Source organism: Kitasatospora sp. NPDC006697 (genome assembly GCF_042869935.1).
Lineage (GTDB): Bacteria > Actinomycetota > Actinomycetes > Streptomycetales > Streptomycetaceae > Kitasatospora.
This window is the reverse complement of sequence record NZ_JBIAGU010000026.1, coordinates 1-55585: the sequence shown is the minus strand read 5'-3', so window position 1 is coordinate 55585 and position 55585 is coordinate 1. Positions and strand designations below refer to the sequence as shown.

Genomic DNA, 55585 nt, shown 5'->3' with positions numbered 1-55585 from the left:
CGATCGGGGCGAGCTGGGCGGCCGCCTCGGCCAGGCCGTGCGCCCGGTGCAGCTCGATCGGGGTGCCGCTGGCCGCGACCAGCTCCTCCAGCAGGCCGGCGCCGGTGCCGTCGTTCTCGATCGCCAGCAGCTTGAGCCCGCCGACCACCCGGTCCCCGCCGAAGGCCCGGCGGGTGGCCCGGGGGCCGGGCACGGCGACGGTGCCCGGGGCGGACTCGACGGTGCCCTCCGCGGTCGCGGCGGCGCGGTGCGGCATCCGCGCGGCGTCGGCGATGCCCTTGAGGTCGCCGAGGCCGGCGGCGAGGCCGCCGAGCCGGCCGAGACCCTCCAGGGTGTCCAGGCCGTGGATGGAGTTCAGTCCGTTCATGCCGTTCATGCCGTTCAGCGCGTCCTCGCCGACCGCCGGGGCGGCCGGATCAGGGCAGGGCGCACCGAGGCACTGGCGGACGCCAGCGGCTGCCGGGGCACCGGACCGGCTCTCGGCGCCGAGTCCTCGCCCGTCTCCCGTAGCGGGCACGGATGCTTCCTCCTCTTCCCTGACGGGGTAACGGCTGCCGTCCGCGCGCAGTGCCCGGCGGGCACCGCGAGTCAGGGAACCTTTCGCGACCATAACGTGATCTCCGGGGAATTCCTTGGCTGGCCGCCGTGGATGTGGTTATTGCCACGCTGGTGGCGGGGGTGATGGCTAGCGTGTGGGGCGGGTGCCGGGTTCCGGTCCGGCCTGCGACGAGGAGCTGACGGTGACACAGATCACACTGGTCCAGGGTGATATCACGAAGCAGTGCGTTGATGTCGTGGTGAACGCCGCCAACAGCTCGCTGCTCGGCGGCGGCGGGGTGGACGGCGCGATCCACCGCGCCGGCGGCCCGCGCATCCTGGCCGAGTGCCGGGATCTGCGGGCCTCGCACTACGGCGGGGGTCTTGCGGAGGGGCAGGCGGTGGCCACCACGGCCGGTGATCTGCCGGCCAAGCATGTGGTGCACACCGTCGGCCCCGTGTACCTGGACGAGTCGTTCGAGCGCGGGGCGGAGCTGCTGGCGTCCTGCTACCGGCAGTCGCTCCGGTCGGCGGTGGAGCTGGGTGCCCGGAGTGTCGCGTTTCCGGCCGTCTCGACCGGGGTGTTCGGGTGGCCGATGGAGTCGGCGGCGCGGCTCGCGCTGACGACCGTGCTGGCCGAGGTGGGTGATGGGGAGTCGGAGGGGCTGGCGGAGGTGCGGTTCGTGCTGTTCGGTGCGGAGGCGTACGGCGTGTTCGAACGGGTCTTGCGGGAGCTGACCGAGGACGGCCCGACCGGCTGAACCGGCTGGTGGTGCCGCTCTGCACGAGTCAAGGAGCCTCGGGTGGACTGTCCCAATGGTGACCTGATCGAGCGTCAACACGCCAGAGGAATTCGATAACTCGTTCGAGTGAATCGAGTGACGGCCCCTGTGTATCGAACCCGCGTCACGGGCCGTTCGCCCGGACGTTCGCCCGGCCCGGCGTCCTGACCGCCCGTCAGGGCGCCAGCGCCGCCCAGGCCACCGTGACCTCGCCCTGCCGCCACCGCCGCGGCGAGTCGGTCAGCGGCCACCGCCCGGCCAGCGCCGCGCAGGCCGCCGCCCACCGCTGCCGCGCCCCGAACGCCCCGTACGGCGCGGCCGCCGCCCAGGCCCGGTCGAAGTCCGCCAGGAAGGCGTGCACCGGCCGCCCCGGCACGTTGTGGTGGATCAGCGCCTTCGGCAGCCGCTCGGCCAGATCGGAGGGCCGCTCCAGCCCGGCCAGCCGGGCCGCGAAGGTCACCGTGCGCGGCCCCTCCGGCCCGAGCGCCACCCAGACGTGCCGCCGCCCCACCTCGTCGCAGGTGCCCTCGACCAGCAGGCCGCCCGGCGCCAGCCGCGCGCAGAGCCGCTGCCAGACCGCCTCCACCGCCTCCTCCTCGTACTGCCGCAGCACGTTGGCCGCCCGGATCAGCAGCGCGTCGGCCCCGTCCAGCGGCACCTCGAAGCCGCCCCGGCGGAAGGTGAGGCCGGGTGGGCGGGCGTACGGCAGGGCGGCGGCCACCCGGGCCGGCTCGATCTCGATCCCGACCGTGCGGACGTCCGGCCGGACCGCCGCCAGCCGCCCGGCCAGCTCCACCGCGGTCCACGGCGCCGCACCGTAGCCGAGGTCCACCGCGACCGGCGGGCCGTCCGCCCGGAGCAGCCGCGGGCCCAGCGCGTGCACGATCCAGCGGTCCATCCGCCGCAGCCGGTTGGTGTTGGTGGTGCCCCGGGTCACGGTGCCGACCGGCCGGGCGGTCCGGGCCGTGGTCCCGAACGCACCCGGGTCGAACGAAGCAGCCATGCCCCGCAGGGTACGCGGCGGCCGGTCGGACGAGTCGATCGTCACGGCGCAAGCGGGAATGCGCCCTCGTCCTCGTCGGTTGTCGGGCTGGTGGACCGGGAACGGCGGTCGGCGGCCCAGCGCAGCAGAGAGGCATCAGTCAGGTGATCCAGCACCCCGTGTCGTGGCGGGACCGGCACTCGGCGCCGCGCGGCCGCCTGCACGCCTTCGGCTCCTCCGGGCGCGGGCGGCGTCCGCGCCGGATCGCGATGCTGAGCGTGCACACCTCCCCGCTGCACCAGCCGGGCACCGGCGACGCGGGCGGGATGAACGTCTACATCGTCGAGCTGGCCAAGCGGCTGGCCGCGATCGACATCGAGGTCGAGGTCTTCACCCGCTACACCTCCTCCGACCTGCCGCCGACCGTCGAGCTGGCGCCCGGGGTGCTGGTCCGGCACGTGACCGCCGGCCCGTACGAGGGGCTGGTCAAGGAGGACCTGCCGGCCCAGCTCTGCGCCTTCACCCACGGCGTGCTGCGCACCGAGGCCGGCCACCGCCCCGGCCACTACGACCTGGTGCACTCGCACTACTGGCTCTCCGGCCAGGTCGGCTGGCTGGCCGCGCAGCGCTGGGGCGTGCCGCTGGTGCACACCATGCACACCATGGCCAAGGTCAAGAACGCCGCGCTGGCCGAGCAGGACACCCCCGAGCCCGCGGCCCGGGTGATCGGCGAGACCCAGGTGGTGGACGCGGCCGACCGGCTGATCGCCAACACCGCCGACGAGGCCGGCGAGCTGGCCTTCCACTACGGCGCCCGGCCGGACCAGCTGGCCGTGGTGCACCCCGGGGTCAACCTGGACCTCTTCCACCCCGGCGAGCCCGGCGCCCAGCGGGCCGCCCGGGCCGAGCTGGGCCTGCCGCAGGACGCGGTGGTGCTGCTCTTCGCCGGCCGGATACAGCCGCTGAAGGCGCCGGACGTGCTGCTGCGGGCGGCCGCCGTGCTGCTGGAGCGGCGGCCCGAGCTGCGCGAGCGGCTGGTGGTGCCGGTGGTCGGCGGCCCGTCCGGCAACGGCCTGGCCAAGCCGCAGAGCCTGCAGAAGCTCGCCGCCGAGCTGGGCATCAGCGACGTGGTGCGGTTCCACCCGCCGGTCGGCCAGGCCGAGCTGGCCCGCTGGTACCGGGCGGCGACGGTGCTGGTGATGCCCTCGCACAGCGAGTCCTTCGGCCTGGTGGCGCTGGAGGCGCAGGCCTGTGCCACGCCGGTGGCGGCGGCCGCGGTCGGCGGCCTGCCGGTGGCGGTGCGGGACGGCGAGAGCGGCACCCTGGTGGACGGCCACGACCCGGCCGCCTGGGCCCGCGCCCTGGAGCCGTACGCGCTGCGGCCCGAGCTGGTCGCCCGGCAGGGCGTGGCGGCGGCCCGGCACGCGGCCGGCTTCGGCTGGTCCGCCGCGGCGGCCGCCACCGCCGAGGTCTACGCGGGGGCGATGGCCGGTTCGGCCGGCCGCCTCGGGCTGCGCCGCCGGCTGGTGTGACGGGCGGCGCGCGCCCGGGTCCTGGGCCGCGCCCGCTACCTGCCGGTAGGTTCTCCGGCATGGCAATCCGTACCAAGGACCGGGCCCGGGCCGAGCTGGCCGCGGCGCTGGACGAGACCGGGGCGGCCTGGGAGCCGGCCGCCGCCGACCCCTACACCCTGGTGGTGGCCCTGCCCGGCACCCGCAAGCTGAGCACCGCCTGCGCGCTGCGGATCGGCGACCACACCCTCTCGGTGAACGCCTTCGTGATCCGCCGCCCGGACGAGAACCACGAGGCGGTGTACCGCTGGCTGCTGGAGCGCAACACCCGGCTCTCCGGGGTGGCCTACGCGCTGGACGCGCTGGGCGACGTCTACCTGACCGGCCGGCTGCCGCTGGACGCGGTCACCCCCGGGGCGGTGGACCAGCTGCTCGGCGCGGTGCTGGCGGCCGCGGACGAGCCCTTCGACACCCTGCTGGAGCTGGGCTTCGCCGGCGCGATCCGCCGCGAGTGGGAGTGGCGGACCAAGCGCGGGGAGTCCACCCGCAACCTGGCCGCCTTCACCCACCTCGCCGACCGCCCGGCCGCGGAGCAGGACTGAGCGCTCAGCCCGCGGCCCGCACCACCGAGGCCTCCTCGGCCCGGCGCGCCACCAGCAGGTAGCCGATCCCGGCCACCGTGCCGAGCAGCGCGCAGCCGCCCCAGACCGCGTCCGCCCCGGCGCCGTCCAGCAGCAGGCCGCCGAGCAGCGGGCCGAGGAACGAGGCCGCCGACCAGGCCAGCGAGGCCACGCCCTGGTAGCGGCCGCGGGCGTGGGCCGGCGAGAGCTCGGCGACCAGGCTCATGTTGCTGGGCATCTGGATGATCTCGCCGACCGTCCAGACCGCCACGGTGAACGCGAAGAAGAGCGCCGAGGAGCCGGCGAAGGCGGCCAGCGCGACGCCCCAGCCCGCCAGCAGCGCCCCGGCCATCAGCAGCCGGGCCCGGTCCCGGCCCTGGATCAGCCGGGTGACCGGGATCTGCAGCAGCACGATCAGCAGCCCGTTCAGCCCGATCACCAGGCCGTACTGAGTGGTGCTCAGCCCCGCCCGGCCCATCACCACGGCCAGCGTGGTGCTGCCCTGCTGCATCACCATCGCGAACAGGAAGGTCATCGAGACCAGCGCGATGAACCGCCCGTCCCGGAACACCGTGGCCAGGCTGACCCGCGGCGCCGCGACCCGTTCGGCCGCGGGGGCGGCGGCCGCGGCGGGCCGCGACTCGGGCACCTTGGCGAAGACCACCAGCGCGCAGGCCAGCGTGGTGGCCGCGTCGGCCAGGAAGAGCAGCAGGTAGCCGTGGACCGCGATCAGCCCGGCCACCGCGGCCGAGACGCCGAAGCCGATGTTGATCGCCCAGTAGTTGAGCGAGAAGGCCCGCACCCGGTCGGTCGCGGGCACCACGTCGGCGATCACCGCGGAGATCGCCGGGCGGGCCGCGTTGCCGCTCAGCCCGGTGAGGAAGGCGACCGCGGCGATCGCCAGCTGGCCGCGGGAGAAGCCCAGCGCGGCGGTGGAGAGCGCGGTCAGGGTCTGCGCGGCCAGGATGGTGGGCCGCCGCCCGATCCGGTCGGCCAGCACCCCGCCGGTCAGCGAGGCGATCGCGGAGCCCAGGCCGTAGAGCGAGGCCACGGCGCCCGCGTAGCCGGCCGAGTAGCCGCGCACGGCGGTCAGGTACAGAGCGAGGAACGTGACGACGAACCCGCCGAGCCTGTTCACCAGGGTGCTGGTCCAGAGCCACCAGAACGCGGACGGCAGGCCGCCCACCGACTCGGTGGCCGCGGCGCGAATTCTGGCGGGCAACCGGGTGGCGGCTGCGGGCATGGGGGCTCCCGGATCGGCAGGTGCCCCGGTGAGCGGCGTGGGGTGACCGGAGACCGGGGCAGTAAGTGGCTCATGCGATGTGCACACATTACAGAGCTGCCGCGCCCCAGGCCAGGGGTTTATAAGGACGCACTAAGCTGTCGCCCATGGCTGACACGACCTACCGACTGATCCTGCTCCGCCACGGCGAGAGCGAGTGGAACCAGAAGAACCTCTTCACCGGCTGGGTCGACGTCGACCTCAACGAGAAGGGCGAGAAGGAGGCGGCCCGCGGCGGCGAGCTGCTGGCGGCCGAGGGCCTACTGCCGGACGTGGTGCACACCTCGCTGCTGCGCCGGGCCATCCGCACCTCGCAGATCGCGCTGGACAAGGCCGACCGCCACTGGATCCCGGTCAGCCGCAGCTGGCGCCTGAACGAGCGCCACTACGGCGCGCTGCAGGGCAAGGACAAGGCGCAGACCCTGGCCGAGTTCGGCGAGGAGCAGTTCCAGCTCTGGCGCCGCTCCTACGACACCCCGCCGCCGGTGCTCGAGGACGGCACCGAGTACTCGCAGTCCGGCGACGCCCGCTACGCCGAGATCCCCAGCGAGCTGCGCCCGCGCACCGAGTGCCTGAAGGACGTCGTCGACCGGATGCTGCCGTACTGGTACGACGCGATCGTGCCGGACCTGGCCGCCGGCCGCACCGTGCTGGTCACCGCGCACGGCAACAGCCTGCGCGCGCTGGTGAAGCACCTGGACGGCATCTCGGACGAGGCGATCGCCGGCCTGAACATCCCCACCGGCATCCCGCTGGTCTACGAGCTGGACGCGGACTTCAAGCCGGTCACCGCCGGCGGCCGCTACCTGGACGCCGAGGCCGCCGCGGCCGCGATCGAGGCCGTGAAGAACCAGGGCAAGAAGTAATCAACTTGCCGGTATGGCCCCTGACCTGCGCGAATGGCGCAGATCAGGGGCCGTCGCCGTTCCTGGGCCGCCTGTGGGCCGTCAGCCCTGATGATCTTGGGATCGGAATACGGCCTCGATCGCCTTGCGGGCCCGGTTCCGGCTGTCCGGCATGAGGTGGGCGTAGACCTTGAGGGTCAGCCCCGGATCGGCGTGGCCCAGGTACTCGCTGACGGCCTTGATGCTCTCCCCGGCGTCCAGCAGCACCGAGGCGTAGAAGTGCCGCAGGGCGTGCATGCCGTCTTCCCGGGCAGGGGCGTACCGCTCGCCCCTGGCCGGCGCCGGGATGGCCCCGGCGGCCACCAGGGCGGGCTTCCAGTGGTCCTCGTTCAGCACGTTGCGCCAGACGTGGCCGCCCGCGGGCCCCGTGAACAGCAGCCGCCGGGTGACCGGCGGGCCGCCGAGTTTCATCCACGGGAGCGTGATCGAGACCGGCGGGCACCGCCTCATGTGCTCGCGCAGCGACTCGGCCACCGGATCGGGGAGCGGGACGTCCCGCAGCTTGCCGCCCTTCGGCGGGGCGAAGACCGGTTTGCTTCGGCTCAGCTTGAGCTGGTGGGTGACGTGGAGCTGGCCGTCCTCGAAGTCGAGCGACTCGACAGCCAGGCCGAGCATCTCGCCCTGCCGCAGCCCGCAGCCGGCTCCGAGGTCCACCAGCGTCCGGTACCGCTCAGTCAGCGCGGCCCGGACGGCGAGCACCCGGGCCAGCTCCCATGGCACCACCCGCTTCGCGCCGACCACCGGTGGCCGGACCGTCCGGGCGTCGCAGGGGTTCCGGGGCAGGTGCCCGTCGTCAACGGCCGCGCTGAGCACCGCCCGGACGTTGGAGAAGATCACCCGGGCGTACGATCCCGAGATCGGGGACGCCTCCAGCCTGCCGACCATGTCCCGGATGTGGCTCGGCTGGAACGACCCGAGCGGGCGCATGCCGACCAGCGGGAAGGCGTGCCGCCGCAGCTGCGACTGCATCGACGCCTGGGTGTTCGGGTCGCCCACTTGGCTGGCCAGGAACCGTTCGGCGAACTCCTGGAAGGTGGTCCGGGCGGCTCGCGGGTCGATGTACTGGCCGCGTGCCATGTCGGCCTCGATCTGGGTGAGCCAGTCTTCAGCCTTGCGCTTCTGGCGGTCGGGGAAGGACTGGCTCGTCTCCTTGCCGTCGGGGCCGATGTAGCGGGCCCGGTAGCGCATGCCGGTGCCGTAGCGGTCGGTCTTGACCCGGCGAGGCTTGCCGTCGGGTCCGGTCTCGGTCTTGTACCAGCGGTCTTGGACGTGTCCGGCCATGGGCCAGCTCCTTGGCTGTGGGTGTGGGTGTGGGTGTGGAGGGCAGGGAGGGAGGCGGCTGGGCCGCGCGGGTGCGTTGTGGGCGCGGCCGGCGGGCGGTGCGGTGCCGCCTCCCTGGCTCCCTGGATCGGTGTCTGTGCCGGTCAGGGGAGGGATTTGGGGGCAGGGAGGCGGTCAGGGAGAACTCCCTGTCTCCATGCCGGTTCCCTGGTGGTTCAGGCGGCTTGGTCGCTCTGCTGGGCGACCCATGCGGCGACGGCGGCGGGGTCGTAGCGCAGGTGTCGGCCGACGCGGAAGCCGGGCGGGCCGGTGTGCTTGCGGCGCCACTGGTAGACGGTCTCCACGGAGGGGAGGCTGAACATGGACGCGATGTCCTCGGGGGTGAGGTAGCGGGTGGGGAGCGCGGGCGGTTCGGGCTGGGCGGTGTCGAGCGGGATGATGCGGGTGACGGTGGGTCGCTGACGGTCGCTCACCTGGTCTCCTCTGGTGGAGCACCAGCGCGGCGGGGGCGGCTGCCCCATGGCCGCGAGGGACCGTTCGTGGGGCCGATGCCGGGAGTGCGCTAGGTGCTAGATGGCCGGTCAGGGGCGGGGTGGTGCGCTAGCGGGGGTGCTAGGTCTAGCGGGTTGGACCGCTAGGCCTTGGTGGCTTGCTGGGGTGGTTGTGGTGACGGGGCGTAGCCGTGGCGGTCGGTCGGACCGTGGCGTGTGGTTGGCGGGCGGGATGCGAATTTCGCATCGCGTATTCGCGTCGGGTTGTGTATTTCGGGGGCCCTATGCGTAGGGGCGCGCCCGTGCGCGCGCGAGGGTGGGGCGCGGTTGTGAATTTCCACGGAGGGCTCCGGAGGGGTCTGGGGAGGGGGCCCGGGGGTTGCCCGGGGTAGTCGGTGGTGGGGCGTCAGGCGGGGCGCCGGAGGGGGCGTCAGGTGCGTCAGGTCGGGCGTCAGGCGGGGCGTCAGGAGCGTCAGACGGGCCTCGCGCGCACGTATGACCCGGGGGTTTGGGCCGGTTCGGCGTCAGACGCGTCTGACGCGTCAGGGCCGTCAGGTGCGTCAGTTCGGGGCTGCCCGGATGGTGCGGAGGGGCGTTCACTCGGCTTGCCGGCTCGGGCGCTGCCCCGAGGAGAAGCGCTCCTCCTTGGCGAGGACAGGCGGTGGTTGGTCACGCGGTCCGGCCGTTTCGTCACGGGTTTCGTCACGGTCTCGGTTGGTGGTGAGCGGGCCCGGGGTGTGGTGGCCGGTGGTGTGCCGTGTGGGGTGTGCCGGGGTGTGTGCCGTCCTTGGCACACACCCGTTCGTGTGGGGATTCGTGCTGTGCGGCGGCGCCGGGTGTGCCGGGTGTGCCGTCCAGTTCTCTGGACGCTGGCCGGTTGGTGGGGAGCGGGCTCGGGGGGTGGTGGCCGGTGGCGGGGTGCTGGTCGTGGGTGCGGTGCGGGTGGTGGCCGGCTGCTGCTGGGTGATGGTCATCGGGGTCCGTCTCGGGTTCGGGGTGGTCCGGAAAGGCTGGAAAGGTCAGAAGGCCGTGTGAGCTGGGGTTTTGGCTGGCGGAAAGCCGTCCGGAATGGTCCGGGAAGGGTCCGGGAGGGGCGGTGGTCTGCGCGGCGGGGCGGGAGAAGCGCTCTTTCCGCCCCGCGCGGTCGGGTGTGCTCGCCGGTCTGCCCGGATCGCTCGGCTGTCGTGGACCAGCAAGAGGAGCACCCGGGGCGGGGCGGTGGTGCTCTTCTTGCTGTCGGCTCGGTGCTGCTCGGCTGGCGGACCGGTCCGGAAAGGCTGGAAAGGTCGGAAAGCGGGTTGACCTGGGGTTTTGGCTGGCGGAAAGCGGTCCGCGATGGTCCGGGAAGCGTTCCCGCCGGGCTGGGTAGCGTTCCCGGGCGGTCCGGCCGGGGCTTCCCGGACCATTCCGGACGGCTTTGCGCCGCGCGTTTGGGCTGGTCAGCGGCCTTTACGGCCCTTCCGACCTTTCCGGACCGGTCCGGGAAGCTCAGTCGGGGTCGGCGGGGGCGTAGAGGTAGATCGTCTGCGGGCGGCCCTCGCCGGGGATCTGGACGGCGCCGTAGCCGGGCAGCTGGCACAGCCGGGCGGTCAGCTCGCTTCGCCAAGGGGCGCTGTAGCGCTTGAACATCACCTGGACCCGGGACTGGGTGAGCCCGGAGGAGCCGGCGGCCTTCACGGCGGCGGCGAGCTTGTCCAGGTTCGGGTCACCGGTGGTCTGGGCGGCCGGGCCGAGGATGTGGGCGGCGCTGGCGCGGGCGTAGCGGACCAGCGCCCATGCCGCGCTCAGGTGCGGGCGGTCGATGCGGTCGGTGCCGTCCAGCAGGGCGTAGACCATGGCCACGCGCTTGGCGTAGGGGGCGGCGCGGGCGGTGAACTCCGCCAGCGGCCCGTCATCGTCGTCCCCGGCCGACAGGGCCGGGTAGACCTCAGAGCGCCACAGCTGCGCGGCATCGTCGGTGAGCTGTACTTCGCCGACCCGCCGCGCGGCGGCGAGGGTGGTGCGCCACTGCTCGCCGAGCTGGTCCATCAGCTCGGCCGGGGCGCCAGTGGCGTCCGGCAGCAGGAGGTTGCGGTGGACGAAGACGGGCAGGAAGCGGTTGTAGGTGCCGCCGGCCATCTCGGAGTCCTGCATCTTGGCGCGCAGCTCGCGGGGGCTGATGTGGCCGATGATCGCGATGTGCGGGGCGGTGGCGCGCAGGGCCTCGCGGTTCATCACCCCGAGGTCTTCGCCGTTCCAGGCCTGCCGCAGGATGCCGCCCAGCGAGGCGCCCTCGCGGCGGGAGCGGGCCATCGTGACCCCGTACTCCGACTCCACGACCCACAGCCGCTTGTCCATCACCCCGCCGCTGACCTTGCCGGTCTTCGGGTCGGTCACCGGGTCGGCCACCGCCTCGATCAGGCCTTCGCCGGAGGAAAGGCCGGTCGGGGTCTGGGTGGCCAGGAACTCCGGCACGGCGGCGGCGAACAGGCGGCGGACGGTGCTGGAGGCGGCGCCCTTGCGGCCGGCGGAGGTGGCCCCGACGGTGAGGGCCCAGATGATGGCGGGGTGGCGGTCGTTGCCGATCCACAGGAACGGACCCGACCCGATCACAGCCCCTCCGGCCGAGAGGAGGTTGACCAGGACGCCGACGGGGTCGGCTTCGGTGGTGGGGTCCAGGGCCCGCACGGTGTCGCCGACGCGGCCGGTGAACACCTCCGGGTCGGGCACGGGGCCGGGTCGGTCGGGCCGGTCCAGGCCGTCGGCGGGGTCGTAGAGCGGGTTCGCGGGTGGTCGGGCGGGGTCGGTGTCGGGGACCAGGTGCAGGTCCACACTCATCGGACAGCCTCCACGGGTGCGTGCAGTCGGGGTGCCGGTCGGGTGCTCACCAGGGCCGATCCTCCCGCTTAAGAGGGCTCTTAAGGCAGGGCGGGCGGGTCCGCAGCGTGCGACCGGTCGGGTGGTCGGGCCTCTTTGCTGATCAGCAAAGAGGGGGGTGGAGCGGGCGGTGGGTCCGCTCCGGGGCCGGGGTGGACACCTGGTGGTCGGTCGGGTGTCCACCTGGCGGGTCGGGTGGACACCGGGCCGGTGGTCGGGGTGTTCACCGGTGCTCACGGGTGTTCACCACGACCGCTCACCGGGGGCCCGGGGAGGGAAGAGACCACCCCCGCCCGGGGGCGGGTGGCCTCTTCCACCCGGCGTTTCAGGGACGGTCCGGGGCGCTTCAGGCCCGGGTGAACACCTGCTGGTCGGGCGGGTGTTCACCGGTGCTCACCGGCTGCTCACTGCCCCGGCCGGGGCTGCCCGCTTCACCCCCGCGAGGGGGTGTTTCAGGCGTGACCTGCGGCGTTTCAGCTACGGGCCGGGCGTTTCAGCGGCAGCCGGCTGGGCTTCAGGGACGGCTGCCGCCGCAGGTGGTGAGCGGTGGAGCCTGCCCGATGGGCCCGGGTGAGCACCCGGTGAACACCGGTGAGCGGTGCCCGGCGCCGGGTGAACACCCCGGGTGTCCACCCGTTCGGAGCGGGTGTCCACCCGGTGTCCACCCGGGCCCGAAGCGCCCCGGAGTGGCCCTGAAATGAGCGGCCGTGAGCGAGTGGTGAGCGGTACTCAGGCCGCTTCGGCGAGCTGCTGCTGAACGCGCTGGCCGTGGAAGACCGTGTCGAAGTGGGCGCCCATCTCCGGGCAGTCCTCCACCGACACGCCGTAGAACCGGGCCCCGCCGCTCGTCTCCACGACCAGCGGGGTGGCCAGGTCGAAGCGGAAGCGGTGCCGCTCGGCGACGAAGTGCACGAAGCGGCGCCGCTGCCAGTCGGGCATCAGCCGCTTCATCCGCTCCCGCCGCTCCCGCTCCCACGCGGTGGACGGCTTGGGCACCATCAGGTGCTGCTCACGGGCGAACTCCGCCGCCGCGAACACCAGCTCCTCCACCGAGACCCGGGAGGCGCCCAGTGCGATCGCTTCCGAGACCTGCTCGGCCGACAGCGGCGCGGCCCGGTAGTCGTCCTGCCTGCGGCGCGCCAGCACCTCGTCACCGGCCAGGTAGAGCGCCACCGCCCGCTCGTCCTGGCTCATCAGCCGCGACGTCGCGTTCGTGTACCACTGCGACACCATCAGGCTGTGCGCCCGGGACCAGGCGACCGCGACGTCGAGCTGACCGCTGGCCTCGGCGGTCAGCTGAAGCATCTCGCGCGCCCAGCCGTCCAGCTCGGCCACGCCGTGGGTCTCCAGCACCCTTCCCACCGTTGCGATCAGGTCCAGGTGGGTCGGGTTCTGCGGGAGACGGTCCTGCGCCTCGAACAGCGCGGTCGCGACCTGGAGCCGGTTCAGCTCCACCCCGCCGACCGCGGTCTTCGGCAGCCGCTGACCCGGCCGGCGCCGGTCCTGGACCGACACCCGGTCCACCAGCGACGACACCGACGCCAGTCGAGAAACAGTGAGCGTTGCAGGCATGATGGAACTCCCTTCGTGGGGCATGGAGCGGCGACTGTCTTGGCGGATGGGTGCCGCTCCACTGCATTTCTGTGGGGCTTCCTTGCGAGACCTAGAGTGCTCTAGGTCGCTCTAGCGTGTCAAGCGATCGACCTAGGTGTGTTAGAGCGCTTTAGGGAGTAGCCTGACGGCATGACTCTGGTTCAGGACGAGAGACCGCCGTACGTGCAGGTCGCCGATACCCTCCGGGCCGAGATCGCCTCGGGGGAGCACCAGCCAGGGGCCAAGCTGCCCTCGGTGAAGAAGCTGGCAGAGCGATTCGGCATCGCCGACATGACCGTTCAGTCTGGGCTCCGCGTACTGCGGGAAGAAGGGCTCATCGTGTCCAGTGCTGGACGCGGGACCTTCGTCCGCAGCGACGTGGACCTGTCGGCCATTGGCGCCGGAGCGGCGCCGGCCGAGGATGACGTCCGTGTACAGCTCGCTCATCTCACCTCCCAGGTTGGCCAGCTGGCGGCTCGGATCGAGGAACTTGAGCGGCGCGTAATCGCTCCGTCCGTTCCTGACTAACCATCGGCTAACAGCGAGTGTGCGGCCAGTGACACCAGCAGGGGGTCGCCGGTGACAGGGCTGGTGTCACTGCCCTGTCACCCCCTGCTGTCCAGGGCTTTTGCAGTGCAAGACTCATCACAGGCACCACCCCAGAGGGAGGGCACCATGAGCTTGGACAGGCCCGCATGGGCGCGACGCATGACCGCAGAGCGCGAAGCGCGGGAGTGGTCGCAGACGGACGTGATCAAGGCACTCCGGGCCCATGCGCCCGAGGAACTGCCGGCCAACGCGAGCTTGCTCCGGCAGTGGAAGCGCTGGGAGTCGGGAGAGGTCATGCCGAGCGACTTCTACCAGCCGATCATCGCCGCCACCTTCGGCACGGTGACGCACGCGCTGTTCCCGGTCAGCAGCCGGCGGGACGGCAACGCCGAGATTGCCGTGGTCAGCGGCATGGAGACGCTGGACATCATCAGCCGCCTTCAGGCGTCGGACGTGGACAACGCCACGTTGGACGCGCTCCGGATCACGACCGACCGGCTCTGCTCCGAGTACGCCCAGCTGCCGCCGGATCAGCTGGCGGTTGAGGGGCGGCAGTGGCTCAAGCGGGTCGCGGCTCTGCAGTCGCAGCGGCTGACGCTGGCTCAGCACCGGGAAGTGCTGGCGCAGGCGGGATGGCTGGCGCTGCTGGTGGGGTGTGTCGAGTACGACATGGGCGACCGCCGCGCGGCTGAGTCCACCCGGCGCGCGGCGCTGTCCCTCGGGGCCGAAGCCGAGCACGCCGGGATCCAGGGGTGGGCGCACGAGATGCGCGCCTGGTTTGCCGTCACGGCCGGGGACTACCGCGGCGTGCTCGCAGCGTCGAACGCGGGCACCGGAGTGGCTGCGCAGCAGGGCGTGGCTGTGCAGCTGGCAGCCCAGGAGGCCAAGGCGTGGGCGCGGCTCGGCGACCGTCGACAGGCCGAGGTGGCACTGGACCGTGGCCGCCGGCTGCTGGAAGGGCTGCCCTACCCCGAGAACCTGGACAACCACTTCGTGGTAGATCCGGCGAAGTACGACTTCTACGCCATGGATGCGTACCGGCTGCTCGGGGAGAACAAGCTCGCCCGGACCCTGGCTGAGGAGGTGATCCGGGCCAGCACCGACTACGACGGCACCGAGCGGTCGCCGATGCGGATCGCTGAGGCCCGGCTGACGCTCGGCGTGGTCGCCGCGCGGGAGGGGGACCTCGAAGGCGCCATCAACTACGGCGAGTGGGCGCTCCGGGGCGAGCGTCAGTCCTTGCCGTCCATCCTCGCCGTCAGCAAGGAGCTGGCCACCGTGGTCGGCAGGAACTACGCCGAAGCCCCAGAGACGCGCTCGTACCTGGACCACCTGAACACCCTGGCCAGGGTCGGCGCGTAGGCGCGGGCTATTGGGGCCGTTCAGCGAAGGCGCGGATTGCCTTTTCAGACCAGAGCTTGCCGGACGCGAGGTGGTAGAGCGGCTGCGGAAAGTCGGGAGAGGTGGCTCGCTGGTGGACGTTCTGGCGTGACGTTCCGAGGATCTCGGCCGCCTCTTTGGCACACACGAGCGCAGGGAGGCCGTTGTCGGCCTCTCGACGCTCAGCCTCGCTGGAGATCATCGACTCGACGGCGACAAGTACACGCCCGGTTTTGGTGAACTCGTCCACAAGGTAGTGGAGCGTCGGCTCAAGATGAGCGAGCGCCTTCAGAGGCTGATCGACCGGCGCGGACAGGTACACAGTGCACTGGCCCAGCTGGGGCGCGTTGAACACCGATCCCTCATGGGCGTCCAATACCCTCTCGGTCAGCTCCTCGATCTCCTCGATCGACAGCATCGGTCCGGAGAAGACGGCCTTAACGAGCGGCTCACTCATTGTCGGGCTCCTGGCGACGTAGAGATCGTTTCTGCTTTTGAGTGGGGGGAGGCCAAGGTAGGCCAGCTGCCCTAACGGCGCAGATCAGGTCTCTCCATCTGCGCCCCGGCCTGCCGGGTGTCTTTGGGTATTGGCCGACGTAGTTTCCGTCCCAGTCGAAGAAGCGTCGGTAGCCGCTGGCTGAGATCTCGACTCGCCATCCCTGGTTCTCGACATAGCTGATGAGCTTGCCGATGTCGTCCATGGTCTGCCCCTGCTTGACGATCGTCAATGACGGAAACGTCACATCCTCTCTTCGATCATGCGCGTGCGAGATGCCGTCTGCGCGCGGGCAGATGCGCACGGCGCGGCGCAGGCTAGGAGGGGCGGACTGGGGCTCTGTCGTCAGCTGAGGACGTCGTCATAGCGGCCGGCGAAGAGCGCGGCTCGCATCTCGTAGAGTCGCGCCAGCACGGCCAGAGCATGCTCCGTGTCCGCGTAGCTGTCTCTGATGACCGCGATGCGGGCGGCGTCTTCCAGGACACGCCAGGCGTTCTTTCGGCGGTGAGCGCGGGTGTGGCGTACGTCGCTTCGCATGTAAGTCCCTGCCGCGCTGAGCGATGCCGCGATCAGCGCGAGAAGGGCGGCGGGAATGCGAGCGTCGGAGGACGCCAGTCCCGTGGCGCCGGACAGCGTCGCCAGCACCACGGCCGGCAACCCTACGGCTACGTCGGCGGCCGCCCAGAAGCGTGCGCGCTGACGGGCGTGCCTGCTCTTTGCGGCTGCCTCCGACGCCAGCCGCTCTAACTCGGCCCGAACCCGGGCGAGCTGCTGTGAGTCACCCGAAGCTGGCTGCCGTTCTGTCTCGCCCGTCGTCACGTCCTCATGGTGGCAGCCGTTCGGCGGCTCGTGTCGGGAGATGTTCAGACTGCCGGGAGACGCCCAACACAGGGGGGTGCCTTGGCCCCGCAGCTGGTCGAGGTCGGGCTATCCCGGGCCGTCCCTGGGCCGTCCGGTGCCAATCAACACCGACCAACGATGACAGGCAACAACAGCTCCGCCCCTGGTCAGACGGCATCGACCAGGGGCGGAAAAGCTGGAGACGAGACCCAGGGCAAGAAGTAACCCGCACGCCGGAGCGGCCCCTGACCTGCGCGAATGGCGCGGGTCAGGGGCCGTTGCGCTGTCTCAGTGGCCGCAGCAGCCGCCGGTGGCGCCGCCGCACTGGCAGGGGGAGCCGGACTGGCAGCCGCAGCCGCAGCCCGAGCCGCAGCCGCAGGCGCCGAGCAGGACCAGCTCGCGACCGGCGGCGCGGGCCGGCTCGGGGTCGGGAACAGGCCGGGCGTTGGTGGTGGTCATGGTGCGGTGCCCTCCTCGATCGGGACGGGCGGCGGTAGGCGTTCGCCCGCTCATCGAGTGAAGCGCCGGGATTGACGGAGCGTCAACGGGCGCGCGGGAGTGGGGGGTCGGCGGCACCGTGCGCCCCCGCCCCCGCGCGCGGCGGTTCGGCCGGTTACTCGCCCGGGGCCGGGGTCGGCGGCTGCCACTCGCCGGCGTGCTCGCCGGTGACCAGGTAGACCACGCGCTTGGCCACCGAGACCGCGTGGTCGGCGAACCGCTCGTAGTACCGGCCGATCAGGGTGACGTCCACACCGGTCTCGATGCCGTGCTGCCAGCGATCGTCGATCAGGTGGGCGAGCAGCTGGCGGTGCAGGTCGTCGATCGCGTCGTCGTCCCGCTCCAGCTGCAGCGCGGCCTCGACGTCCTTGGTGGCGATGACCTGGCCGGCCTTGGCCACCAGGCGCTGGGCGAGCTGGCCCATCTCCAGGACGATCGGCTGCAGGTCGCCCGGCACCGCCTGGGCCGGGTAGCGCAGCCGGGCCACCTTGGCCACGTGCCGGGCCAGGTCGCCGCAGCGCTCCAGGTCGGCGCTCATCCGCAGGCTGGTGACCACGATCCGCAGGTCGGTGGCGACCGGCTGCTGGCGGGCCAGCAGGTCGATCGCGCGGTTCTCCAGCTCGTGGTGGAGGTCGTTCACCTTCTGGTCGGCGGCGATGACGCTCTCCGCCAGCTCCAGGTCGGCGTCGAGCAGCGCGGTGGTGGCGCGGCCCATCGCCGAGCCGACCAGTCGGGCCATCTCGACCAGGCTGTCGCCGATCGAGTCCAGTTCCTCGTGGTACGTGTCGCGCATGCGCTCCTCTTCCTCACAGGCGGTGCCGATCGGCCGCCGGCCCGGGGGAACGGGCGGCGGCCGGTGCTGCGGGTGGCGCGCATCGTACGCGCACCACGGGGCCCGTCGGGGCCATGTCGAACAGAGTGCGACGTTCGGGCGACGTCGCACAGAGGCCACAGTTAACCAGTGACCACCTGACGGTGAATTCTCGGCAACGTGCAGCCGATGCCTTGATCCGATGCTTTCAAAGCTGCCATTGGATGCGCTTACGCTGGTCGGCATGGACGTGAATGTGGCTGCTGCCGCTGCCTGCGCCATCGCCGGGCTGGGTGTCGGCCTCACCGCTTCCATCGCCTTCCGCTGGAGCGAGCGCGAGCAGGCCCGCGGCAGCATGGCCGGAAACGGCAGGCGCGGCGCCCCGGCGGCGAACTCCCCGCTCCAGGAGGCGGCCCTGCCCCCGGGCGTGGACACCGTGCTCTCGGTGCTGCGCTCGTGCGCGATCGTGCTCGGCGACGGCGACGAGGTGGTCAAGGCCAGCTCGGCGGCGTACTCGATGGGCCTGGTCCGCGGCGGCGCGGTGGCCGTCGAGCCGATGCTGGCGCTGGCCCGCGCCACCCGGCGTGACGGCGAGATCCGCCAGGACGAGCTGGACGTGCCGCGTCCCGGCGTGCAGCGCCACGGCGAGCCGCTCTCGGTCTCGGTCCGGGTGGCCCCGCTGGGCTCCCGGCTGGTGCTGGTGCTGGTCGAGGACCTGACCGAGCGGCGCCGGATCGAGGCGGTCCGCAGGGACTTCGTGGCCAACGTCAGCCATGAGCTCAAGACCCCGGTGGGCGCGCTCTCGCTGCTCTCCGAGGCGGTGGCCGACGCGGCCGACGACCCGGAGGCGGTGCAGCGGTTCGCCGGCCGGATGCAGATCGAGGCCACCCGGCTGGCCAGCCTGGTGCAGGAGATCATCGACCTCTCCCGGGTGCAGGACGACCGGCTGCTGATGGACCCCGAGCCGGTGCCGGTGGACGAGTTGATCGCCGAGGCGATGGACCGCTGCCGCCAGCAGGCCGCGGCCAAGCAGATCCACATCGCGGCCGGCGGCATCGCCGGCCTCTTCATCCACGGCGACCGCGGCCAGCTCGCCGCCGCCCTCGGCAACCTGGTCGAGAACGCCGTCAACTACAGCCCGCCGCGGACCCGGGTGGCGATCGCCACCCGCCGGATAGCCAGCGCCGCGGCGATCGGCGAGGCCGACGGCGAGCTGATCGAGATCTCGGTGACCGACCAGGGCATCGGGATCTCGGAGAAGGACCGCGAGCGGATCTTCGAGCGGTTCTACCGGGTCGACCCGGCCCGGTCCCGGGCCACCGGCGGTACCGGCCTCGGCCTCTCCATCGTCAAGCACGTGGCGGCGTCGCACGGCGGCACCGTCTCGGTGTGGAGCGTCGAGGGCCAGGGCTCGACCTTCACCATCCGGCTCCCCGCCGGCCAGAATCCGGCGCCGGCCACGGCAGCGCCCACCACACCCGCAACACCCACCCCCCTTCCTGCCCCGGAGGCCTCATCGTGACCCGTGTACTGGTGGTCGAGGACGAGGAGTCGTTCAGCGACGCCCTGTCGTACATGCTTCGCAAGGAGGGGTTCGAGGTGGCCGTCGCCGCCACCGGCCCCGACGCGCTGGAGCAGTTCGAGCGCAACGGCGCCGACCTCGTGCTGCTCGACCTGATGCTGCCCGGGCTGCCCGGCACCGAGGTCTGCCGCCAGCTGCGGGTGCGCTCCAACGTGCCGGTGATCATGGTGACCGCCAAGGACAGCGAGATCGACAAGGTCGTCGGCCTGGAGATAGGCGCTGACGACTACGTCACCAAGCCCTACTCGACCCGCGAGCTGGTCGCCCGGATCCGCGCGGTGCTGCGCCGCCGCGGCGAGGACGGCGGCGGCGCCAACGACGGCGGCGGCCCGGGCGCGCTCGAGGCCGGCCCGGTCCGGATGGACGTGGACCGGCACGTGGTGACCGTGGACGGCGCCAAGGTCGACCTCCCGCTGAAGGAGTTCGACCTGCTGGAGATGCTGCTGCGCAACGCCGGCCGGGTGCTCACCCGGATGCAGCTGATCGACCGGGTCTGGGGCGCGGACTACGTCGGCGACACCAAGACGCTGGACGTGCACGTCAAGCGGCTGCGGGCGAAGATCGAGCCGGACCCGGGCGCCCCGCGCTACCTGGTCACGGTCCGCGGCCTGGGCTACAAGTTCGAGCCGTAAGCCCGCCGGAGCGAAGGCCGAGGGCCGCACCCCGGGAACGGGAGTGCGGCCCTCGGCCGTGCGCGGGGCGCGTGCGCCCCGCGCCGGGCGGTCAGTGCGCCGAAGCGCTCGCGCTCGCGCTGGCGGAGGCGCCGGCCGAGGGGCTCGCGGCGGCCGAGGGGGAGCCGGACGCGGCCGGGCTCGCGGTGCCGCCGGCGGTGGCCGAGGCGGTGGCCGCGGCGGAGGCGCTGGCCGACGGCGAGGCCGGGGCGTAGGACTCGTAGGTGCCGGTGGCCGGGGTCACCAGGGCGGTGGTGGCCACCTTGCCCGCGGTCGAGAAGGAGAAGGCGGCGGGCTCGAAGCCGCCGATCTTCAGGCTGGCGGCGGCCAGGTGCGCGGAGGGCTGGCCCTGCTGGCCGAGCGCCACGCTGCCCAGCGGCGGGACCACGATGCCGCCGGGCAGCGCGCCGCCGGTGGCGTCCTGGAAGGTGGCCGAGGTGCCCGCGATGCTGAGCGACTGCAGGGTCTCCGGGGCGTTGCCGGTGTTGCTGATGTTCAGCGTCACGTTGGCCGGGCCGGGCTCGCCGCTGGTCTGGGTCTCGCCGACCACGACCACGATGCCGTTGATCTTCAGGTCGGTGCCCGCCGAGGCGTTCGGCACGTCCGGCTGGATCTGCAGGGTCTGGGAGCTGGTCCCGGCCGCGCAGGCGGAGAGCGAAACGGCGGCGAGGGCGAGAACGATGGCGGCAGTGCCACCGCGTCGAAGGCTGCGGCTCACGGCGGCGGCATCTCCTTGATCGCGTGTCGGTATGTCAGCGCCCAGCGTACCGACCACACTTATCCGGCCCTCACGGGGTGGCCCCGTGTCGCGTCGGGAGCCCCCGGGCGGCGGCGGCCGCCGGGCGTTCCCGAACCACCCCTTGATCAGATCACGATCGGGAAACGGTGAATATCCGGTGACGACTTCAAGATCGGTTGCGGCGTTTCCGAGGTGGTGCGCGGGGTTTCGGCCGGACCGAGAAGGGCCTCCGACCTGCGAGAAGCCCCTCCCACGGGGTGTCCGCAGCACGTCGCGGGGGTGCTTGTCAAGCCCCGAGACCGGCCCTGACCTGCGAAAACGCCCTTCGGGTGGACGGAAAAGCGTGTTATTCTGGAAAGCCACGGAAGGGGTCCTGTCACATGACGTTCAAGGTTGGCGACACGGTGGTCTACCCCCATCACGGGGCTGCACTGATCGAGGCCATCGAAATTCGCCAGATCAAAGGTGTGGACAAGACCTACCTGGTGCTGAAGGTTCAGCAGGGAGACCTCACGCTGCGCGTCCCCGCGGAGAACGCGGAGTTCGTCGGTGTGCGCGACGTGGTCGGCCAGGAGGGTCTGGACCGGGTCTTCGAGGTGCTGCGCGCGCCGTACACCGAAGAGCCCACCAACTGGTCTCGCCGGTACAAGGCGAACCTCGAGAAGCTGGCGTCCGGCGACGTCATCAAGGTCGCCGAGGTGGTCCGCGACCTGTGGCGCCGCGAGCGCGAGCGCGGCCTGTCGGCCGGCGAGAAGCGGATGCTCGCCAAGGCGCGTCAGATCCTCGTCAGCGAACTCGCGCTGGCGGAGAACACCAACGAGGACAAGGCGGAGACGCTGCTCGACGAGGTGCTGGCCTCGTAACGGACAGCTCTGCCGCCCTGCGGTGCGACGACACGGTCGCATGGCGGTGCGACAACAAGCACAGCGCCCGGCGCTGCGGCATCACGGTGGATCGAAAGGTCCCGCGTGGTACGTGGCCCCCGGGCGCTGTGGCATGCCCGGGGCCGACTGCTCACCCTGCTGGCCGGCCCGCTCCGATCGGCCGCCGACCGTGGGGTCCGGAGGCCGGGCAGACCGGTACCCGAGAGGCGGCGCCGGTTGGAAGGGGTCCGGTGCACCGTCTGACGGGTACGCCAGGGCCATACCCACTTCGCCGAAGGAGTGAAACCTGAACACCACAGGAGTAGTGGCAGCTGCCGTGGTCCCCGCCGCCGGGCGGGGCGAACGGCTCGGACCGGGGGCGCCCAAGGCGCTGCGCGAACTGGGCGGTGCGCCACTGCTGGTGCACGCCGTCCGGGCGCTGGCGCGCAGCCGGGCGGTCGGCCTGGTCGTGGTGGTGGCGCCGGCCGAGGGCGTCGCCGAGGTGGTCGGCCTGCTGGACAGCCACGGGCTGGACGGCAAGGACGTCCGGGTGGTGGCCGGCGGGGGCACCCGCCAGGAGTCGGTCCGGCTGGGCCTGGCCGTGATCCCGCCGGAGGCGGAGATCGTGCTGGTGCACGACGCCGCCCGGCCGCTGGTGCCGGTCGAGGTGGTGGACGCGGTGGTCGGCGCGGTCCGCTCCGGCGCTCCGGCCGTGGTGCCGGCGGTGCCGCTGGCCGACACCGTCAAGCGGGTGGCGCCCGGCGCGCCGGGCCGGCCGGAGCCGGTGCTGGACACCCCGGACCGCTCCACCCTGCGGGCGGTGCAGACCCCGCAGGGCTTCCGCCGCGAACTGCTGGCCGAGGTGCACGCCAAGGCGCTGGCCGAGCAGGAGGCCGGCGGCGGGCCGGCCGTGACCGACGACGCCGGGCTGGTCGAGTGGTACGGCGGCGAGGTGGTCGTGGTGCCCGGCCACGAGGAGGCGTTCAAGGTGACCCGGCCGCTGGACCTGGTGCTGGCCGAGGCGGTACTCGCGCGACGGAGGGCTTCCGATGGCTTCTGACGGACGGTCGGTCCCGGTGCTGCCCCTGGTGGGCATCGGCACCGACGTGCACGCGTTCGCCGACGGGGTGCCGCTGCACGTGGCCGGGCTGCACTGGGAGGACGCCCCGCGCGGCCTGGCCGGGCACTCGGACGGCGACGTGGCGGCGCACGCCGCCTGCAACGCGATCTTCTCGGCCGCCGGACTCGGCGACCTGGGGACGCACTTCGGCACCGACCGCCCGGAGTGGGCCGGGGCGGCCGGCACCACGCTGCTGGCCGAGGCGGCCCGGATCGTGCGGGCGGCCGGCTTCGAGATCGGCAACATCGCGGTCCAGGTGATCGGCGTCCGGCCGCGGATCGGCACCCGGCGGGCCGAGGGGGAGAAGGTGCTCTCGGCCGCGGCCGGCGCTCCGGTCTCGCTCTCCGCCGCGACCACCGACGGGCTCGGCATGACCGGGCGCGGCGAGGGCCTGGTCGGGCTCGCCACCGCGCTGGTCTACCGGGTGGACTGAGCGCGGACCCGGCCGACCGGAGCCGGCGGCTCCGGTTGGCCACGGTGCGTCATCCCGGCTCGCGCCGCCGTCACATTGGCGCAGCACGGTCGCAGCAACCCCGCGGCGGACGGAAAATCCTGCTCCTCCCGGAGACCAAACGTCGCGGGGCACTGCCCTCTTCCCACTACCCTGGACGCTGTGAGCCTTCGCCTGCACGACACCAGCACCCGCCAGGTACGCGACTTCGTCCCGCTTGTACCGGGCTGCGTCTCGATCTACCTGTGCGGTGCGACCGTGCAGAGCGCACCCCACATCGGGCACATCCGCTCCGGCCTCAACTTCGACGTGATGCGCCGTTGGTTCGCCTACCGCGGCTACGAGGTGACGTTCGTCCGCAACGTCACCGACATCGACGACAAGGTGATCAAGAAGGAGCACGAGCTCGGCGTGCCCTGGTGGCAGATCGCCTACGCCAACGAGCGCGCCTTCGAGGCGGGTTACAGCGCGCTCGGCTGCCTGCCGCCGACCGTCGAGCCGCGGGCCACCGGCCACGTGCCCGAGATGATCGACATGATGCAGGGCCTGATCGCCAAGGGCCACGCCTACGCCGCCGACGGCAACGTCTACTTCGACGTCACGTCCTTCCCCGACTACCTGGCGCTCTCCAACCAGAAGCTGGAGAACCTGCTGCAGCCGGAGGGCGAGGGCGAGACCGGCAAGCGGGACCCGCGCGACTTCGCGATGTGGAAGGCCGCCAAGGAGGGCGAGCCCAGCTGGAACACCCCGTGGGGTCCCGGCCGGCCCGGCTGGCACCTGGAGTGCTCCGCGATGGTGCACAAGTACCTGGGCAAGGCCTTCGACATCCACGGCGGCGGGATCGACCTGATCTTCCCGCACCACGAGAACGAGATCGCCCAGTCCAGGGCCTTCGGCGACGACTTCGCCAACTTCTGGGTGCACAACGCCTGGGTCACCCTGGCCGGTGAGAAGATGAGCAAGTCGCTGGGCAACTCGGTGCTGGTCTCCGAGATGGTGCAGCGCTGGCGCCCGATCGTGCTCCGCTACTACCTGGGCAGCCCGCACTACCGCTCGATGATCGAGTACAGCGAGGAGTCGCTGCGCGAGGCCGAGGCCGGCTTCAGCCGGATCGAGGGCTTCATCCAGCGGGTGGTCGAGCGCTGCGGCCCGGTGGAGCCGGCCGCCGAGGTGCCGCCGGCCTTCGCCGAGGCGATGGACGACGACCTGGGCGTGCCGCAGGCGCTGGCGGTGGTGCACACCGCCGTCCGCCAGGGCAACAGCGCGCTGACCGCGGACGACAAGGAGAACGCGGTCGCCCGGCTCGCCGAGGTCCGTGCGATGCTCGGAGTGCTCGGCCTCGACCCGCTGGACCCGATGTGGGCCGGCTCGGAGCGCGGCGACGACCTGCACGGGGTGGTCGACTCGCTGGTCGGTCTGGTGCTGGAGCAGCGCCAGGCGGCCCGGGCCCGCAAGGACTTCGCCACCGCGGACGCGATCCGCGACCAGCTCGGCCTGGCCGGGCTGGCGATCGAGGACACCCCGTCCGGCCCGCGCTGGACGCTGAACGACCAGTAGCCGCGCGCGCCCGCGCGCGAGGCGCCGGTGGGCCGTACTCTCCAGGAGTACGGCCCCTTCGGCATGACGCAGACAGATTTTCGGAAGACAGGAAGCCACAGATGGCCGGCAACAGCCAGCGCAGGAACCGCCGCAACCCCGGGTCGAAGAAGGGCGCGAGTGTCGGTACCGGCGGCCACAGCCGGAAGGCACTGCAGGGCAAGGGCCCGACCCCGCCCGGCGAGGCGCGCAAGGGCCACCCGAAGCAGCGGGCCGCCAACGCCGCGGTCAAGCGCGAGCGGGACGCCAAGGCCCGGGCCGGCATGCGCCGGGCCGGCGCCGGCCGGGGCGGCCGCGGCGGGGCCGGCAGCGCCGAGCTGGTGGTCGGCCGCAACTCCGTGGTCGAGGCGCTGCAGGGCGGGGTGCCGGCCACCGCGCTCTACGTGATGCAGTTCATCGACACCGACGACCGGGTGCGGGACGCGTTCCAGGCCGCCAACGAGCGGGGCATCCCGCTGATGGAGGCGCCGCGGCCGCAGCTGGACCAGATGACCGGCGGCCTGAACCACCAGGGCCTGGTGCTGCAGGTGCCGCCGTACGAGTACGCGCACCCGGACGACCTGCTGGAGGTCGCGGCCGACGCCCAGGAGGACGCGCTGATCATGGCGCTGGACGGGGTGACCGACTCGCGCAACCTGGGCGCCGTGGTCCGCTCCGCCGCCGCCTTCGGCGCGCACGGCGTGCTGATCCCGGAGCGCCGGGCGGCCGGCATGACCGCCGGTGCCTGGAAGACCTCCTCCGGTGCCGCGGCCCGGCTGCAGGTGGCCCGGGCGACCAACCTGACCCGGACCCTGGAGGCCTACCAGAAGGCCGGCCTGATGGTGGTCGGCCTGGCCGCCGACGGCGAGGCCGAGCTGGGCGACCTGGACCTGCTGACCGGTCCGGTCGTGGTGGTCGCGGGCAGCGAGGGCAAGGGCCTGTCCCGGCTGGTCGCGGAGACCTGCGACATGCTGGTGCGGATCCCGATGTCCGGCCTGACCGAGTCGCTGAACGCCGGTGTGGCCTCCGGCATCGTGCTGTACGAGGCCGCCCGGCTGCGTGCCAAGCGCTGAGCCCCGGCTGGTCGGTTGAGTCCCGGTTCTGCCCGGATCGGTCCTGATCGATCACTCTCCCGCACGGGACTGACCGCATCCGTCAGCCACGCCGGGAGTTGCACCCGGGAGAGTGTCCTAACCGGCCGTCACCCGGTTAGAGGGGCGTGGACACCAGAACACGTCGGCGCCCCAGGCTGGGCCAAGAGGCCGGGATAGCGGCCGAACCCGCACTCAGCACGGTGCGGGTGCCGAGCGACCCGGCGCGGCTCAGCAGCACCCAGGTGAGCTTCCGGGTCCGGCTGGCCGCGCCGGTCGCGTCACTGATCGACCCGCCGCCGATGGCCTCCGGTCCGTACGCGGACGCCTTCGGCCGGCCGTACGCCGCGCTGAGCTACGGCGGACGGCCCGGGCTGGTCCGGGCCGGGGTGGCGGACGCCGCCCCCAGCCGCGGTCCGGTCCGGCGCAAGGGGCGGGTCACCCCCGTCACCTGGAGCGGGCAGGCGGCCCCCGGCGACCTGGCGGCCACTCAGCTGCTGGACGCCGTGCGGCTGAACACCGTGCCCAGCCCGGCCGGGGCCGCCGTCGGCGGCGGCTCCTCGGCCGGCCGGCCGGCCGGCTCGGTCGGCCTGGCCGATCCGGAGGCGACCCAGCCGCTGGATACAGTGCCCGGCTGGGACGCCGCGCCGGTCGGCGGCGGCCGCTACCGCTACGGCGGGCCCGGCGGCGCGCCCGGGCGGACCGCCGGGGTGCCGCGCCAGCCGGCCGGGGCCGAGCGCCGGGCGGTGCCCACCCGGCTCAACCGGCCCGGCTGGAAGCCGGACGGCGAGCTGCCGCAGCACTCCGCGGCCAGCGGCGAGCCCACCCGGCACGCCTGGTACCCGGGCCGCCGGGTCGACCTCGGCCTGGTGCTGCTGCCGCTGCGGCTGGTGCTCGGCTCGCTCTCGGTGTACGCCGGGTTCAGCAAGCTCTGCGACCCGGTCTACTTCGACGGCGGCGACCGCGGCTCGATGATGCGCTGGCTGGCCTCGCTGCACCCCTGGCGCAGCGCCCAGCCGCTGCTGGACTTCGCCATGGCGCACCCGGTCGGGGCCGGCCTCGGGGTCTCCTTCACCGAGGTCGTGGTGGGCGTGCTGACGCTCTTCGGCCTCTGGCAGCGGCTGGCGGCCGGGGCGGCGATGCTGCTCTCGGCGGCGCTGCTCTTCACCGTCAGCTGGCGGGCCGTGCCGGTCTACGACACGCCCGACCTGATCTTCCTGGCGGCCTGGAGCCCGCTGCTGATCGCCGGTGCGCCCTACGCCTCGCTGGACGGGCGGCTGGCGCTGGAGGCCTGGCGCCGGTACGGGCCGCAGGCGCCGGGCGCGGTGCGCCGCCGGGTGCTGCGGCGCGGCACGGTGGTGGCCACGGTCGTGATCGGGCTGACCCTGCTGGTGGGCTCGCTGCTCGGCGCGGCGGTGCGCTCCAGCGGGCGGCCGGCCCGGGTGCCGGCGCCGCCGACCGACTACGGCACGCCGGTCTGGCCCGCCGTCACCGGGGCGCCCGGCCCGGCCCGTCCGGCCGCTCCGGGGGCGCCGGCCGGCGGCAGTGCCCGGCCGACGCCGTCCGCCCCGGCCTCGCCCACGCCGTCCGCTCCGGCCTCGCCCTCGGCGTCCGCCGGGACGCCCTCGCACAGCCCGAAGGCGCACCCGTCCACCACCGCCCGCAGCGGCGAGGGCACGGCCTCGTCCCCGGCGCCGGCCGCCAGCGCGCCGGCGGCGGGTCCGGCGTCCAGCGCCGTGCCGCCGCCGAGCAGCACCGGCGGGGCGGCCACGCCGGCCGGCGGCACCCGGGCGCCCAAGCCCAGCCCGACCGGCGGCGGCCTGCTCGGCGGAGTGCTGGGCAGCGGCCCGCCGGCGGCCGGCCTGCTGCCGTCCACGCTGGGGATGCCCGGTGCGGGCGGCCCGTCCGCCGCCCGTCCGGTGGTCTGACCGGGCGTCGGACGACCGGTGCCCCTCCCGCTGCGGCGGGAGGGGCACCTTTTTTGACGCCTGCTCAGCCAGCGGTGGCGGCGGCCAGCTCCTTGGCGGCCTCGGTGAGGTCCTTGGCGGTGTCGATGGCCCGCCAGTAGACGCCCTGCGGCAGCTGGTAGCCGGCCAGCCGGCGGGCCCGGGCGAGCTGCGGGAAGGTGGTCCGCTCGTGGTCGCCGACCTCGGGCAGCAGCTGGCGGAACTCCGGCCCGAAGACGTACAGGCCGGCGTTGATCAGGAACGGCGAGGGCGGGGCCTCGATGAAGTCCACCACGTTGCCGAACTGGTCGGTCTCCACGGCGCCCCAGGGGATCCGCGGCCGGGCCAGCGCAAGGGTGGCCAGGGCGCCCCGCTCGTGGTGGAAGGCGGCCATCTCGCGCAGGCTGAACCGGGTCCAGATGTCGCCGTTGGTGGCGTACCAGGGCTCGTCCTGGCGGGGCAGCGCGGCGGCCGCGAAACGCAGGCCGCCGCCGCGGCCCAGCGGCTCGGTCTCCACCACGGTGCTCACCCGCAGCGGCAGGTCCGCCCGGGCCAGCCACTGCTGCAGCACCTCGGCCAGATGGCCGCAGGAGATCACCACGTCGGTCACGCCTTCGGCTGCCAGCCAGGCGAGTTGGTGTCCCACGATCGGGGTGCCGGTGCCGGGGATCTCGACCAGCGGCTTGGGCCGGTCGTCGGTGTAGGGGCGCAGCCGGGAGCCCTGGCCGCCGGCCAGGATCACGGCCTGCGTGACATCGGGGGCGGTGGGCGCGAGGGGGTGCTGTGAGCCGGTCATGGGGGCAGGATAGGCCCGCCCCCCGCGCCGGTCGGCTCAGCCGTCGATACCGGCCGCGAAGGAGCCGTCGCAGACCGGGCGGGCGAAGGACCGGGCGCGCTGCACGTCGCCCTGGTACTGCTTCAGCGTGGCCTGGCCCAGCTCGCGGGAGAGCCCGGTGCAGTACGGGGTCAGCGCGGGCTGCTGGCGCATGCTGCGCTCCAGCAGGTCCAGCGCGGCCGGGGCGCCGTCGGTGCGCAGCTCGGAGAGCAGGTCGGCGCGCAGGGCGTCCACGGGGGACATCCCTGGGCGGCCCGCGGTGTCGGCGGCGGGCGCGGCGACCTTGCCGATGCCGGGTGCGACACCGCTGGCGGCGGCGACCACCTGCTGGTCGTCACTGGTCGGCGGGGCCCAGGCGACCCGGGTCACGGCGAGGGTGCCGGTGGTCACCAGGACCACGGGCAGGGTCAGGGCGATGGTCTGGCCGATGCGGCGAACGAGCTGCTTCACGAACAGTGAGGTTAGCGTCGTGTGAGGGGTGCTCGACACTCCGTCACACGGACGAGTGACACAACGCGGAGCCCCGCCGGACGGGTGTCCGACGGGGCTCCGCGCGCGTTCGACGCTGCCCGGGGGATCAGGAGCTCAGGCGGGCACCGGTGGAGGCGGAGAAGACGTGGGGCTCGCCGCCGCTCGGGACCACGTGGATGGTCTCGCCCTTCTCCGGGACGTTGCGACCGCTCACCCGGACGACGATGTCCTTGTCCTCGCCGCTGACCTTGGTGGTGCCGTAGACGAAGCCGTCGGCGCCGAGCTCCTCGACCACGTTGACGGTCACGGCGACGCCCTCGATGCCACCCTCGGGGACGATCTGGAAGTGCTCCGGGCGGATGCCGACGGTCACCGTCTTGTCGCTGCCGGCGCCGGCCAGGTTCTCGCGGTCGATGTTGATCACCGAGCCGCCGAACTTCACGCCGCCGTCCACCAGCGGGACGTCGATCAGGTTCATCGCGGGCGAGCCGATGAAGCCGGCCACGAAGACGTTGGCGGGCTTGTCGTACATCCGGCGCGGCGAGTCCACCTGCTGCAGCAGGCCGTCCTTGAGCACGGCGACCCGGTCGCCCATGGTCATGGCCTCGGTCTGGTCGTGGGTGACGTAGACCGTGGTGATGCCCAGGCGGCGCTGCAGGCTGGCGATCTGGGTGCGGGTGGAGACGCGGAGCTTGGCGTCCAGGTTGGACAGCGGCTCGTCCATCAGGAAGACCTGCGGCTCGCGGACGATCGCGCGGCCCATCGCGACACGCTGGCGCTGACCACCGGAGAGCGCCTTCGGCTTGCGGTCCAGGTACTCGGTGAGGTCGAGGATCTTGGCGGCCTCCTCGACCTTCTTGCGGATCTCGGCCTTGTTCACGCCGGCGATCTTCAGCGCGAAGCCCATGTTGTCCGCGACGCTCATGTGCGGGTAGAGCGCGTAGTTCTGGAACACCATGGCGATGTCCCGGTCCTTCGGCGGCAGGTTGGTGACGTCGCGGTCGCCGATCCGGATGGCGCCGCCGTTGACGTCCTCCAGGCCGGCCAGCATGCGCAGGCTGGTGGACTTGCCACAGCCGGAGGGGCCGACGAGGACGAGGAACTCGCCGTCCTCGATGTGCAGGTCGAGCGCGTCGACGGCGGGCTTCTTGCCGCCCGGGTACAGCCGCGTCGCCTTGTCGTACGTGACAGAAGCCATGGTGGTGCTCTCCTCCACCGGCAGGAACGTGCCGGACGATCCGAGTAAAGGTTGGGTTGTCCGCCGCCCCCGCCTGGTCCAGACCAATGCGAGCGCGACTTTCGGCCGAGGCTACCCGCCGTTTCCCCCGCTTGTCAGCCCCCTCCGGCCAACGATTCGGACACCGCCCCACCGGCCCCCGCAATCCGCAACCGCCGCCCCGCCTTCCCCGGTAGACTGCCACCCGGTACCGCCGTGGCCCTGCTGCGGACGGTCACCGTGCCTCCTTAGCTCAGCTGGCCAGAGCACCGCTCTTGTAAAGCGGGGGTCGTCGGTTCGAACCCGACAGGGGGCTCCGCAGGCCATCAGATGCAGGCTTCTGACCTGTGCAGACATCCAGAGAGCAACCAAGTAGTCCCCCTCCAAGATCACCTGGAGGGGGATTTGGCGTTCGGTGGGGACACGGCGTCGGGGTGTCTGGGTCTTTTGGCCAACGGCCACCTCGGCCCGATGAACACGGACGACGGCGTCCCAGGCTCGCACCGGGGACGACCGCCTCTCAGGACTGTGCGTCACTACCGAGCTTGGCGCCCACGTACCCGAGCCGGAACGCGGGCTCCTCCGGAACGAGGCGGAAGTGCAGTCGCCCCGCTCCTGGAGTGAACCGGCCGTGCCAGGGGAAGCAGCGGGCTTCGCCGTCGAGATCGGTGAAGGTGCAGAGCTGCTGACGGCTCCGAGATTCCGGAGCGATGTGCGGGTGCTGCCACCGAGGTTCGGGCGAGGTCGCCGGATCCCAGTTGGCGGCTGTCGCTTCCAGATCGACCAGCAGCTTGCGGACCGGCTGGTGCCACTTCATGTCGGGGCGGCGTAGGCCTCGCCCGAAGCGGGGGATCTTCTGGAGGCGAGGGAAGAACTCATCCCAGGCGTCGAGGATTTCAGCAGGGGTGGTGAGCGAGGCTGAAGCTGCGTCCTGCCCCCAGGCCCGGGCTGGCTGTCCGTAGTTGACCGGCCTGTTGCGGCCAGCCGCGGCTGACCCGTACCCTGCGTCGTCGCTCTGATCTTCACCTGAGCCGCACGCGTCGGACGTGATCGGTCGGTGCTGGTGGGCGCGGCTTTCCCGGCTTGGCGGGGGCGAGCCCGATCGGTGGGCCCCGCAGGCCAGTTCACGTACCCGAACCTGGGGGGTCCCATGGTCACTGTCAGTTCCGGTCCGAGGTCTCGGTACCGGATCGCCGCCGTCGCGGCACTCACCACGCTGGTCGCCTCGGTGGCCGGGCCGGTGTGGGCGGACGATTCGAAGGGGTCGGGCTCGCTACCGGTGTTGGCGGGGTCGGCGGCGCCGACGCCCGTTGCCAGCACTTCCGCGGGGGCGCTCTGTGCCGGTGGGAACGTGCCGGGCTGGGTCGGGCTGACCGGGATGGCCCCCAACGGCCTCGTCTCGAACATCACGTTGCAGGCGACCACGTCCGCGATGGCCGGCAGCGACGGCCTGCAGGTCGGGTTCCACGTCTGGGACGACTCGGCGGACAGCGGCACCGGTGCCGCTGTGGACTCGTCCTGGCCGCTCTCCCCACTGCTAGGGCCGGGAGCCACGGCGCAGGCCAACATCGGGGTCGCGGTCGCCGACGGCCACCAGTACAGCTGGAACGCTTGGGAGATCGACCCCCAGTACAGCCCGAACCCCGGCGGCGCCGTCCGCAGCCCGGTGTCGGCTACCTGTACGTTCCGGGTCGACCAGACCCCGCCGGTCAATCCGACCACCGGGACGATCGGGCTGACCGGCAACAGCGTGGTGCTGCCGGTGGCCAGCCTGGACCCGGCCCCGACCGGGTGCACGGGCGGTGACTGCCACGCCAGCGGTGTGGTGGCCTTCCGGTACTCGCTGGACATGAACATCCCGCAGTCCGGGGGCAGCAGTGTCGCGGCGGTGCCCGGCCCGAACGGGACCGCGACCGCGAACATCCCGCTCAACCTTTCGCCCGCGCAGTGGGGTTCGCACCGCCTCTACGTGCAGGCGGTGGACGCGGCCGGCAACCGGCAGGAGTCGACCTACGATTTCTTCGGCGTGCCGCAGCCCACCACGGCTCCCGTAGCCGCGCCGGTGCCGGTCGCGCCGGCACCCGCGCCGGCCCCGGCCTCCAACGTTCCAGCGCTCGGCGACCTCAACGGCGACGGGGTGCCCGACCTGCTGCTGGCCGCCCAGGACGGCTCGCTGGTCATGGTCAACGGTGCGCCGAGCGGCGGCACGGCCGTCTCGGCCACGGCGAAGACGAGTCCGGAAGCGGGCACCGGGTGGAACGACTTCCTGGTCGCGCACGGGGGAAGCTTCACCGGTCGGGCGACTGACGACCTGTTCGCGTACAGCACCCGCAGCGCCAACCTCTACACCTACCCCAGCGACAGCACCGCCATGACCTTCAGCAACTCGCAGGCCGCGGTCCCGGTGGCGAAGCCGGCCTGCACGGCGACGGTGGGGGCGGGCTGCGACGGGTACCCGAGCGGCTGGACCCAATTGACCCGGATCGCCGCGCCCGGTCCGCTCGCGGCCTCGGCGCTGCGGGCGGCCGGCACCACGGGGGCTCCGCTGCTGCCGGACCTGGTGACCGTGGAGGGCGGCAAGCTCTGGTACTACACCGGTGGCACGGCGGCGAGCGCCGGCTACTTCTCACACGGCTACCCGCTGGGCACCGGTGACTGGTCGCACGTCACCCTGCTCACCCCGGGTGTGGCGAACGGTGTCCCCACCCTGTGGGCGCGTGACGACACCACCGGCGCGATCGCCAGCTACCCGCTGGCCTTCGACAAGAGCGGCAACCCGACCAGCACGCTGACCCCGCCCGCCGAGATCACCCCGGTCTCCGCGCTGAAGGCCGCGGACGGCAGCGCGATCTGCGCCGACGTCACCGGGAACGTCTCCACCCCGGGCGCCCTGATGGAGATCTGGGGCTGCAACGGCGGCCGCAACCAGCAGTGGACCTTCGCCGCCGACCAGAGCGTGCACGTGATGGGCCAGTGCCTGGAGGTCTACGGCAACGGTGACACCCCCGGCAGCCCGGTGGACATCTGGCCCTGCAACGGCGGGAGCAACCAGCACTGGCAGCTGGCGCCGAACGGCAACCTGGTCAACCCGGTGAGCGGCCTCTGCTTGGCCGACAACGGGGGCGGCAACGCGCCCGGAACCCGGCTGATGCTGTGGAACTGCGCCGGCAACCCTGACCAGCTCTGGTCGACCGGTCCGTCCGGCCTTCCGGTGAACACCCTGCTGCAGGCCGGCCTGGGCAGTGACGCCGCGCCGACCGTGGTCGCGAGCGAGGACGTGACCGGCCACGGCAACCCGGACCTGTACGGCGTCGACGCCGACGGCACGGTCACCCGCTGGAACGGCACCGCGTCGGACGCCGTCGGGCTCGCCCGGTTCTCCGGTACGACCACCCTGGGCAACCTGAACAACGCCTCGAACCAGTACAGCATCCACGCGCGGGAGAACAGCGCCAAATGCATCGACGACCCGGCGGGCAACACCGCCAACGGCACGCCGGTGAACATCTGGGACTGCAACGGCGGCACCAACCAGACCTGGCAGCTCGCCTCCGACGGCAGCCTCCGGATCGGCGGCAAGTGCGTCAGCGCCGAGGGCGGTGCCACCGCCGACGGCACCAAGGCGATCCTCTGGGACTGCGCGCCGGTGGCCGACCAGCAGTGGACCCGGCAGACCGACGGCTCGTTCCTGAACGTCAAGGCGCAGAAGTGCCTGGACATCAACAACTGGGACACCACCAACGGCCGCCAGCTCGATGTCTGGGACTGCGTGTCCGGCCAGGGCAACCAGGACTGGGACCTCGCCAGGTGAGCTGAGGGATGACGGACGAGGGCCGGCCGGGAGCGCGACTCCCGGCCGGCCCTCGCGTTTGTGCGGTCCGGTGGCGCCGCCGGGGGCCGGTGGCTCAGGATGTGGGGCATGGGGGATGCGAGCGAGGCCGGGGTCCTGGTGCACCTGGTGGCGACGGGGGCGGATGCCCGGGCGGAGGCGCGGGAGTTGGCGCTGTGGGCGGCGGCCGGCCTGGTGGGGGCTGGGCCGGGGGCGGTGACGCTGGGGCATGAGGTTGGTGGGCGGCCGGTGTTGGGCGGGGCGGCGGAGGGGGTGTGGGTGAGCGTGAGCCACGGGCGCGGGGTGGCCGCGGTGGCGTTGAGCCGGCGGTGGGCGGTGGGGGTGGACGTGGAGTCGGTGCGCCGGGTGCCGGCCGTGCCGTTGGCGCGGTCCTGGTATGCGGCGGAGGAGGTGGCCTGGCTGGAGCAGCGGGCGGAGGAGGGGCGGCAGCGGGACTTCTTCTGGTTGTGGACCAGGAAGGAGGCGGTCGGGAAGGCGCTGGGGCTGGGCCTGCGGGACGGCGGGACCAGGCGGCTGGTCGGGCTGCCGGGGCAAGTGGCCGAAGCGGGAGGAAAGCTGACGGAGGCCCGGGGCCACTGCTTCGCGATGCTGCCCGCGGGGCCGGCGGTGTGTGCGGTGGCAGTGGCGGGTGGTGCGGCCGACGGGGCGACTGTTGAGCTACGAACTGACGTGTTCCGTTAGAGGAGCCCAGAACTGGCACCGGTCGATCGCATCCATATGGTGGCTCCGGGCGGTATCCCGGCGTTAAGATGTGTGCCCTGCTCCGAAACTCGATCATGCGGCCCCCCACCCGCGGTCCTCACCTGTGGATCGCTGCTCCGCGCGGTCGAGCAATGACATTCCCTTCCCCCTACGGCGCGCAGAGGCGATGGTGACCCGTGACGGTTTCCTCCACAGACGGTCGGGTCCAGAAGGGCAATGAAACCCGCCGGCTGATTCTCGCCAGGACGGTTCAGATCGCCTCGGTGGAGGGGCTGAACTCGCTCTCGCTCGGCCGGCTGGCCGCCGATCTGGGCATCAGCAAGAGCGGTGTGTTCGCCCTCTTCGGGTCGAAGGAGGAGCTCCAACTGGCCACCGTCCGGGCGGCCAAGGCCATCTTCCTGGAGACCGTGGTGGCGCCCGCGCTGCGGGTCAGGGCCGGGGTGGGCCGGGTGCAGGCGCTCTGCGAGGGCTGGTTGGCGTATTCGCAGACCAGGGTGTTTCCGGGCGGCTGTTTCTTCTTCGCGGTCTCCTCGGAGTTCAACTCGCAGCCGGGCCGGATCCGGGACGAACTGGCCGGGTTGAGCCTGGCCTGGGAGCGCACGATCCAGGAACTCCTGGAAACCGCTCGAGAACTCGGCGAAGTCCGCCCGGAGGTGGACCTGGCCCAGCTTTCCTTCGAGCTGATCAGCTTTATGGAAACGGCGAACGCCAATTCGCTGATGTACGACAGCGAGCTGCCGTACCAGCGGGCCAGGACGGCGGTTCGGCACCTGCTGCGGGCGGCCTCGACGGAGTCGGCGGTGGACGGGGCGGCGGTCGCGCGGCCGCCCCGTCGTACCGTCAGGACTCGTCGTACGGCTCTGGTGTAAGGGAATCGACGCCGGCTCAGGTCGAGCGCACGGCCTGGGCGATGGCGTCCGCGTCGCAGAGGATCACCGAGTTGACGCCGGGCCGCACGCCCGCCGCCGTGACCCAGTGCACCGCCTCGGTGGGCACGCCGAAGGCGAAGCGGCGCGGGTGGGCCCGGCCGTCGGCGTCGACCAGGCGGTAGGGGGAGCGGGTGACGGCCAGGCCGCCGGTCTGGTGGCCGGCCCCGCCGTCCGGGTCGGGGATCAGGTAGGGGCGGCACTGCCCGGTCCGCTGCAGCTGGGTGATCAGCGGGTCGGTGGTGTGGCGGATGTCGGGCTCGGGCAGCCGGGCCTCGATCAGCACCTCCACCAGCACCTCGGTCCGGGGCACCACGGTGGAGGAGACCAGGAACCCGGTCCCGTCCGGCGCCTCGTCGACCGTGATGCCGGGGCCGACCGGGTGCAGCACCCCGGCCTCGATCAGCGCGGCCAGCTCCTCGATCCGCCGGCGCGGCGGGCCGATCGACAGGAAGCCGTTCAACGGGCTGTACCAGCGCTGCAGTTCGTCCCGGTAGGAGCGCCCGGTGAGGCCGGCGTGGTCGACCAGCAGCCGCAGCTCGTTGCGCAGGTCGCGCAGCACGTCCAGGGCGGCCTTGAGCGGGCCGAGGGCGTTGCCCCGGGCGGCCTCCCGGATGTCCTGGTGCAGGTGCTCGAGGAGCCACCGCCGGTACTCCGCCGGACCGTCGAACTCGAGCTTGCCCCAGGGGCGTTCGATCGTCGCCCAGTCCCAGCGCTCGGCCGGGGCGACGCCGTGGCGGTCCAGCAGGTCGGCGACCTTCTCGGGGTCGGCGGCCAGCGGCACGTACTCGGCCAGGAAGGCCTGGCCGGCCGGCGCGCCGTCCCGGCCGGCCAGCAGCGCGGCGTAGTAGACCGCCTGCACCTCGCGGTCCACCAGCGGCCACAGGTCGCGGGTGAACTCCAGGTCGCCGGCCTGCCGGTGGCGCCGGCTCAGGTCCTCGATCCGCTCGGGGGTGAGGAAGAGCGGCAGATGGCGGCCGCTGACCCCCTTCTGGTTGTCGCCCCGGGCGTGGAACGGCACCCCGCGCCGGGAGCCCGCGTAGAGCACCGGCTCGGCGCCCGAGGGCCGGTAGACCAGGCGGCCCTGGGACTCCTCGAAGGAGCCGCCGCGGCCGGTGGTGAGCAGCGCCAGGTAGTCGAAGAAGTTGAGGCCCAGGCCGCGCAGCGCCACCCGGCGGCCGGGTTCGATCGCCGAGAGGTCGGCGTCGGCCGGATTGGCGGGTGGCAGGTAGCCGAGGCCGTGCTCGGCGGCGAAGGCGGAGAGCCGGCGCTCGTCCGGGCCGGGCGCCAGCGGCAGGTGGCCCTGGGCCAGCACCACGGCGTCCAGGCCGCCCAGTTCGGTGCCGTCGGCCAGCCGCACCCGCTGTCGGCCGTCCGGCTGGTCGCTCAGTGCCACGGCGGTGTCGCGGTGGCGGTGCACGGTGACCTCGGCCGGCGCGGTGCGCAGCAGGTGGTCGTAGACCCAGCCCAGGTAGTGGCCGTAGAAGGCCCGGGTGGGGTAGCTGTCGGCGGTCAGCCGGGTGGCCTCGGCCCGCACCCACTGCGGGTGCTCGGAGATCCGGGCGCCCAGCACGATGGTCTTGGCCCACTCGTACAGGCTCGGGCCCGGCACGATCGGGCCGGTCGCCGTCACGCTCTCGTCGGTGAAGATGGTGACCTGCGCGGCGACGGTGTTCATCAGCAGCTGGGTGGACTGGCCGGTGCGCCAGACGGCGCCGCCCGCCGGCTGCGGGTCGACCAGGTGGACGGTCTGCGGCACCCCGCCTGCCGCCTCGAGGGCGGCGGCGCAGAGCCGTTCCAGCACGGCGAGCCCGCGTGGGCCCGCTCCGACGATGCAGATCTCCTGCCTGCCTGCAGGCATGGCCCCTCCAGGGCTCGGCGCCCGGGCACGGTGCCGCGGGTCGCTCGGACGTCGGTGGATCAGATGGGTATCGAGGGCTTGGTGCGCAGCCTATTGAGGTGTTCGGAACGCCAAGTATCGCTCCACCCCACCGGCCGGAAGTCAGCCGGGTCGATCTTGACGACGGCCCGGGCCCCGCTGGCCAGCACCCGCCCGGCTCCGTCCAGCAGGGCGAAGCCGTGCCGGGTGCTGGTGCGGCCCAGATGCTCCAGCCAGAGCTCGACCTGGATGGTCCCCTGCCCGCGGAGCGGCTGCCGGTAGTCGATCTCGAACCGCCGCACGGCGTGGAACAGGTCCGCCTCGCTGACGAAGTCGGCGAAGAAGGTTCCGACCGCGCGCTCCGCGTGGACCTGGTAGCGGGCGTTGTGCAGGATTCCCATCGGGTCCAGCTCGTCCCAGTGGACCCGGCTGACGCAACGGTAGGGCTCGCGGAGCTGCTCGGCGTCCATCACGTGAAGACGCTAGCACGATCGTTCGGTCTTCTTGTAGTCCTGGCGGGGTGCGGGGAAAAGTCGCCGCCGTCCCTGGCGCCCGGTCGGCCGCTGTGCCAGGATCGGTAAAAGTAGCCGAACGATCGTGCTCATTGGAAGTGGACCACCATGGACCTGGCCGTCACGCTGACCAGTACGGCGCTCAACACCGGCTCGCTGCTCTCCACCAAGCTGGCCGGCAAGGTGTCCTTCTACCTGTTCTGCCGTCCGCTGGCCCGCGGCAAGGTGCGCGGCGTCGAGCGCGAGGTGCACGAGCGGGCGGTGACCGAGCAGTTGACGGTCAACGGCAAGCAGGTGGTCGCCTACCGCTGGGGCGACGGCAAGCGGCCGGTGCTGCTGCTGCACGGCTGGCAGTCCCGGGCCTCCCGGTACGCCGGCTTCGTGCAGCGGCTCGAGGAGCTGGGCTACAGCGCGGTCAGCTTCGACGCGCCCGGCCACGGCGACTCGCAGGGCGATGCCACCACGATCCTGGAGTACCGCGAGCTGATCGGGCAGCTGCAGGAGAAGTACGGCCCGTTCGAGTCGGTGGTGGCGCACTCCTTCGGCGTGCTCTGCGCCTTCCTGGCGCTGCGCGAGCCGCTGGAGGCCGGGCGGCTGGTGGCGATCTCCGGGGTGCCGGACTTCGAGTTCCTGCGCGACGAGTTCATCGGCCAGCTGAAGCTCAACGCCCGGCTGCGGGCCGACCTGCACCAGCGGATCGAGCAGCAGCTCTTCCCGCACCTGGCCGACCCCTGGGCGGAGTTCGACGCCAAGCAGCGGACCGAGCAGATCGGCCTGCCGATCCTGGTGATCCACGACGAGGACGACGACACCGTGCCGCTCGCCCAGGCGCACCGGTTGAAGGAGGCCTACGGCGAGCGGCTGGAGCTGACGGTCACCCAGGGCCTGGGGCACCGCAAGATCCTGATGGAGCCCGCGGTGCTGGACCGGGCGATCGGCTTCCTGGTGCCGGAGTCCGTCGCCTGACAAGGTCTCGGAGCCTCAGCCGACCCGGGCGGGCTCGGGCAGCCGCTCCCGCCCGGTGACGCCGAGCGCCAGCAGGTGGTGCAGTTCCTGCTCGCCGCGGTCCTGCTGGGCCGGGTCGGGATCCGCCAGCCACTCCAGGGCGGCCACGGCCACGGCGAGTTCACCGGCCACCTCGCGCAGCACCTCGGCCACCGGGGCCGCGTTCGAGCGCAGGATGTCGGTCCACAGGTCCGGGTGGCCGAGCGCGATCCGGGTGGTGTCGCGCAGCCCGGCGCCGGCCAGCCGCAGCCGGGACGGGTCGGCGCCGGCCAGCCGCCCGGCGATGAGCGAGGCCAGCAGGTGCGGGGCGTGCGAGGTGAGCGCCACCGTCCGGTCGTGCTCGGCGGCGTCCATCAGCACCGGGTCGGCGCCGCAGAGCCGGACCAGCTCCAGGGCGTGCGCCACCGCCCCCGGCGCGGTCCGCTCGGACGGGGTGAGCACCCAGGTGCGGTCGTGGAACAGGTCGCCGCGGGCGGCCGAGGGCCCGGAGCGCTCGGCCCCGGCCATCGGATGGCCGCCGACGTAGCAGCCGATGTCGGCACCGACCGAGGCGGCGGTCCGCTGCGGCGGCACCTTCACGCTGCCGACGTCGGTGAAGTAGCGGGCCAGCCCCGCGCGCTGGTGCTCCAGCAGCGCGCGCGGGATGACCGACGGGGGCATCGCCAGCACGGCCAGGTCCACCGGGTGCGGTGGCCGGCCGACCCGGCCGGCCCCGAGCGCGGCGGCCTCCCGGGCCACCTCCGGGTCGCGGTCGAGCAGGTAGGTGGTGACGCCCCGGGCGGACAGGGCCAGGCCGACCGAGGTGCCGATCAGGCCGGTCCCGACCACCGCCGCGGTGCGCAACCGGACGTCCTCGCCGGGATGGTGCTCGGACACGTGCCTCTCCTCGCGATCTGCCGACCGGCCGGGGGCAGTCCGGCGGTCATCGGATGGTGCGTGATCGGGTCGTGCGCGGACACGGCGCGGGCGCCGGCCCGTCGGAACGGCCGGCGCCCGTCGCGCTCAGGACTGCCAGATGACCGGGCAGAAGTCCGGGTCGGCGTAGTCCGGCCGGCCGTCCTCGGTGCGGCGGACCAGCACGTCGTGGTTGTACGACACCTCGGTGCCGTCCGAGCGGGTGAACCGGCGGTACTCGTTCTCGCCGTCCTGCAGGTGCAGCGAGATCGCCCGGCGCGGGATCTCGCCGACGTTGGCGCCGCTGCCGTGGTAGGTGCGGCAGTGGTGGAAGTTGATGTGCCCGCGCGGGATCATCACGGGGATCTTCTTCAGCTCCACGCCGTTGAACGCGGCGTTCTCGACGAGCATGTCGTCCAGCTCGCTGTTGTCGCGCTCGGCGAAGTGCAGCGAGGTGGTGTCCCGCTCGCCGATCTCCTTCCACCGGTGCGAGCCGTCCACCATGGTGATGGTGCCCAGCTCCTCGGTGCAGTCGTGGAACGGGATGAAGGCGGTCAGCATCCGCTCGGAGGTGCTGGTCGCCCAGTAGTGCCGGTCGAAGTGCCACGGCACGATGTTGGAGGCCTCCTCCGGCGTCGGAGGCTTGTAGATCAGGGTGGACTGGAAGATCCGGATCTGCGCGGTGCCGGTCAGCAGCGCGGCGACCGCGCCGATCAGCGGCTTGCGCAGGATCTCGCCGATCCGGTCGTCCTCGTAGTGGATGTAGTCGTTGTGCCGCTGCACGCCGCCGGCCGAGGGCTCCCAGTAGGCGAGCTTGGGCGGGCGGGCCGGCAGCCGGCGGTCGCGGTGGCCGGCGTAGAAGTCCTCGCTGGCCTTCTCCAGCAGGGCGGTCTCCTCGTCGCTGAGCAGCTTCTTGGAGAGGAACCAGCCGTGCTCCTGGTAGAAGCGGACGTCCTCCTCGGAGGGGAGCAGGGCCAGCTCCTCCTCGGTCAGGACGAAGACCCGGGGTTCAGTGGTGCTCACGGGTAGGGGCTCCCTTGGACTCGTGGTGGACCGGTGTGGTCGTCCGGTCGGTCAGGTCGGTCGGTCAGGTCGGTCGTGCCAGGTTGTGCCAGGTCGTGCCAGGTCAGGTGGTGGTCTTCTCGCGGTCCACGGCCTCGTACAGGGCCTTCACGTTGCCGCTGCCGAAGGTCTTGGCGCCGTGCCGGTCGATGACCTCGAAGAAGTAGGTGTTCCGCACGTGCATGGACTGGGCGAAGATCTGGAAGACCTGGCCCCAGTGGTCACTGTCCACCAGGACGTTGGTCTCGCGCAGGTCCTGCACGTCCAGCTCGGGGACGCCGAGGCGGTTCTCCAGCTCGTCGTAGTAGCTGGCGGGGGTCTCCAGGAAGCGCACGCCGCGGCGCTCCAGGATCTTCACGGCCGAGACGATGTCGTCGGTGAGCAGCGCCAGGTGCTGCACGCCGGCCCCGCCGTGGCGGCCGAGGAAGCCGTCGATCTGGCCCGGGCGGCGGTCGGTGACCGGCTCGATGATGGTGAAGGTGACCTGGCCGGACGGGCTCTGGACCACCTTGGAGTCCATCGCCTGCTGGCCGACCTCGATGAACTCCTGGAAGATCTGGCTGAAGCCGAAGACCTCCTGGTAGTACTCGACGGTCGGACCGAGCTGGCCGGCCGGCACCAGCACGGCGGCGTGGTCGACCACCGAGAAGAGCTGCTCGCCCTCCTCGATGTCCGGGGTGATCAGGTCGATCAGGCCCGGCAGGAACTGCTCGCGGTCGCCCGCCCGCTGGACCAGCCGGTGGGTGACGTCGCCGAACCCGGAGACCATCGCGGTGGTCACCGCGTCCGCGCCCTGCTGCTGGGTACGGACCGGCTCGACGGCCTCGGCACCGCGCGAGACCAGGGTGGCGAAGGCCTCCGCGGCGTCGTCGACGCCGAAGGCGATGACGCCGACGCCGTCGCCGTGGCGGGCGACGTACTCGGCGGCGGGGTGGCGGGCGTCCAGCCCGGTGGTCAGCAGGACCTGGACCCCGCCCTGCCGGAGCAGGATCGAGCGCTGGCCGGCCAGGCCGGTCTCCGGCCCGCCCTGCCCGGCGACCCGGAAGCCGAACGCGGTGCACAGGTAGAAGGCGGCCTGCTGGGCGTCTCCGACGTAGAACTCGACGTGGTCCACACCATGGATTTCCATCGCGGCTCCATCCGTTCGTTCGCTAGGGAGTGTCGGTGGTTTCGGTCAACAGCTCGGCGCGGAAGCGGCAGATCTCGGAGCCCTCGCGCTGGCACTCCAGCCGGCAGTCCGAGACCCGGACCCGCAGCCCCTCGAACCAGGAGGCGCGCAGCGCCAGACAGGGGCAGTCGTAGCCGTCCAGCGAGCGGGCGGCCCGGAGCATCTTCAGCGCGAAGGACTTGGTGACCACGGTCTCGACGGTTCGCCCGTCGATCACCTGCTGGCTGACCTCGGACATCCGGTCGGCGCCCATCAGGGCCAGCACCGCCCCGATCCGCTCGGCCAGTTCGGGGGCCGAGGGGGTCGCCGTCGCGGCGGCCGGGTTGGCCCGCAGGTAGTCGGCGGCGACCCGGCGGCCGACGAAGGCGACCGCCTCGGCGTTGATCTCGTTGGCGGCCTCGGGGCCGAACCGCTTGAGCACGCCCTGGTACCACCGGGCGTCGTGCAGCCACCAGTGCTGGTACACCGCGTTCAGCTCGCCGTCGTGAGCGGCCGCCTGGTCGGCGGCCGCTCCGACGATCGGCTCCGTGCTGGTCACGGCCGGCCTCTCTGCTCGCCCCGCTTCAGCGGGGTGCTCGCGGGGCCGAACAGCAGGCTGACGTTGTGGCCGCCGAAGGCGAAGGAGTTGGAGAGCACCGTGCGCACCGCGCTCTCCCGGGCCTCGCCGCGGACGTGGTCCAGCTCGCAGTCCGGGCCCACCTCCTCCAGGTTGGCGGTGGCCGGCAGCAGGCCCTTGGCCAGCGCCAGCACGCTCACCGCGGCCTCCAGCGCACCGGTGCCGCCGAGCAGGTGCCCGGTCTGGCCCTTGGTGCTGCTGACCGCCGGGTGGTGGTCGCCGAAGACCGCGCGGATCGCCTTGGCCTCCGCCGAGTCGCCGATCTTGGTGGCGGTGCCGTGCGCGTTGATGTAGCCGACCTCGGTCGGGTCCACCCCGGCCACCGCGATGGCGCGCTTCATCGCGCCGGCCGCGCCCGCGCCGTCCGGGCGGGGAGTGGTGGGCTTGAAGGCGTCGGTGGTGGCGCCCCAGCCGATCAGGTCGGCGTAGCCGGCCGCACCGCGGGCCGCCGCGTGCTCGGCCCGCTCCACCACCAGCACGCCCGCGCCCTCGGCCAGCACGAAGCCGTTGCGGCGCTTGTCGAACGGGCGGCTGGCCTGGGTCGGGTCGGCCCAGTTGGTGGCCAGCGCCCGGGCGTGGCCGAAGGCCAGCGCACTGGTCGGGTTGAGCGGCGACTCGGCGCCGCCGCAGACCACCACGTCCGCACTGCCCTCGCGGATCAGCCGGTAGGCCTCGGCCACCGCGTGCGCGGAGGCGGTGCAGGCGGTGGCGATCGAGGAGCTGTAGCCCTGGATGCCGTGCTTGATCGCGATCCGGGCGGCCGCCATGTTGGGCAGCATGCCGGGCAGCAGGTACGGGCTGATCGCGGTGTGGCCGCGCTCCGCCCGGGCCAGGGTCTGCGCCTCGTAGGTGGTCAGGCCGCCGGCGCCGCTGCTGACCACGACGGCCACCCGCTCCGGGTCCACGTCCTGGCCGATGGTCAGGCCGGCGTCGGCCAGCGCGTCGTCGGCCGCGGCCAGGCCCATCAGCACGAACCGGTCCACCATCCGCACCTCGGTCTTCGGCAGCACCTCGGTGCCGTCGATCTCCGGGGCCAGGCCGGCGAAGGCGAGCGAGTCGCCCAGCACGTGGCCCTCGGGGACCTCGCGGATGCCGGACTTGCCGGCCACCAGCGCGGAGAAGACCTCCTCGGCGCCGCGGCCGAGCGGGGAGAAGAGGCCGAGGCCGGTCACCACGGCGGTCATGCGGACACCTCCGAGCCGATCAGCGTGGCCAGCTCGCCGCTGCGGTACAGCTCGCGCAGCGCGACCTTGCGGACCTTGCCGGTCGGGCCGAGCGGCAGCACCGCCGGGTCGATGGCGATGACCTCGCGGACCGCGCCGCGGACGTGCTCGTCCAGTCCGGCCAGCACCCGCTCCTTGAGCGCCGCGTCCAGCTCGACACCGGCCGCGGGGACCAGCAGCAGGGTGGCGGAGGCGGCCTCGCCGGCCTCGCCGGGCACCGCGACGAGGGTGCACTCCTGCACCTCGGGGTTGCCGGCCAGCACCTGCTCCTCGGTGGCGGCGGTGTAGAGCCAGGAGCCGTCCGCCAACTGCACCGAGTCGACCATCCGGTCCACGTGGTAGAAGTAGCCGGCCTCGTCCCGGTAGACCAGGTCGCCGGTCAGGAAGTAGCCGTTGCGACGGGTCCGGTAGGTGGTGGTGGAGTCGTTCCAGTAGCCGATCGAAAGGGTCGGCGCGGCGACGCCCAGCTGGCCCACCTGGCCGGCCGGCAGCTTCTCGGCGTTGTCGTCCAGCACCGCGCAGTCCGAGAAGGCGTGCGGCTTGCCGATGCAGCGGCCGTAGCGGTTGCTGTCCGGGGTGTGGGTGATGAAGAACTGCGAGTGGCCCATCTCGCTGGAGCCCAGGCCGTCGAGGAAGATCGAGCCCGGCCGGCGGACCTTCTTGCGGTCCTCCAGCACGTCCCGGCTACCGACCGCGATCAGCTTGCGGATGTGCGCCTCGTGCGCGCAGTCGCCGGTGTTCCACCAGGCCCGGACCGAGGAGAGGGAGCGGGAGGCCAGGTCGGTGCCGGCCAGCTCGGACCAGACCGCGGCGAAGCCCAGCACGCTCTCCGGCTGCCACTGCTCGATCGCCGACAGCACGGTCTCGCCGCGCGAGGAGGTCAGCACGGCCAGCTCGACGTGGCTGGAGAGCGCCAGGTTGACCGCGATCACGGTGGCCACGTGCGAGGAGGGCAGCGCGCTGAGGATCCGCTCCATGCCCTGCGGCTTCGGCAGCGAGAGGCGGTGCTTGATCGAGGCGTAGAGGCTGCGGTGCGAGTGGCCGACCGCCTTGGACAGGCCGGTGGTGCCGGACGAGTGGGTGATCACCGCCGGGTCGTCCTGGTGGTAGAGGTACTGGGCCGGTGCCGCGGCCGGGTCGCCCTGGCCCAGCGCCTTGACGTCCAGCAGCAGTTCGGCCTTGATCCCGTTGGCCAGCAGCAGGTCGCGGTGGGCGTCGTCGACCAGGACCGGAGTCGCGTCGCCGAACCGCACCTTGACGTAGCGGGCCGCGGTCTCGGCCGGCATCGAGCCGTTGATCAGCGCGGCGATCGCACCGAGGCGGGCCAGTGCGAGGAAGCTCAGCACCTGGTCGGCGCCGTCGGTGACCCAGACCGCGACCGGGTCCCGGGGGCGGATGCCGAGGTCGAACAGGGCGGCGGAGCGGGCGGCCACCCGCTCGCCCAGCTCGCGCAGGCTGAAGGCCTGCCAGGCGGGGTGGCCGTCCACCTCGGTGTCGAAGGTCAGCGCCGGGTCGTCGAGGCGGTTGCCGCGCTCGAGCAGGGAGGTGAGCACGTTCCCGGTGCCCAGCTGCGGGTCGGCCGCGAGTTCGGCCCGGTTCCACGGTGCGTTCATCGGCTGTCCTTTAAAAAGGTACGGGCTTAAGGGTTCTGGGGGAGCGGCGCCGTGGACCCGCCCGGGCCCAGCAGCACAGCGACGGCCTGGTCGGACTCGGTTCCGGGGCCGGCCAGTTCGGCCAGCACCACCAGCACCTCGTCGACTTCGCCGGTGGCCAGCATCAGCTCGGCCTGGGCGCTCGCGTCGTCCACCGGGTCGTCCACCGGGCTGACGCAGACCAGCGGACCGGTGATTCCCCAACGGGAGGTCACCCGGCCGCAGATCGAGTTCGGCACCGACTGGAAGAAGAGCAGCGGGGAGACCCGCTTGCCCGCGTCCACCAGTTCGGCGATGGTGCGTGCGGTCTCCCGGTCGCCGCCGGGGCTGACCAGGAGCAGGGCGGTGCGCTCGCCGGCCTCGGCGGGCAGCGGCGCCTCGCCGTGCCGGTCGGTGAGCGCGCGGTCCGCCACCCCGGCGACCAGGCCGGGGAAGTCGGAGGCGACGAAGCCGGGCACCGGGGCGGGCCTGCCGGCCTGCGGGTCGTACGCTGCGGCGGCCAGCACGGTGAAACCGGCCCGCTCCAGCTCCTTGGCGAGGGCGTTCGTCATCGACTCACCACCAGTGCGGTGTTGGCGCCGCCGAAGGCCGCGTTGAGGGTGAGCACGTGGCGCAGCGGCGCGCTCCGCGGCCGGTCCACCACGGTCAGCGGGCAGTCCGGATCGGGTTCGTAGCCGCCGCCGTTGACCGGCAGCCGGCCCTGGGTCAGGGCGAGCACGCTGACCGCGAGTTCGACCAGCCCGGAGGCCTCCAGGGTGTGTCCGTGCACCGACTTGGTGGAGCTGACCGGCACCCGGGCGGCGGTCTCGGCGCCCAGGGCACGGTGCAGTCCGGCGCTCTCCGCCGTGTCGCTGGCGGTGGTGCCGGAACCGTGCGCGTTCACGTAGTCCAGGTCCTCGGCGGTCAGCCCGGCCCGACGCAGCGCGGTGGCGACGGCCCGGGCCAGGCCCACGCCCTCCGGGTGCGGCTGGCTGACGTGGTAGGCGTCACCGGCCCGGCCCCAGCCGGCGATCCGGGCCAGCGGCTCGCGGCCCCGGTCGGCGGCGGCGGACTCGGCCTCCAGCACCACGGCCACCGCCGCGTCGCCGAGCAGCATCCCCTGCCGTCCCGCGCTGAACGGCCGCAGGCGGCCGTCCGAGGCGAGCGACCGGGCGCTGTCGAAGAGGGTGAAGCGGTCGGCCTCCAGGAAGTACCCGGCGGCGACCACCGCCCGCTCCAGCCGTCCGGCGGAGATCAGCGCGGCCGCGTCGGCGACCGCGGTGCTGGCGGCCACGCAGGCGGTGGTGTAGGCGCGCAGGGCGCCGCTCAGGCCGGTGGCGGCGGCCAGTCGGGCGGCCAGCGCGCCGGCCCGCAGGTCGGTCCGGTCGGCGCCGTCCGGCCGGGCGGCCGCCCGGTCATGGGTGCCGGCGAAGAACAGCGGGGTGCCGGCCAGCAGCTCGCCCTCCAGGCCGGCCGCCGCGGTGGCTCCCGCCACCACGGCCGCCAGCTCGGCGGCCAGGTCGGGGTCGCCGGGCAGCTGCGCGGCGACCTTGGTGCGGCGGGCCGAGACGTCGAAACGGTCCACCGGGACGAACCCGGCGGTGCCGTCGAAGACGGCCCCGGCCAGTGCGGCGGTGCCCCGCCCGCAGGCGGTGACCGCGTCCAGCGCGGTCACCGCCACGGGTCGGCCCGCCGGGGCGGGCAGCTCAGGCATCCGTGCTGCCCGCCAGGACCTCGTTGAGCACCTCGGCCGCGCCGGCCGCCTCGGACATCCGCTGCAGCTGGTCGTCGTCCAGGTCCAGCTCCACCTGGTGCAGCTGCTCCACCTGGTGGATCAGCCAGGCCAGCTCGATCGAGTCGATCTGCTCCGGCGTCTCGGACGCCGGCCGCTCCCGGTAACCGGCGAGCAGGCCCAGCACGGTGTCGCGGTCGATCCGCGCGGTCGTGCTCACTTGGCGACTGCGGCGGCGCGCTTGACGATCTCCTCGACCAGCTGGCCGATGTTCATCAGCGCCAGCTGCTCGGCCTCGTCCTCCTCGAACTTGACCCCGTACTTGTCCTCCACCTGGATGGAGACCTCGGCGATGGCCAGCGACTCCATGTCCAGGCCGTTCGGGCCCAGCTCGGTCTCCGGGGTGACGGCGGCGGTGTCGTAGTTCATGTCGGCGAGCACCTCGGTGAGGAAGGTGTAGACGTCGTCGTTCATGGGGTTCTGCCTCTCGATCGCCCGAGCCGTGGTCATGGCCCGGGTGGATGGGGGTACCCCCGGCCGAAGGCTGGGGGAGAATCGTCAGCCGGTCGGCGCGACGATGTGGGAGCGCAGCGCGACCGGGTCGCGCAGCGGCTTCCCGGTGGCGGTGCGCGGGAAGGCGGGCAGCACGTGCAGCGCCCGCGGCCGCTTGTACGGAGCCAGCAGCGGCTCCAGGGCGGTGGCCAGCCCGGCCTCGGCGGCCGGGTCGGCGAGGGTGAGGTAGGCGGTGATGTCGCGGTCGTGGACCACCACGACGTCGGCGACCGCGGGGAGTTCGGCGATGGTGCGCTCGACCTCCAGCAGGTCCACCTTGAGGCCGCCGATCGAGACCTGGGAGTCCAGGCGGCCGTGCACGGTGAGCAGGCCGTCGGCCGGGTCCAGGGTGCCGGCGTCCTTGGTGCGCAGCAGGCCGTCCACCCAGCGGGTCGGGTCGGTCAGGCCGACGTAGGGCGACTCGGCGGTGCGGATCAGGATCTGGCCGTCCAGGATCTCCAGCTCCATGCCGGGCGCCGGGGCCAGCCGCGGGCGGTGGGTGCCGCGCAGGTCGGTGGCGATGACGCCGACCTCGGTCATTCCGTACATGGTGCCCAGGGTGGCGCCGTAGCGCTCGGTGAAGAGCTTCCAGAGCCGGTCGCCGACCGCGTCGCCGCCGGTGATCATGCCCCTGAAGTGCGGCAGTTCGGGGGCGTTCGCGGCGGAGGCCAGGATCTCGGCCTGCACCGGGGCGCCGAGCACCGTGGTGGGCCGCGGGGCGGCGCCGATCGCCTTCCAGATGCCGTCCACCGTGGTGCGGGCCGGCAGCACCAGCTCGGCGCCGCGGTGCAGGGTGTGCAGCAGACCGCCGACCAGGCCCAGCACGTGCACGATCGAGGCCAGCACCACCACCCGCTCGCCGGGCTGCGGGAAGCCGTCCAGCTTGGTGTAGCGGATGATCTCCGCGGTCAGGTTCTCGACGCTGCGGCCGATCACCTTGGACGGCCCGGTGGAGCCCGAACTGAGCTGCAGCAGCGCGTGGTCGGTGGCGGCGGGCCGGCCGTCCCGGGCGGTGATCACGGTCTCCGTGACGGTGCCGAAGCCGCGCAGCGCGCCCGGCGCGCCCGCGGTGGACTCGACCAGGAACTGCGGCTCCAGCCGCTGCACCGCGGTGGCCACCTCGTTCGGCGCCAACCGGACGTCCAGCAGCGCGACTTGGCCGCCTAGCCGCCAGGCGGCCAGCAGTGTGGTGATCAGCGCCAGCGAGGGCGGCAGCCGCAGAGCGATGCTGCTGCCGGCGCGGGCACCCGCGTCGGCGAGCCGCTGCTGCTCCCGCTCGACGAGCTCGCGCAGTGCGGCGCGGTCCAGTGTGCTGTCCAGCGTCAGCGCGGGAGCGTCGTCCGCGCCACCCAGCAGAACATCGTCAACCCACGACATCCCAGGCCCCCATGAAATTGGTCCCCCGAGCACTTCCGATGTATTTGTCGAGCAGTCGCGAAATCATCGGGAACTCCGCTGCGGACCGCTCGTGGGCAGGCGTGAGCGCCTGCCTGTGAGCATTGCACGACTCAGCCACGCCGTCGGCCGGAGAAAATAGCTCGGCCACAGAATAAATTGGCGTGTTCCCGCCCCCGGTACCCGCAGCCTATGCGGCCCACGCAAAGCTGGTCAACCGATGACTGAATGTTACGCCTGAGTAGTCCGAAAACCTTCGGCGGCCTTGTGAAGGAATGCCGAAAGGCGCCGTGGCGTGGTTCGCCGCCACGGCGCTCGGAGAATGCCGGGTGAATTTATCGGGAAGTGATCAACGCCCGCGTGATATCCGAAAGTGACGGGCAGCCGGAGAGTGCCATCGCCTCGTCGAGTTCCTCGGCCAGCAGCCGCAGCACGCCGGCCGCACCCTGGGCGCCGGCCTGGGCCAGCCCCCAGAACACTGGTCGGCCAACCAGTGCCAGATCCGCGCCGAGCGCCAGCACCCGGAGCAGGTCGGCACCGCTGCGGATCCCGCCGTCCACCGCGACCAGGGCCCGGCCGTCCACCGCGTCCACCACCTCGGGCAGCGCGTCGGCGGCGGCGACCGCGGAGTCCAGCTGGCGGCCGCCGTGGTTGGAGACCACCACGCCGGACGCGCCGTGGGCCAGGGCCAGTTCGGCGTCCTCGGCGGTGAGGATGCCCTTGAGCACCAGCGGCAGCGCGGTGCGCTCGCGCAGCCAGGCCAGGTCGGCCCAGGTGATCGAGGAGTCGAACTGCTCGCGGGAGTGCCTCTCGATCGCCGAGGCGCCCTCGGTCCGCTCGTGCGAGCTGGACATCAGCGCGGCCGGCAGGTTGACCGCCCGGACGTCGCCGGGGACGGTGAACCCGCTGCGCACGTCGCGCGGCCGGCGCGCCACCCGCGGTGCGTCCACGGTCAGCACCAGGGCCTGGAAGCCGGCCGCGGCGGCCCGGTCGGCCAGTTCCACCAGCGCCTCGCGCTGCCGCAGCCAGTAGAGCTGCAGCCAGAGCGGGCCGCTCGCGGCGGCCGCGATGTCCTCCAGGGTGCGGCTGGCGAACATGCTGACGGTCAGCAGCGTGCCGGTCTCGCCGGCCGCCTTGGCGGTGGCCGTTTCGCCGTCCGGGCAGGCCAGCCGGTGGTAGGCCATCGGGGCCACGCCCAGCGGCGCCGCCAGCGGCGTGCCGAACACCGAGCCGGCCGGCGAGCAGCCGGAGACGTCCACCAGGACCCGTGGTCGGATCCGCAGCCGCTCCAGCGCCGCCCGGTTGGCGGCAAGGGCGGACTCGCTCCCGCTGCCTCCCTGGATGAAGTCCCAGACCTGCTCGGTGAGCCCGGCCCGGGCAGCCGACTCGTAGCTTGCTATGTCAAGCACCTGTCCGCTCCTGTCCCCCGTGCGATCGAACTCGAGCGTTGTGACCGCACGGTCGTTCACTTAATATCATGCTGGTCCCGCTCGCGGCGGGTCAAGGACCGCCCGGCTGACACGCCGGGACGAAGAAGTGAACACGGTGAACACCAGGAGTGGCTCCGACAAGCGCGCGACAATGGGGGTTGACACGTGGGTGACCAGCGAATCGCGCGGGGGAACCAGACGCGCCGAACGGTCCTGCAGCGGGCCGCCGAGATAGCGTCGGTGGAAGGCTTGGAGAACATTTCGCTCGGCCGCCTGGGGGCCGAGGTGGGGATCAGCAAGAGTGGTATCTTCTCGCTGTTCGGCTCCAAGGAGGAGCTCCAGTTGGCGACCGTCAGGTCGGCGATCAGTTTCTATCTGGAGCACCTGATCACACCTAATCGGCAACTCCCGGAAGGGATTGTCAAAGTCCGTTTGCTGTGCGAAGCTTGGCTGCGCAGTTCGATGGTCCGGATTTTCCCCGGCGGCTGCTTCTTCTTCGCCGCCTCGGTCGAGTTCGCGGGCCGCCCGGGAGCGGTCCGGGACCTGCTCGCCGGAACGCAGCGCGAATGGTTCCACTACGTCGAGCGGGTCATCGAATCAGCCGTCGAAGCCGGTGAGTTGACAGCGGAGACCGATCCCGCTGGGCTGGCCTTCGAACTGCTCTCGCTGCTCGACGGTGCCAACAGCACCTCGCTGCTGCACGATGACGACACCGCCTACCAGAAGGCCGCCACCGCGATCCTGCGGCGGCTGCGGTCGGCGGCCACCGATCCGTCCCTGCTCGCCGAACCGCCCGCGCTGCTGTCCGTCGCCTGATCAGCGCCCAAGCCCTGGAGACACGCACCATGCCATTCGACCCCCAGGTGCAGGCCATGCGCGCGGCCAAGGCCGCCGGCGCGGTGCGCCCGCTCTACACCATGGGCATCGACGAGGCCCGCGCCGCGGACCTGGCCGCGATCCAGGCCGATGCCGGCCGTCCCGAGCCGGTCGGCGCCGTCACCGACACCGAACTGCCCGGCCCAGACGGCGCCCTGCCGGTGCGGGTCTACCGCCCCGAGGGCGAGGGCCCGTTCCCGGTGCTGGTCTACTACTTCGGCGGCGGCTGGACCCTGGGCAGCATCGACACCTCGGACGCGATCTGCCGCGCGCTGACCAACGCCGCGGGCTGCGTCACGATCGCGGTCGGCTACCGGCTGGCCCCCGAACACCGCTTCCCCGCCGCGGTCTTCGACTGCCTGGCGGCGCTGGAGTGGGCCGCGGAGCAGGCGCCCGAGTACGGCGGCGACCCGGCCCGGCTGGCGGTCGGCGGCGACAGCGCGGGCGGCAACCTGGCCGCCGTGATCTCGCTGCTGGCCCGCGACCAGGACGGCCCGGCGATCAGCGCCCAGCTGCTGGTCTACCCCAACACCGACCATGCCTCGGCGACCGCCTCGATGGCCGAGAACGACGACCCGCTCTTCTTCAACCACCGCTCGGTGGACTGGTACTGGAACCACTACCTGGCCGATCCGGCGGACGGCGCCGACTTCAAGGCCTCCCCGCTGCGTGCCGCCGACCACTCCGGGCTCCCCCCGGCCCTGGTGATCACCGCGGAGTACGACCCGCTGCGCGACGAGGGCGAGGCCTACGCGGCCAAGCTGGCCGAGGCCGGCACCGAGGTCGAACTCAGCCGCTACGACGGCGTGGTGCACGGCTTCTTCGCGATGTCCGGGGTGCTGGACGCGGGCCGGAAGGCGATGGCCCAGGCGGCCGGCTTCCTGCGCCGCCGGCTCGCCCCGCAGGCGCCGGTGCTGCTGCGCCAGGACGAGCTGCACGGCTCGCTGAGCGACCCGGTGCTGGACGCGATGAACTTCCTCAACGAGGTCACCTACCGCTTCCCCGAGGCGATCTCCTTCGCGCCCGGCCGCCCGTACGAGGGCTTCTTCGAGGTCGAGCAGATCGACGAGTACCTGCGGCGCTACCTGGACCGGCTGGCCGAGGACGGCCTGGACCGCGACCGGGTGCGCACCCAGCTCTTCCAGTACGGCCGCACCAACGGCCAGATCCACCAGCTGATCGCCCGTCACCTGGCCAACGACGAGTCCATCGAGGTGCCCGCCGAGTCGGTGGTGGTCACCGCCGGCTGCCAGGAGGCGATGCTGCTGGCGCTGCGCGCGCTCTGCACCGGCCCCGGCGACGTGCTGCTGGTCAGCTCGCCGGCCTACGTCGGGATCACCGGCGCGGCCCGGGTGCTGGACATCGAGATCGCCCCGGTGCCGGAGGGCCCGGACGGCCTGGAGCCGGCCGCGGTGGCCGCCGTGGCACGGGAGTTGCGGGCCGCGGGCAAGCGGCCGCGGGCGCTCTACCTGGTGCCGGACTTCGCCAACCCCTCGGGCACCACGCTGCCGCTGGAGGTCCGCCGGGAGCTGCTGGCGCTGGCCGGCGAGCAGGACCTGCTGATCCTGGAGGACAACCCGTACGGCTTCTTCGTCCGGGAGGGCTCGCCGCTGCCCACCCTGAAGTCCCTGGACACCGCCCACCGGGTGCTCTACCTGGGCTCGTTCGCCAAGACCGCGTTCCCCGGCGCCCGGGTCGGCTACCTGGTGGCCGACCAGCCGGTGCTCGGCGCGGACGGCGGCCGCGGGCTGCTGGCCGACCAGCTCTCCAAGATCAAGAGCATGACGACGGTCAACACCTCCGCGGTCAGCCAGGCGGTGATCGGCGGCATGCTGATCGCCTGCGACTGCAAGTTGCGGGAGGCCAACGCCCCGGCCGTCGCGCACTACCGCAACGCGCTGGAGACCCTGCTCACCGAGCTGGCCAAGGCCTTCCCCGTCGACCGGCAGGACGGGCCGGACGGCCACGGGGTGAGCTGGAACCGGCCGCGCGGCGGCTTCTTCCTGGTGGTGGACGTGCCGGTGCCGATCGACCAGGCGGCGCTGGAGCGCTCGGCCCGGGAGTTCGGCGTGCTCTTCACGCCGATGGGCGACTTCTACCTGCACGACGCCGGCTCGCACCAGCTCCGGCTGTCCTGCAGCTACCTGAGTGACGACCAGATCGCGGAGGGCGTGGGCCGACTGGCCGCCTTCCTGACCGCCGAGCGTGCCCGGACCGTTTCTGGAAGGAACCGCACCGATGGGTGACCTGCTGCAGGGCAAGCGGATTCTGGTGACCGGGGTGATCACCGACTCCTCGATCGCCTTCGACGTGGCCCGGCTGGCCCAGGAGGAGGGCGCCGAGGTGGTGCTCACCGGCTTCGGCCGGCTCAGCCTGGTCAACCGGATCGCCGCCCGGCTGCCCAAGCCGGCCCCCGTGATCGAGCTGGACGTGACCGACCAGGAGCAGCTGGACAGCCTGGCCGAGCGGGTCCGCGAGTACGTGCCCGCGCTGGACGGGGTGGTGCACTCGGTGGCCTTCGCGCCCAAGGAGGCGCTGGGCGGCAACTTCCTGAACGCCGGGTGGAGCGACGTGGCCACCGCCGTGCAGGTCTCCGCCTACTCGCTGAAGTCGCTGGCGATGGCCGCGCTGCCGCTGATGGAGCGCGGCGGCTCGATCGTCGGCATGACCTTCGACGCCCGCTACAGCTGGCCCAGCTATGACTGGATGGGCGTGGCCAAGGCCGCGCTGGAGTCCACCTCCCGCTACCTGGCCCGCGACCTCGGCCCGCACGGTGTGCGCTGCAACCTGGTCGCGGCAGGACCGATCAAGACCAAGGCGGCCACCTCGATCCCCGGCTACGGCGGCTTCGAGGAGGTCTGGGCGCAGCGCGCCTCGATCGGCTGGGACCCGACCGACCCGGAGCCGGCCGCGCGCGGCGTGGTCGGGCTGCTGTCGGACTGGTTCCCGCGCACCACCGGCGAGGTGCTGCACGTGGACGGCGGAGTCCACGCCACCGGCTGCTGAGGCCCGTCCCAAGTACGTCCTGACGCTCGATCCGACGCACGTTCCGATGTTCCGAGGGGGAACACCGTGATCACCGATCCGACCGACCGCGCCGAGTACGCGCTGCTCCACGACCTGCAGCCGGTGGTCGGGGAGAACCTGGACCGCCACCTGGCCGTGGCCCGCGACTGGTTCCCGCACGAGTACGTGCCGTGGAGCCAGGGCCGCGACTTCGAGGGCCCGCTCGGCGGCGAGGCCTGGGACCCGGCGGAGGCCAAGCTGGACGAGGTGTCCCGCACCTCGCTGGTGGTCAACCTGCTGACCGAGGACAACCTGCCCGGCTACCACTTCGCCATCGCCCAGTTCGGCCAGGACGGCGCCTGGGGCACCTGGGTGAACCGCTGGACCGCCGAGGAGGCCCGGCACGGCAGCGCGCTGCGCGACTACCTGCTGGTGACCCGCACCGTGGACCCCCGGGAGCTGGAGGTGGCCCGGATGGTGCACATGTCCGGCGGCTACCAGCGCCCGGACGGCTTCAGCGCGTTGCACGCCATCGCCTACGCGGCGTTCCAGGAGCTGGCCACCCGGATCTCGCACCGCAACACCGGCCTGCACAGCGGGGAGCCGATCTGCGACGGGCTGCTCGCCCGGATCGCCGCGGACGAGAACCTGCACATGCTCTTCTACCGCAACCTGGTCGCCGCGGCCTTCGAGATCGCCCCGGACACCGCGATGCGGGCGGTCGCCGACGTGGTGATCGGCTTCGAGATGCCGGGCTCCACCATCAAGGACTTCGGCCGCAAGTCGGCGAAGATCGCCATGGCCGGCATCTACGACCTGCGGCAGCACCACGACGAGGTGGTCCAGCCGATCCTGCGCCAGCTGCGGGTCTTCGAGCGCACCGGGTTCGGCCCGGAGGGCGAGCGGGCGCGCGAGGAGCTGGGCGCCTTCGTCGCCGCGCTGGACGGGCAGGCGACCGCCTTCACCGACCGCCGCTCGGCGATCCTGGCCGGGCGGGCCCGGCGGGCGCTGGCCGCGTAACGTCTCCGCGCGGGCGGGGGGGGGGGGGGGGGGGGGGGGGGCCCCCCCCCCCCCCCCCCCCCCCCCGGCGGCGCCCCCCCCCCCGCCCGCCCCCCCCCCCCCCGCCCCCCCCCCCCCCCCCCCCCCCCCCCC

Annotated in this window: 52 protein-coding genes and 1 tRNA gene (1 of these 53 cut by a window edge); 23 read left to right on the top strand and 30 right to left on the bottom strand. The window is 72.7% G+C overall.

The features are described from left to right. On the bottom strand, positions 1-517 hold the beginning of the coding sequence (locus ACFYNO_RS29605) for a PP2C family protein-serine/threonine phosphatase (protein WP_388019242.1). 1217 nt of this gene lie to the left of the window's left edge; the window shows 517 of its 1734 coding nt (coding positions 1-517); the start codon lies at positions 515-517; its stop codon lies off the left edge, out of view. Between the two features lie 223 nt (positions 518-740). Here ACFYNO_RS29605 and ACFYNO_RS29600 point away from each other — a divergent pair, with 223 nt between their 5' ends. Further along, complete coding sequence (locus ACFYNO_RS29600) at positions 741-1298, top strand: O-acetyl-ADP-ribose deacetylase (protein ID WP_388019239.1); 558 nt, start codon at positions 741-743, stop codon at positions 1296-1298. Positions 1299-1494: 196 nt separating this feature from the next. Here ACFYNO_RS29600 and ACFYNO_RS29595 read toward each other — a convergent pair whose 3' ends face one another. Continuing rightward, entirely contained in the window at positions 1495-2322 is an 828-nt protein-coding gene (locus ACFYNO_RS29595; RefSeq protein WP_388019236.1) for a class I SAM-dependent methyltransferase, read from the bottom strand. Between the two features lie 146 nt (positions 2323-2468). On the opposite strand from ACFYNO_RS29595, the gene mshA reads away from it, so the two are divergent. Both mshA and ACFYNO_RS29585 read left to right on the top strand, forming a co-directional pair. Continuing rightward, positions 2469-3833, top strand: a complete 1365-nt coding sequence (mshA, locus tag ACFYNO_RS29590) for a D-inositol-3-phosphate glycosyltransferase (protein ID WP_388019448.1) — start codon at positions 2469-2471, stop codon at positions 3831-3833. A 59-nt stretch (positions 3834-3892) separates the two neighbouring features. Further along, positions 3893-4414, top strand: coding sequence for a YbjN domain-containing protein (locus ACFYNO_RS29585; protein WP_388019233.1), 522 nt, complete (start codon positions 3893-3895; stop codon positions 4412-4414). Between the two features lie 4 nt (positions 4415-4418). Here ACFYNO_RS29585 and ACFYNO_RS29580 read toward each other — a convergent pair whose 3' ends face one another. Next, complete coding sequence (locus ACFYNO_RS29580; RefSeq protein ID WP_388019230.1) at positions 4419-5675, bottom strand: MDR family MFS transporter; 1257 nt, start codon at positions 5673-5675, stop codon at positions 4419-4421. A 146-nt stretch (positions 5676-5821) separates the two neighbouring features. Between ACFYNO_RS29580 and ACFYNO_RS29575 the strand changes: the two genes are divergently transcribed. Next, entirely contained in the window at positions 5822-6580 is a 759-nt protein-coding gene (locus tag ACFYNO_RS29575; RefSeq protein WP_388019227.1) for a phosphoglyceromutase, read from the top strand. An 81-nt stretch (positions 6581-6661) separates the two neighbouring features. On the opposite strand, the gene ACFYNO_RS29570 is transcribed toward ACFYNO_RS29575, so the two are convergent. From ACFYNO_RS29570 to ACFYNO_RS29555, 4 genes are all read right to left on the bottom strand, one after another. Continuing rightward, the gene (locus ACFYNO_RS29570) at positions 6662-7900 is read right to left on the bottom strand and encodes a tyrosine-type recombinase/integrase (protein WP_388019224.1); all 1239 of its coding nucleotides are present in this window, start codon (positions 7898-7900) and stop codon (positions 6662-6664) included. A 215-nt stretch (positions 7901-8115) separates the two neighbouring features. Then, entirely contained in the window at positions 8116-8373 is a 258-nt protein-coding gene (locus ACFYNO_RS29565; RefSeq protein ID WP_388019221.1) for a helix-turn-helix domain-containing protein, read from the bottom strand. Between the two features lie 1506 nt (positions 8374-9879). Then, positions 9880-11208, bottom strand: coding sequence for a DUF3987 domain-containing protein (locus ACFYNO_RS29560; protein ID WP_388019218.1), 1329 nt, complete (start codon positions 11206-11208; stop codon positions 9880-9882). Between the two features lie 768 nt (positions 11209-11976). After that, positions 11977-12819 (bottom strand): hypothetical protein, encoded by an 843-nt coding sequence (locus ACFYNO_RS29555; protein WP_388019215.1) that lies wholly within the window; start codon positions 12817-12819, stop codon positions 11977-11979. Between the two features lie 171 nt (positions 12820-12990). On the opposite strand from ACFYNO_RS29555, the gene ACFYNO_RS29550 reads away from it, so the two are divergent. Next, complete coding sequence (locus tag ACFYNO_RS29550; protein WP_388019212.1) at positions 12991-13368, top strand: GntR family transcriptional regulator; 378 nt, start codon at positions 12991-12993, stop codon at positions 13366-13368. Positions 13369-13548: 180 nt separating this feature from the next. Further along, positions 13549-14751 carry an XRE family transcriptional regulator gene (locus ACFYNO_RS29545; protein ID WP_388019209.1) on the top strand — a complete coding sequence of 401 codons (1203 nt, stop codon included), beginning with the start codon at positions 13549-13551 and terminating at the stop codon, positions 14749-14751. A gap of 7 nt (positions 14752-14758) precedes the next feature. Here ACFYNO_RS29545 and ACFYNO_RS29540 read toward each other — a convergent pair whose 3' ends face one another. The 4 genes from ACFYNO_RS29540 to phoU all read right to left on the bottom strand — a co-directional run bounded on the left by ACFYNO_RS29540 (position 14759) and on the right by phoU (position 17396). Further along, positions 14759-15226 (bottom strand): helix-turn-helix transcriptional regulator, encoded by a 468-nt coding sequence (locus ACFYNO_RS29540; RefSeq protein WP_388019206.1) that lies wholly within the window; start codon positions 15224-15226, stop codon positions 14759-14761. Between the two features lie 384 nt (positions 15227-15610). Further along, complete coding sequence (locus ACFYNO_RS29535; RefSeq protein ID WP_388019203.1) at positions 15611-16084, bottom strand: hypothetical protein; 474 nt, start codon at positions 16082-16084, stop codon at positions 15611-15613. A 309-nt stretch (positions 16085-16393) separates the two neighbouring features. After that, complete coding sequence (locus tag ACFYNO_RS29530) at positions 16394-16564, bottom strand: hypothetical protein (RefSeq protein ID WP_388019200.1); 171 nt, start codon at positions 16562-16564, stop codon at positions 16394-16396. 154 nt (positions 16565-16718) lie between these two features. Continuing rightward, complete coding sequence (gene phoU / locus ACFYNO_RS29525; RefSeq protein ID WP_388019198.1) at positions 16719-17396, bottom strand: phosphate signaling complex protein PhoU; 678 nt, start codon at positions 17394-17396, stop codon at positions 16719-16721. A gap of 262 nt (positions 17397-17658) precedes the next feature. Between phoU and ACFYNO_RS29520 the strand changes: the two genes are divergently transcribed. Next, complete coding sequence (locus ACFYNO_RS29520; protein ID WP_388019195.1) at positions 17659-18936, top strand: sensor histidine kinase; 1278 nt, start codon at positions 17659-17661, stop codon at positions 18934-18936. Then, positions 18933-19628, top strand: a complete 696-nt coding sequence (locus ACFYNO_RS29515; RefSeq protein ID WP_388019192.1) for a response regulator — start codon at positions 18933-18935, stop codon at positions 19626-19628. Before ACFYNO_RS29520 ends, ACFYNO_RS29515 begins: the two co-directional genes overlap by 4 nt. A gap of 91 nt (positions 19629-19719) precedes the next feature. Here the strand turns inward: ACFYNO_RS29515 and ACFYNO_RS29510 are convergent, their stop codons facing one another. After that, positions 19720-20385: a DUF461 domain-containing protein gene (locus ACFYNO_RS29510; protein ID WP_388019189.1), complete on the bottom strand. Its 666-nt coding sequence runs from the start codon at positions 20383-20385 to the stop codon at positions 19720-19722. A 401-nt stretch (positions 20386-20786) separates the two neighbouring features. Between ACFYNO_RS29510 and ACFYNO_RS29505 the strand changes: the two genes are divergently transcribed. The 6 genes from ACFYNO_RS29505 to ACFYNO_RS29480 all read left to right on the top strand — a co-directional run bounded on the left by ACFYNO_RS29505 (position 20787) and on the right by ACFYNO_RS29480 (position 27434). Next, complete coding sequence (locus tag ACFYNO_RS29505; RefSeq protein WP_030244332.1) at positions 20787-21269, top strand: CarD family transcriptional regulator; 483 nt, start codon at positions 20787-20789, stop codon at positions 21267-21269. A gap of 325 nt (positions 21270-21594) precedes the next feature. Beyond that, a complete protein-coding gene (gene ispD, locus ACFYNO_RS29500) occupies positions 21595-22329 on the top strand; it encodes a 2-C-methyl-D-erythritol 4-phosphate cytidylyltransferase (RefSeq protein WP_388019186.1) in 735 nt (244 codons plus the stop codon). Next, complete coding sequence (gene ispF, locus ACFYNO_RS29495) at positions 22319-22822, top strand: 2-C-methyl-D-erythritol 2,4-cyclodiphosphate synthase (protein ID WP_388019183.1); 504 nt, start codon at positions 22319-22321, stop codon at positions 22820-22822. The genes ispD and ispF overlap by 11 nt, the downstream gene beginning before the upstream one ends. Before the next feature lie 180 nt (positions 22823-23002). After that, positions 23003-24397 (top strand): cysteine--tRNA ligase, encoded by a 1395-nt coding sequence (gene cysS, locus ACFYNO_RS29490; protein ID WP_388019180.1) that lies wholly within the window; start codon positions 23003-23005, stop codon positions 24395-24397. Positions 24398-24498: 101 nt separating this feature from the next. Then, positions 24499-25488 (top strand): 23S rRNA (guanosine(2251)-2'-O)-methyltransferase RlmB, encoded by a 990-nt coding sequence (gene rlmB, locus ACFYNO_RS29485; RefSeq protein ID WP_388019177.1) that lies wholly within the window; start codon positions 24499-24501, stop codon positions 25486-25488. 227 nt (positions 25489-25715) lie between these two features. Then, the gene (locus ACFYNO_RS29480) at positions 25716-27434 is read left to right on the top strand and encodes a DoxX family membrane protein (RefSeq protein WP_388019174.1); all 1719 of its coding nucleotides are present in this window, start codon (positions 25716-25718) and stop codon (positions 27432-27434) included. Between the two features lie 64 nt (positions 27435-27498). Here ACFYNO_RS29480 and ACFYNO_RS29475 read toward each other — a convergent pair whose 3' ends face one another. The 3 genes from ACFYNO_RS29475 to ACFYNO_RS29465 all read right to left on the bottom strand — a co-directional run bounded on the left by ACFYNO_RS29475 (position 27499) and on the right by ACFYNO_RS29465 (position 29956). Further along, on the bottom strand, positions 27499-28248 hold the full coding sequence (locus tag ACFYNO_RS29475; RefSeq protein WP_388019171.1) for an NDP-sugar synthase: 750 nt from the start codon (positions 28246-28248) through the stop codon (positions 27499-27501). A gap of 36 nt (positions 28249-28284) precedes the next feature. Next, positions 28285-28737, bottom strand: coding sequence for a hypothetical protein (locus ACFYNO_RS29470; protein ID WP_388019168.1), 453 nt, complete (start codon positions 28735-28737; stop codon positions 28285-28287). A gap of 127 nt (positions 28738-28864) precedes the next feature. Next, positions 28865-29956 (bottom strand): ABC transporter ATP-binding protein, encoded by a 1092-nt coding sequence (locus tag ACFYNO_RS29465; RefSeq protein WP_388019165.1) that lies wholly within the window; start codon positions 29954-29956, stop codon positions 28865-28867. Between the two features lie 260 nt (positions 29957-30216). Here ACFYNO_RS29465 and ACFYNO_RS29460 point away from each other — a divergent pair. Then, positions 30217-30290, top strand: a tRNA-Thr gene (locus ACFYNO_RS29460). 204 nt (positions 30291-30494) lie between these two features. Here the strand turns inward: ACFYNO_RS29460 and ACFYNO_RS29455 are convergent. Next, the gene (locus tag ACFYNO_RS29455) at positions 30495-30791 is read right to left on the bottom strand and encodes a hypothetical protein (RefSeq protein ID WP_388019162.1); all 297 of its coding nucleotides are present in this window, start codon (positions 30789-30791) and stop codon (positions 30495-30497) included. A gap of 534 nt (positions 30792-31325) precedes the next feature. Between ACFYNO_RS29455 and ACFYNO_RS29450 the strand changes: the two genes are divergently transcribed. The 3 genes from ACFYNO_RS29450 (at position 31326) to ACFYNO_RS29440 (ending at position 35395) form a co-directional block, all read left to right on the top strand. Continuing rightward, positions 31326-33785 carry a ricin-type beta-trefoil lectin domain protein gene (locus tag ACFYNO_RS29450; protein WP_388019159.1) on the top strand — a complete coding sequence of 820 codons (2460 nt, stop codon included), beginning with the start codon at positions 31326-31328 and terminating at the stop codon, positions 33783-33785. A 108-nt stretch (positions 33786-33893) separates the two neighbouring features. Further along, positions 33894-34505: a 4'-phosphopantetheinyl transferase family protein gene (locus ACFYNO_RS29445; protein ID WP_388019156.1), complete on the top strand. Its 612-nt coding sequence runs from the start codon at positions 33894-33896 to the stop codon at positions 34503-34505. Between the two features lie 197 nt (positions 34506-34702). Then, the gene (locus ACFYNO_RS29440) at positions 34703-35395 is read left to right on the top strand and encodes a TetR/AcrR family transcriptional regulator (RefSeq protein ID WP_388019153.1); all 693 of its coding nucleotides are present in this window, start codon (positions 34703-34705) and stop codon (positions 35393-35395) included. A gap of 16 nt (positions 35396-35411) precedes the next feature. Here ACFYNO_RS29440 and ACFYNO_RS29435 read toward each other — a convergent pair whose 3' ends face one another. Both ACFYNO_RS29435 and ACFYNO_RS29430 read right to left on the bottom strand, forming a co-directional pair. Beyond that, a complete protein-coding gene (locus tag ACFYNO_RS29435; protein WP_388019151.1) occupies positions 35412-37313 on the bottom strand; it encodes an FAD/NAD(P)-binding protein in 1902 nt (633 codons plus the stop codon). A 59-nt stretch (positions 37314-37372) separates the two neighbouring features. Next, positions 37373-37801, bottom strand: coding sequence for an acyl-CoA thioesterase (locus ACFYNO_RS29430; RefSeq protein WP_388019445.1), 429 nt, complete (start codon positions 37799-37801; stop codon positions 37373-37375). A gap of 150 nt (positions 37802-37951) precedes the next feature. On the opposite strand from ACFYNO_RS29430, the gene ACFYNO_RS29425 reads away from it, so the two are divergent. After that, on the top strand, positions 37952-38809 hold the full coding sequence (locus ACFYNO_RS29425; RefSeq protein WP_388019148.1) for an alpha/beta hydrolase: 858 nt from the start codon (positions 37952-37954) through the stop codon (positions 38807-38809). Between the two features lie 15 nt (positions 38810-38824). Here the strand turns inward: ACFYNO_RS29425 and ACFYNO_RS29420 are convergent, their stop codons facing one another. From ACFYNO_RS29420 to ACFYNO_RS29365, 12 genes are all read right to left on the bottom strand, one after another. After that, positions 38825-39724 carry a prephenate dehydrogenase gene (locus ACFYNO_RS29420; protein WP_388019145.1) on the bottom strand — a complete coding sequence of 300 codons (900 nt, stop codon included), beginning with the start codon at positions 39722-39724 and terminating at the stop codon, positions 38825-38827. A gap of 126 nt (positions 39725-39850) precedes the next feature. Beyond that, the gene (locus tag ACFYNO_RS29415) at positions 39851-40765 is read right to left on the bottom strand and encodes a phytanoyl-CoA dioxygenase family protein (RefSeq protein WP_388019142.1); all 915 of its coding nucleotides are present in this window, start codon (positions 40763-40765) and stop codon (positions 39851-39853) included. A 103-nt stretch (positions 40766-40868) separates the two neighbouring features. Then, positions 40869-41933 carry a 4-hydroxyphenylpyruvate dioxygenase gene (hppD, locus tag ACFYNO_RS29410; RefSeq protein ID WP_388019139.1) on the bottom strand — a complete coding sequence of 355 codons (1065 nt, stop codon included), beginning with the start codon at positions 41931-41933 and terminating at the stop codon, positions 40869-40871. Between the two features lie 22 nt (positions 41934-41955). Further along, positions 41956-42510: a hypothetical protein gene (locus ACFYNO_RS29405; RefSeq protein WP_388019136.1), complete on the bottom strand. Its 555-nt coding sequence runs from the start codon at positions 42508-42510 to the stop codon at positions 41956-41958. Continuing rightward, on the bottom strand, positions 42507-43772 hold the full coding sequence (locus ACFYNO_RS29400) for a beta-ketoacyl-[acyl-carrier-protein] synthase family protein (protein WP_388019133.1): 1266 nt from the start codon (positions 43770-43772) through the stop codon (positions 42507-42509). Before ACFYNO_RS29400 ends, ACFYNO_RS29405 begins: the two co-directional genes overlap by 4 nt. Next, positions 43769-45424 carry a class I adenylate-forming enzyme family protein gene (locus ACFYNO_RS29395; RefSeq protein ID WP_388019130.1) on the bottom strand — a complete coding sequence of 552 codons (1656 nt, stop codon included), beginning with the start codon at positions 45422-45424 and terminating at the stop codon, positions 43769-43771. Before ACFYNO_RS29395 ends, ACFYNO_RS29400 begins: the two co-directional genes overlap by 4 nt. A gap of 26 nt (positions 45425-45450) precedes the next feature. Continuing rightward, positions 45451-46014, bottom strand: a complete 564-nt coding sequence (locus ACFYNO_RS29390; protein ID WP_388019127.1) for a beta-ketoacyl synthase chain length factor — start codon at positions 46012-46014, stop codon at positions 45451-45453. Then, the gene (locus tag ACFYNO_RS29385) at positions 46011-47156 is read right to left on the bottom strand and encodes a beta-ketoacyl synthase N-terminal-like domain-containing protein (RefSeq protein ID WP_388019124.1); all 1146 of its coding nucleotides are present in this window, start codon (positions 47154-47156) and stop codon (positions 46011-46013) included. The genes ACFYNO_RS29390 and ACFYNO_RS29385 overlap by 4 nt, the downstream gene beginning before the upstream one ends. Further along, positions 47149-47394 carry an acyl carrier protein gene (locus ACFYNO_RS29380; RefSeq protein ID WP_388019121.1) on the bottom strand — a complete coding sequence of 82 codons (246 nt, stop codon included), beginning with the start codon at positions 47392-47394 and terminating at the stop codon, positions 47149-47151. Before ACFYNO_RS29380 ends, ACFYNO_RS29385 begins: the two co-directional genes overlap by 8 nt. Further along, positions 47391-47648 carry an acyl carrier protein gene (locus ACFYNO_RS29375; protein ID WP_388019118.1) on the bottom strand — a complete coding sequence of 86 codons (258 nt, stop codon included), beginning with the start codon at positions 47646-47648 and terminating at the stop codon, positions 47391-47393. The genes ACFYNO_RS29380 and ACFYNO_RS29375 overlap by 4 nt, the downstream gene beginning before the upstream one ends. Before the next feature lie 84 nt (positions 47649-47732). Beyond that, a complete protein-coding gene (locus ACFYNO_RS29370; protein ID WP_388019115.1) occupies positions 47733-49103 on the bottom strand; it encodes a class I adenylate-forming enzyme family protein in 1371 nt (456 codons plus the stop codon). A 353-nt stretch (positions 49104-49456) separates the two neighbouring features. Beyond that, positions 49457-50530: an alpha-hydroxy acid oxidase gene (locus ACFYNO_RS29365; RefSeq protein WP_388019112.1), complete on the bottom strand. Its 1074-nt coding sequence runs from the start codon at positions 50528-50530 to the stop codon at positions 49457-49459. Positions 50531-50716: 186 nt separating this feature from the next. On the opposite strand from ACFYNO_RS29365, the gene ACFYNO_RS29360 reads away from it, so the two are divergent. The 4 genes from ACFYNO_RS29360 to ACFYNO_RS29345 all read left to right on the top strand — a co-directional run bounded on the left by ACFYNO_RS29360 (position 50717) and on the right by ACFYNO_RS29345 (position 55453). Further along, complete coding sequence (locus ACFYNO_RS29360) at positions 50717-51367, top strand: TetR/AcrR family transcriptional regulator (protein ID WP_388019109.1); 651 nt, start codon at positions 50717-50719, stop codon at positions 51365-51367. 29 nt (positions 51368-51396) lie between these two features. After that, a complete protein-coding gene (locus ACFYNO_RS29355; RefSeq protein WP_388019106.1) occupies positions 51397-53673 on the top strand; it encodes an aminotransferase class I/II-fold pyridoxal phosphate-dependent enzyme in 2277 nt (758 codons plus the stop codon). After that, positions 53666-54433 (top strand): enoyl-ACP reductase FabI, encoded by a 768-nt coding sequence (gene fabI / locus ACFYNO_RS29350; protein WP_388019103.1) that lies wholly within the window; start codon positions 53666-53668, stop codon positions 54431-54433. Before ACFYNO_RS29355 ends, fabI begins: the two co-directional genes overlap by 8 nt. A 66-nt stretch (positions 54434-54499) precedes the next feature. Next, on the top strand, positions 54500-55453 hold the full coding sequence (locus ACFYNO_RS29345) for an acyl-ACP desaturase (RefSeq protein ID WP_388019100.1): 954 nt from the start codon (positions 54500-54502) through the stop codon (positions 55451-55453). Positions 55454-55585 lie beyond the last annotated feature (132 nt).

Excerpts from the sequence above, each read along its gene's own strand:
- ACFYNO_RS29595 (WP_388019236.1), bottom strand. The coding sequence starts at position 2,322 with ATGGCTGCTTCGTTCGACCCGGGTGCGTTCGGGACCACGGCCCGGACC.
- ACFYNO_RS29585 (WP_388019233.1), top strand. The coding sequence starts at position 3,893 with ATGGCAATCCGTACCAAGGACCGGGCCCGGGCCGAGCTGGCCGCGGCG.
- ACFYNO_RS29580 (WP_388019230.1), bottom strand. The coding sequence starts at position 5,675 with ATGCCCGCAGCCGCCACCCGGTTGCCCGCCAGAATTCGCGCCGCGGCC.
- ACFYNO_RS29575 (WP_388019227.1), top strand. The coding sequence starts at position 5,822 with ATGGCTGACACGACCTACCGACTGATCCTGCTCCGCCACGGCGAGAGC.
- ACFYNO_RS29570 (WP_388019224.1), bottom strand. The coding sequence starts at position 7,900 with ATGGCCGGACACGTCCAAGACCGCTGGTACAAGACCGAGACCGGACCC.
- ACFYNO_RS29560 (WP_388019218.1), bottom strand. The coding sequence starts at position 11,208 with ATGAGTGTGGACCTGCACCTGGTCCCCGACACCGACCCCGCCCGACCA.
- ACFYNO_RS29555 (WP_388019215.1), bottom strand. The coding sequence starts at position 12,819 with ATGCCTGCAACGCTCACTGTTTCTCGACTGGCGTCGGTGTCGTCGCTG.
- ACFYNO_RS29550 (WP_388019212.1), top strand. The coding sequence starts at position 12,991 with ATGACTCTGGTTCAGGACGAGAGACCGCCGTACGTGCAGGTCGCCGAT.
- ACFYNO_RS29545 (WP_388019209.1), top strand. The coding sequence starts at position 13,549 with ATGACCGCAGAGCGCGAAGCGCGGGAGTGGTCGCAGACGGACGTGATC.
- ACFYNO_RS29540 (WP_388019206.1), bottom strand. The coding sequence starts at position 15,226 with ATGAGTGAGCCGCTCGTTAAGGCCGTCTTCTCCGGACCGATGCTGTCG.
- ACFYNO_RS29530 (WP_388019200.1), bottom strand. The coding sequence starts at position 16,564 with ATGACCACCACCAACGCCCGGCCTGTTCCCGACCCCGAGCCGGCCCGC.
- phoU (WP_388019198.1), bottom strand. The coding sequence starts at position 17,396 with ATGCGCGACACGTACCACGAGGAACTGGACTCGATCGGCGACAGCCTG.
- ACFYNO_RS29520 (WP_388019195.1), top strand. The coding sequence starts at position 17,659 with ATGGACGTGAATGTGGCTGCTGCCGCTGCCTGCGCCATCGCCGGGCTG.
- ACFYNO_RS29505 (WP_030244332.1), top strand. The coding sequence starts at position 20,787 with ATGACGTTCAAGGTTGGCGACACGGTGGTCTACCCCCATCACGGGGCT.
- ispF (WP_388019183.1), top strand. The coding sequence starts at position 22,319 with ATGGCTTCTGACGGACGGTCGGTCCCGGTGCTGCCCCTGGTGGGCATC.
- rlmB (WP_388019177.1), top strand. The coding sequence starts at position 24,499 with ATGGCCGGCAACAGCCAGCGCAGGAACCGCCGCAACCCCGGGTCGAAG.
- ACFYNO_RS29475 (WP_388019171.1), bottom strand. The coding sequence starts at position 28,248 with ATGACCGGCTCACAGCACCCCCTCGCGCCCACCGCCCCCGATGTCACG.
- ACFYNO_RS29465 (WP_388019165.1), bottom strand. The coding sequence starts at position 29,956 with ATGGCTTCTGTCACGTACGACAAGGCGACGCGGCTGTACCCGGGCGGC.
- ACFYNO_RS29455 (WP_388019162.1), bottom strand. The coding sequence starts at position 30,791 with ATGAAGTGGCACCAGCCGGTCCGCAAGCTGCTGGTCGATCTGGAAGCG.
- ACFYNO_RS29445 (WP_388019156.1), top strand. The coding sequence starts at position 33,894 with ATGGGGGATGCGAGCGAGGCCGGGGTCCTGGTGCACCTGGTGGCGACG.
- ACFYNO_RS29435 (WP_388019151.1), bottom strand. The coding sequence starts at position 37,313 with ATGCCTGCAGGCAGGCAGGAGATCTGCATCGTCGGAGCGGGCCCACGC.
- ACFYNO_RS29430 (WP_388019445.1), bottom strand. The coding sequence starts at position 37,801 with ATGGACGCCGAGCAGCTCCGCGAGCCCTACCGTTGCGTCAGCCGGGTC.
- ACFYNO_RS29425 (WP_388019148.1), top strand. The coding sequence starts at position 37,952 with ATGGACCTGGCCGTCACGCTGACCAGTACGGCGCTCAACACCGGCTCG.
- hppD (WP_388019139.1), bottom strand. The coding sequence starts at position 41,933 with ATGGAAATCCATGGTGTGGACCACGTCGAGTTCTACGTCGGAGACGCC.
- ACFYNO_RS29400 (WP_388019133.1), bottom strand. The coding sequence starts at position 43,772 with ATGACCGCCGTGGTGACCGGCCTCGGCCTCTTCTCCCCGCTCGGCCGC.
- ACFYNO_RS29395 (WP_388019130.1), bottom strand. The coding sequence starts at position 45,424 with ATGAACGCACCGTGGAACCGGGCCGAACTCGCGGCCGACCCGCAGCTG.
- ACFYNO_RS29390 (WP_388019127.1), bottom strand. The coding sequence starts at position 46,014 with ATGACGAACGCCCTCGCCAAGGAGCTGGAGCGGGCCGGTTTCACCGTG.
- ACFYNO_RS29385 (WP_388019124.1), bottom strand. The coding sequence starts at position 47,156 with ATGCCTGAGCTGCCCGCCCCGGCGGGCCGACCCGTGGCGGTGACCGCG.
- ACFYNO_RS29375 (WP_388019118.1), bottom strand. The coding sequence starts at position 47,648 with ATGAACGACGACGTCTACACCTTCCTCACCGAGGTGCTCGCCGACATG.
- ACFYNO_RS29370 (WP_388019115.1), bottom strand. The coding sequence starts at position 49,103 with ATGTCGTGGGTTGACGATGTTCTGCTGGGTGGCGCGGACGACGCTCCC.
- ACFYNO_RS29355 (WP_388019106.1), top strand. The coding sequence starts at position 51,397 with ATGCCATTCGACCCCCAGGTGCAGGCCATGCGCGCGGCCAAGGCCGCC.
- fabI (WP_388019103.1), top strand. The coding sequence starts at position 53,666 with ATGGGTGACCTGCTGCAGGGCAAGCGGATTCTGGTGACCGGGGTGATC.